This window comes from Mycoplasma sp. Ms02, from assembly GCF_019720735.1.
Taxonomy (GTDB): domain Bacteria; phylum Bacillota_I; class Bacilli_A; order Mycoplasmatales; family Metamycoplasmataceae; genus Mycoplasmopsis.
On record NZ_CP081302.1, the window covers coordinates 865073 to 922743 of the forward strand.

The 57671-nt window shown below is 31.3% G+C and carries 23 protein-coding genes (2 of these 23 running past the window's edge); 13 read left to right on the forward strand and 10 right to left on the reverse strand.

Translation table 4 applies throughout. The features are described from left to right. The 6 genes from K4L35_RS03360 to K4L35_RS03385 form a co-directional block, all read left to right on the forward strand. Positions 1 to 13900: the 3' portion of a GA module-containing protein gene (locus K4L35_RS03360; RefSeq protein WP_221617519.1), read on the forward strand. 1517 nt of this gene lie to the left of the window's left edge; 13900 of the gene's 15417 nt are visible here — the last part of the coding sequence; the start codon falls outside the window, past its left edge; the stop codon is at positions 13898 to 13900. Positions 13901 to 14292: 392 nt separating this feature from the next. Further along, positions 14293 to 22815: a hypothetical protein gene (locus K4L35_RS03365; RefSeq protein WP_221617520.1), complete on the forward strand. Its 8523-nt coding sequence runs from the start codon at positions 14293 to 14295 to the stop codon at positions 22813 to 22815. Positions 22816 to 22828: 13 nt separating this feature from the next. After that, a complete protein-coding gene (locus K4L35_RS03370; RefSeq protein WP_221617521.1) occupies positions 22829 to 31378 on the forward strand; it encodes a hypothetical protein in 8550 nt (2849 codons plus the stop codon). Positions 31379 to 31388: 10 nt separating this feature from the next. Beyond that, positions 31389 to 31667: a hypothetical protein gene (locus K4L35_RS03375; protein WP_221617522.1), complete on the forward strand. Its 279-nt coding sequence runs from the start codon at positions 31389 to 31391 to the stop codon at positions 31665 to 31667. Between the two features lie 65 nt (positions 31668 to 31732). After that, positions 31733 to 32374: a hypothetical protein gene (locus tag K4L35_RS03380; protein ID WP_221617523.1), complete on the forward strand. Its 642-nt coding sequence runs from the start codon at positions 31733 to 31735 to the stop codon at positions 32372 to 32374. 107 nt (positions 32375 to 32481) lie between these two features. Further along, on the forward strand, positions 32482 to 33366 hold the full coding sequence (locus tag K4L35_RS03385; protein WP_221617524.1) for a PTS glucose transporter subunit IIA: 885 nt from the start codon (positions 32482 to 32484) through the stop codon (positions 33364 to 33366). Between the two features lie 26 nt (positions 33367 to 33392). On the opposite strand, the gene K4L35_RS03390 is transcribed toward K4L35_RS03385, so the two are convergent. After that, positions 33393 to 35744 carry an MAG1360 family OppF-related protein gene (locus K4L35_RS03390; RefSeq protein ID WP_221617525.1) on the reverse strand — a complete coding sequence of 784 codons (2352 nt, stop codon included), beginning with the start codon at positions 35742 to 35744 and terminating at the stop codon, positions 33393 to 33395. Between the two features lie 70 nt (positions 35745 to 35814). Here K4L35_RS03390 and K4L35_RS03395 point away from each other — a divergent pair, with 70 nt between their 5' ends. Further along, a complete protein-coding gene (locus K4L35_RS03395) occupies positions 35815 to 36900 on the forward strand; it encodes a M42 family metallopeptidase (RefSeq protein ID WP_221617526.1) in 1086 nt (361 codons plus the stop codon). A 59-nt stretch (positions 36901 to 36959) separates the two neighbouring features. Here the strand turns inward: K4L35_RS03395 and K4L35_RS03400 are convergent, their stop codons facing one another. The 8 genes from K4L35_RS03400 to K4L35_RS03435 all read right to left on the reverse strand — a co-directional run bounded on the left by K4L35_RS03400 (position 36960) and on the right by K4L35_RS03435 (position 45032). Further along, a complete protein-coding gene (locus K4L35_RS03400; protein ID WP_221617527.1) occupies positions 36960 to 38204 on the reverse strand; it encodes a restriction endonuclease subunit S in 1245 nt (414 codons plus the stop codon). 108 nt (positions 38205 to 38312) lie between these two features. After that, a complete protein-coding gene (locus K4L35_RS03405; RefSeq protein WP_221617871.1) occupies positions 38313 to 39518 on the reverse strand; it encodes a restriction endonuclease subunit S in 1206 nt (401 codons plus the stop codon). A 151-nt stretch (positions 39519 to 39669) separates the two neighbouring features. Next, positions 39670 to 40143 carry a Panacea domain-containing protein gene (locus K4L35_RS03410; protein ID WP_221617528.1) on the reverse strand — a complete coding sequence of 158 codons (474 nt, stop codon included), beginning with the start codon at positions 40141 to 40143 and terminating at the stop codon, positions 39670 to 39672. A gap of 144 nt (positions 40144 to 40287) precedes the next feature. Continuing rightward, complete coding sequence (locus tag K4L35_RS03415; RefSeq protein WP_221617529.1) at positions 40288 to 41286, reverse strand: nicotinate phosphoribosyltransferase; 999 nt, start codon at positions 41284 to 41286, stop codon at positions 40288 to 40290. Positions 41287 to 41424: 138 nt separating this feature from the next. Beyond that, positions 41425 to 41901: a YhcH/YjgK/YiaL family protein gene (locus tag K4L35_RS03420; protein WP_221617530.1), complete on the reverse strand. Its 477-nt coding sequence runs from the start codon at positions 41899 to 41901 to the stop codon at positions 41425 to 41427. 1 nt (position 41902) lies between these two features. After that, a complete protein-coding gene (gene rmuC, locus K4L35_RS03425; protein WP_221617531.1) occupies positions 41903 to 43405 on the reverse strand; it encodes a DNA recombination protein RmuC in 1503 nt (500 codons plus the stop codon). A gap of 8 nt (positions 43406 to 43413) precedes the next feature. Beyond that, on the reverse strand, positions 43414 to 43734 hold the full coding sequence (locus K4L35_RS03430; protein WP_221617532.1) for a hypothetical protein: 321 nt from the start codon (positions 43732 to 43734) through the stop codon (positions 43414 to 43416). A gap of 62 nt (positions 43735 to 43796) precedes the next feature. Continuing rightward, positions 43797 to 45032 (reverse strand): IS3 family transposase, encoded by a 1236-nt coding sequence (locus tag K4L35_RS03435; RefSeq protein ID WP_221617329.1) that lies wholly within the window; start codon positions 45030 to 45032, stop codon positions 43797 to 43799. Positions 45033 to 45252: 220 nt separating this feature from the next. Here K4L35_RS03435 and K4L35_RS03440 point away from each other — a divergent pair, with 220 nt between their 5' ends. The 6 genes from K4L35_RS03440 (at position 45253) to K4L35_RS03465 (ending at position 57000) form a co-directional block, all read left to right on the forward strand. Further along, complete coding sequence (locus K4L35_RS03440) at positions 45253 to 51165, forward strand: phosphatidylinositol-specific phospholipase C domain-containing protein (protein ID WP_221617533.1); 5913 nt, start codon at positions 45253 to 45255, stop codon at positions 51163 to 51165. 327 nt (positions 51166 to 51492) lie between these two features. After that, complete coding sequence (locus K4L35_RS03445; protein WP_221617534.1) at positions 51493 to 51663, forward strand: DUF6290 family protein; 171 nt, start codon at positions 51493 to 51495, stop codon at positions 51661 to 51663. A 146-nt stretch (positions 51664 to 51809) separates the two neighbouring features. Beyond that, a complete protein-coding gene (locus tag K4L35_RS03450) occupies positions 51810 to 53789 on the forward strand; it encodes a DHH family phosphoesterase (RefSeq protein WP_221617535.1) in 1980 nt (659 codons plus the stop codon). Beyond that, a complete protein-coding gene (gene rplI / locus K4L35_RS03455) occupies positions 53770 to 54231 on the forward strand; it encodes a 50S ribosomal protein L9 (protein ID WP_221617536.1) in 462 nt (153 codons plus the stop codon). Before K4L35_RS03450 ends, rplI begins: the two co-directional genes overlap by 20 nt. Next, positions 54231 to 55706, forward strand: a complete 1476-nt coding sequence (gene dnaB / locus K4L35_RS03460; RefSeq protein WP_221617537.1) for a replicative DNA helicase — start codon at positions 54231 to 54233, stop codon at positions 55704 to 55706. Before rplI ends, dnaB begins: the two co-directional genes overlap by 1 nt. 67 nt (positions 55707 to 55773) lie before the next feature. Further along, a complete protein-coding gene (locus K4L35_RS03465; RefSeq protein WP_221617538.1) occupies positions 55774 to 57000 on the forward strand; it encodes a CNNM domain-containing protein in 1227 nt (408 codons plus the stop codon). Positions 57001 to 57033: 33 nt separating this feature from the next. On the opposite strand, the gene K4L35_RS03470 is transcribed toward K4L35_RS03465, so the two are convergent. Then, positions 57034 to 57671, reverse strand: the 3' end of a protein-coding gene (locus tag K4L35_RS03470; protein WP_221617539.1) for a TrkH family potassium uptake protein. 964 nt of this gene lie beyond the right edge of the window; only the last 638 of its 1602 coding nucleotides appear in the window; its start codon lies beyond the right edge, outside the window — the gene reads right to left on this strand; it ends in the stop codon at positions 57034 to 57036.

Sequence of the window (57671 nt, forward strand, 5' to 3'; positions counted from 1 at the left end):
ATTATATGAACTATCTTTAGAAATTTCTAAAGCCTTTAGGGAAGCAATTCCGGAAAAGCACCGTCAATATGAAAACACCAACTATCAGGCTCAGGCTAAATCTTATCTTTTATACACTTTTTTAAGTGAGCTAATTTCTTCTACTAACGAACCTTCTTTTAATAACCTAGGACGTAAAATTAAGTTATCTGATGTTGTGTCTTTTTTATCATCATATGATAAATATATTAAATACTTGCAAAGAAACATTATTAGCAACTATAATGATCTTTCTTCTAAATTTAATAACATTCTTGAACAAGACGAAATAAATGTGGACAACGCACTTATTTTCTTAAAAGAATTGATGGATTTTGATCGCATAAAGCTAAACAGATTGAAACAATTTTGAACGGTGTTAACTGATGCTGATAACTCAAATAAATTGAATGATGCCATTAATTTGTTGTCCGAAGTTCAAAAAGGTTTTAGTTATGCTAATTTAGACAATTTTCTAACTGGTAGTCCTAGATCTGGTAAAGTATCTGGCATTCTTTCAGACAGAAGAATTTCTTCTTCGGAAGAAGATAAAGAAGTGATCATTTCGAATACATTCAGATTTGACCAAATATTAGACAAAGCAATAAAAAACTCAAGTAGAACAGGATCAAAACGTTTTAGTAGTTTCACAATTTCTGATTCATCAAAAAATGATAAAAACACAAAAAGAGATCTTTTAAATAACCTTAAGACTGATGAAGAATTTAAAAGTTTTTTTGAAAAAGGTGCCAAAGCAGCATTCAAAGTATTACTTGCTTGATTAGGCTACGATGCAAAAACTCAGGATCCTGATAATTACACAAACGATTATTTGATATCTGCTAAGGTAAAGGGATTCAATTATGTAGATTTTTTTGTAAAAGAAGTCGATAAAGAAAAATATGCTCCTAAATTTTTACCTGTAACAAATAAAAAAGTTAATACATTCTCCTCTTTAGATGATTACGAGTTTCTCAAACAACTAAACTTACTAAAAATTCTTGTTGAATCTAAAGACGTTGATTCAGAAATAGAATATGATAAATTCAATCTAGATTCAGAAAGAAGTCTTATATCTTTATCTAAATTTCAAGAAGATGTCGTTTCTTCGACCGAGAAAATTAAAAACGATTTATTTAATAAATTAATAAACTCAATACCCTACATTAGCAAAACACTAAAGAAAAAGATGATAGATCGACTTTCCTTATCAAGAACTGAAGACGAAATAAGACAAATATTTAATGAAGGTGTAAAGCTTAGTGGACTCGGAAAACTAAAGAATCATGATGGAATTTATGAAAATGAATTACAAATTAATGCAAAAAAACTAATTATTCTTATAGAAAAAATGAACCAAATTAAGATGTCTGTTGCATATGAAAAAGCTGATTCCTTCTATAAAAATAATTTTGACTCAAATCTTAAAAAGTTACTCGACAAATTTGAAACAGATAACGATGAACCGTACAATCTTGCAAACGGGTATTCTGATTACAAATTAAAAGAAAAGTTTGATCCACGAATGGTAGAAACACTTTATAACGAATCTGCTCTTTCGATGGAAAAACTAAATGGAGCCAATGTTTCTCTAACTTTCAAAAACAAAGAAAAAATAACTGCCGAAGAAGCTTTAGCTAGTTGACAAAAAAGTAAAGAAGATTTTGATACCTATCCAGAAAACCTTTTAGCAGTTATAAAAAATGAAAATCAAAAACTATTGGATAATTGGGATATATATGTATCTGAAGCAGAGATTTCGGATGAAGAGCCAAACACAATTATCTTTTCATATTACGTTTTGACTCCTAAATTTATCAAATTAGGTCAAACACAAAAAGAAAATGAACTTGAAGACTTAACCCCGATTGAGTTCAGAATTACTGGATTTAAGCCGAAAGAAACTGAAAAAGAGCGTGTCACAAGAATATCTCAAGGATACACCTTTAATCTTTCTTATCCTAAAATAGAAGGGTTTGCTTCCGAATTAAACGGAAGTAAAAGCTCATTATTTGACTTTAAAAAAATAACGGGCTTTTTAGAAAAAGACGGGCAAAGATATGAAATTTCCTTATTAGACGATAAACTTTTGGTTGAAGATTTAAATATTTATTTAACAAATTTTGAACCTAAGACTACTTCTTTTGAAAATGATTTTGACGGAAGTTTTGATATTGACTTTACTATTCAATCAAAAACCGAACCAGAAGCAGTTACATCAGATGCAAATACGTCCAGACTAGTTGCGTTTACTACAGAGGCAGAAAGACTTCAAAAATTGTTAACAGATTTAGATTTAAATGGACTACTAAGTTCTGACGAAAAAAACTATAAAAAATCATCGACACAAATAGATGTTTTGAAAACTAAATTAAAGCAATATTTAGCAGATAATAATGCCACACTTAATGAGGAAAGTTTTAGTTGTTCTGCAGACGATATAAATGGTGTTATCAGTAATATAATGTTTGATATTGTTTCGGCAAAATCTAGCCTTGAAACAGGTCCAAAGAAAGTGACAGAGTCATTATCAGGTTCGAGAAGCATTTCAGGTTTCCATACTTTAGAAAAAGAAAAATTGAGATTAAATAGTTTAAAAGATAAAATTAATTCAGTTATGTATAAAGGATCAGAATCCATTATTTTGGCTTATAAAAATAAAGCTACATTAAACAAAGATAATTTAGAATTTATAGTTTCAGATTCTTCGATTTCAAAATTAGGTCTTGAAAATGAGTTTTCAAATAAATTTCATAATTTTAAAGTAGATTTGGATTCTATTTCTTTTTCAGAAATTACGAATCAAAACGATTTAGAAGGAAAAATTAATTTATCAGTAAGATTACAGTCTATAGATCCTGCATACACAGAAGCTTATTCAGAACATTCATCTCTTGAGCTGATAGGTTTCAAAACTGAAGTAACGAGACTTAACGAAATTGTTTCTACGACTATTGAAATACCAGATTCTGCTTTCAATACAATAGATAAAAAACGGTTAGCATCCAGTGTTAATAAAAATTCATTCGTTGAGCTGTTAAATGAATATCTAAATACTTTAAATATTGATGCAGTAGTTGATCGTGACACATTTGTTTTTGACACCTCAAATGATAAAGTTTCTTATAGATTTAAATTGCAATCTACAAGACTAGCCCCATTAAATGCTGTTAAATCTACAGAAATTACAGATAATGCCGAAATTACTGGGTTCTTTAGTTTTAAAAAAGAAGTAGAAAGACTGAATGAAATAAAAAATCTAGGTACATTTAGTATCACTAAAAAAGAAGAAGCTCCAGATTATCTATCAAATAATGATTCAAGAAAAATCAGCATATCAGAAGCAAATATCTCACTAAGATACAAAGATCAAGATTATGTTGTGGATAGCAACGGTGAAATCAGTGCTCTAAATCTCAAAATAAAAGATTTTAGCTCACTTTTAACAACAAATATAGATGATAAAACAGGGCAAAAAGCAGTTACATTCTTACTTGAATCAACAAATAGTCAATTCACTGATAATAAACCTAAAACTGAACTAATAAGTTCGCAGATATCTGGTTATAAAACGGAAAGCCAAAGACTCAGGGATCTTCTAGATGTATCTCCTTCGTTGTTAAATGATTTAGATATCAACGAAGAAAAACAAAATAATGCAGCAACATCTTCAGATTATGAAGAAAGCATTAAAAATAAAATTAATAAACTTCTTTCTAAACACAATGCAAAAATCAAAACTATTAGTTTTAAAGATAAAAACTCAGATGGTTCACTAAAAATAAACTTGACTCTTAGCTCGACTAGAAATGATTTAACAAATGAATCATCAACAAAAAATAAAGATTTTCCTTTTTCTGGATTTAGAACTAATAGTTCTGAAGAAAGTCGCTTGAACGCCTTAGTTGATAAAATAAAAACTGCTACTTACACTGGTGCAAGTGACATAATGCTTCACTATCCACAAAAAACTAAACTTTCACAAACTAATTTAGTTTTCAATTTAAGCAAAGATTCTTCATCACTTCAAATTAACCAAGCAAATAACTTCGAGTTATCTTCCGAGAAAATAAAAATCGAATTAATGGATATTAAATTTGGAGAACTTAGCGACCAAAACGATAACAATGGAGCAACGACAGTTCAGATAAGACTTACATCAACAGATCCTAATTTCCCAGGTGTTAAATCTAAGACAATCGAACTACAACTCGAAAACTTTAAAACTGAAAAAGCAAGATTGAACGAAGAATTAGCTAAGATAACCGAAATACCTCAAACCGTTTTTGAAGAAATTGAAAAAGATTTACTGCCAAAAGAAGTGCAAAGAGAAACTGTCTCACGATTAGTAAATGACTTTCTAGAAGCTAAAAACTTAGATTTTAAAATCAATGAAGACTCACTAGTTTTAACTTCTGAAACAGGAAGGTTAGGATACAAGTTTAAACTAGAAACAAAAAGATTAGGCATGCCTAATACAAATGTTTCTGAATCTGAAAGCAAAACATTCTTTATTGAAAATTTATTTTCTGTAGAAAAAGAAAAAGAACGTTTAAATAAACTTTTAGAAAATGAAATAAATTTAACGAGAAGAGAAAGTGCTCCTGATTACCTTGCTTTTGAAGGATCTAGACAAGTAGAACTATCGGAAGTAGAGGTTGGTATTAATGTTGAAGAAGATGAGCTTATTTTTGATGATCAAGGAGTTTCTGAAGATTTAAACGTAAAAATAGTTGAGTTTAGTTCATCAGAAACTTCAAATATTGATGATGAAACAGGTAAAAAACAAGTAACTTTCAAACTCAAATCTACTGATCCAAGGTTTGATGATACTGAAATCATAAGCAATCCAAAAATGGCTTTTGTAATTGGATACAAAACAGAAGAGCTTAGATTATCAGAACTTAATAAACTTGGAGATAAATTGTTTGAAGGTCTTGATTTAAGCCAAGAAAAAGCAATATATGCTTCAGATGCTTCAAGACTCGCTTCGATAATTGAACCTAAGCTTAATAAAGTGTTGGAAAAACACCAAGTTAAGGCTGATGAATTTACAATTGAAAACACTTCGCCAGAAAATGGTAGTTTAGATCTTAAGTTTAAATTAATTTCCACAAGAGATCAATTAACTACTGTAAAATACAATGCATTTATAACAAAAAATGAAACTGGGTTTAAAACAGAGCAAAACGAAGTTCAAAGACTAGAAAACATTTTAAGTAAAATCAATGCAGTAACATATAAAAACTCACAAGACAGCATGTTACATTACCCAGAAGCATTAAAACTTTCAAAAGATTCTTTAGTATTTGAATATGTAAGTGATGACAAAGTTATAAAACTGGATTCATCAAATAACTTCACATCAGAAGAGTTAAAAATTAAAATAAATTCTGATGATATTGCTTTTGATTCATTGACAAAACAAAACGATAACACAGGAATGACTAATCTAGACTTTGCCCTTACCTCGACCGATGATCAATTTTCAAGTTCAAAAACAAAATCCAAAGCATTGTCTGTATCAGGATTCAAAACAGAACAAGAAAGATTGGATCAAGAAGTTTCAAAAATTCAAGGGATTGATCAATCCGTATTTGCTGATTTAAATAAGAAATCAACACCTCAAGAAGTGACTAAAGATAAAATCGCCGAACTTCTTAACAATCACCTAAAAACATTAAATATAGAAGCGAAAGTAAATTCTGAAAGTTTATCCGTTACGAACGGTGAAGACAGAATTACATACAACTTCAAACTAGAATCAACAAGAAATTTAATAACACCGAACACAGTGTCTACTACTAAAACAACTGATTTTGAAATAATTGGGTTTTACACTAAAGCAAAAGAGCAATTAAGAATTCAAGAGTTAGCTCAGTCGAACTTTAGACTAAGTAAAAAAGAATCTGAAAAACAATATTTAGCATATCCGAACGTTAAAGAAATTAATCAATCTGAAGTTTCTTTTACACTTATTTATAATGATAACGAATATGACTTTGATTCAAATGGAGAGAATGCAGAACTAAAAGTTAAAATAAAAGACTTTACTTCTGGCATGACTCAAAATACAGATGATCAAAACGGTTCTAAACAAGTAACATTTATCCTTGAATCAATGGATGATAGATTTACTCCAAGACCATCATCTAACTCTATTACGGCAACATTAAATGGATATTCAACAGAACTTGAAAGATTGAATGATTTAGTTTCACAAAAAGATTCTATCCTTGCAGACCTAAATATTCAAGAATTAACTTCTCAATACCCTGCAGATTCAAGCGAATATGAACAAAAAATAATCGAAAAAATCAATGAAAAGCTATCTAAAAATAATGCAGAAATCGATGAACCTGTATTCTTAGATAAAAATCGTCAAGCAGGAAGTGTTTCAGTTGAGTTTAAATTAAAATCAACAAGACAAGAGCTTAAAAATAATCTTTCAGCTAACAAGATTAGACTAAATCTTTCTGAATTCAAAACAGACGAACAAGAAAAACAAAGGTTAGAGCAAATCACAAACAGTATTAATGCAGCATCTTATCTTGATGCTCAAACACTCTTGCTTAACTATCCATCAAAACAAAATCTTGAAAATTCAAACTTCAGTTTTGTTTATAACACAGGCTCAAAAAATGTAATTTTAAACAAAGATAATCAATTTGTTTCAGATGAACTTAAGATAAAAATCGTTCCTCAAGAATTATCAATCCATGAAATCACAAATCAAAATGATAACAATGGTGATCTAGAAATTGACTTTGCTGTCTACTCAACTGATACAAACTTTTTAACAGTAAAATCTGAAAGCAAAACATTAAAAGCTACAGGATTCAAAACTGAACAAGCAAGATTAAATGATCTTATAACAAGCACAACCACTGTGTCTGAAGACACTTTTGCAACCATTGACAAAAACAGGACTGCAAATGAGATTGATAGACAAGAAGTTATTGATGCCCTAAATAAAAAATTTGAATCTGAAAAAGCAGAAATAGACTCTGATTCATTCGTGTTTGAAAACACATCTGATGAAGTTGGTTACAAATTTAAACTAAAATCAAAAAGAGATCTAATCAACCAACCAACAGTTTCGCAAGAGTTTTCAAATAAATTTACGATAAATGGTTTCTATAGTCTAGCAAAGGAACAAGAAAGACTTACCTCAATAACAGCAAATGATTTTGAGATTAATCGCTCTGATTCAGCACAAGACTATCTTTCATACCCACAAAATAGAAAGATTCCACAATCTGAAGTTAATCTAACTTTTACACATAAAGGTCAAAAGTATCAGTTTGATCAAGATAATGAAATTAAAGATCTTAAATTAAAACTAGTGGAATTTGATTCCGACACAAACGAAAACTGAAACGACTTAACAGGAACAACAGGTATCAGATTCAAGCTAGAATCCACAGATACAAGATTTAATCCAAAACCAAAAAGCAATTTAATTGAAAAAACTGTTTCTGGTTATAAAACAGAGCAAAAACGCTTAGAAGAGATCTTAACAAGAAAACCAAATGTTTTCAGTTCTTTAGATTTATCTGAAATTAAATCTAAATATCCTGCTAGTCAAACAGATTCATTTAAATCAACTATCCAAGAGAAACTTAACGAACTCTTAAAAAATGATTCTGCTCAAATTTCTGATCTTGAGTTCACTGAAATTGATAACAATCAAGGAAGGTTGACACTAAACTTTAAATTGCAGTCAACGAGATCAAATCTAGAAAACCAAAAAACTTCAAATACAATGCAAATTGTCCAAGAAGGATTTATAACAACATCTAAAGAACAAAATAGGTTGAATACAATCTTCTTTGCAGGTATTCGTTTTACAGATTCATACAAAAAACAACTACCTTCAAAATTACAAATTGAAGTTGACGAAATAACAAGTATCTCACTTAAGAAAACAAAATCAGATGCAAATACTTTCTTAGGGGTGCTTGACGACACTAAAACTTTCTTCAATTTTGAAGCACTAAACGCAAAAGTATTTGTTTCAGATATTACAATCGACACCCCAACATCAGAAAATGATCGTCAAGGTACAGCTACTTTCCATATTAAAGTGACATCAAATAATCCTTCAATGTCATCAATCAAATCAGACGATAAAGAAAAACAAGAAGGCTTTTTAACTGAACTGGATCGTTTAAATGCCTTAGTTGCCACTCAATCACCAAGTATTGATATAGAAAACAAAGATCAATTACTACCAAACCAAATTGAGGAGAGTCAAATCTACAATCTTTTAAATTCATATATTACGTCTCAAAATGAAAACATAACTTTAAATAAAGAAAAATACCAAAATATTGATAATGACACAACTTTTGACAACATTATTCTTGAACCTAAGAATAGTGAAGGTAAATTAATAGTTAAATACGCTTTAACATCCACGAGAGAAAATTTAGATGATATAACATCAAACACATTTAATGTATTTGAAATTGTAGGTTTCAAAACAGCAGACGACGTAATTTCTAAACTAAACGACCTGCTTTCTAATTTAGAAATTAAATATAAGGGTAAAAACTTTATCCCTAATGCTGAATTTGATTTAGCTCAAAATCTAACCAATTTAGAACTAAAAATTAACAACGAAGTTGCAGAATATAAAGCTGAAACAAATGAGTTTATTTTCCCAAATAACAAAGCTAAAATTCTAGCGCAAGATTTATCAATTGAGTCATTTAACGGTATAAACGGTACATATCAATTTAGAGCTAAGAAAATCACAAGCCTTGATGAGCAATTTAACAGTTCATTAGATCACAAGGACGTCGAAAGCACAGGATTCTTAACAGAAAAACAAAGATTAAATGAAGAAGCGCTAAAAACAGAAAACTTTAATGTTGTTATAAAAAGCTCTGTAAATAAGGCAAAAAGATTACCTTCAACAATTACTGAGCAAGATTTAGAAATAACAAGTTCTGCATTGAATGCACTAGTTGTGACACCAGTTGAAATTGACAATGATGATGAAACGGGTGAAATATTTGTTAAATTGAAACTTAAAACAACAAAAACAAATCAAGCTCTTATATCGCAAGGAGATGCTTCTATACCTTCCATAACATCAGAATCTGAACAAGTTATTAATATAAGTGATTTTAGAACAAACAAAAAAGAGCAAGAAATTAATAATCAAACATCAGCTGAAGGCGATCTAGTAGTTGTAACATTCCCTAATGCCCAAAATGTCCTCCCTTATGAAGAACAAGCAAAATTAATAGAAAATTACAGTTTTGATTATCAAAGTCCAAACAGCGAAAATTACACTATTTCTAAACAAAAATTTGAAGGATTTGATGCAATTAGTGGTCAAACATTAGTTTCGTTTGAAATAACTCCTACTGATTCTAATAGCGAAACGAAACCTGTAATCAAAAAATATGCAATCGTAAAAGGTTTCAAAACTGAACAAGAAGTGTTAGAACAAAAATCTGAGTCCTTAAAAGAAGCGATTTTATATAGCGATTCAGATGTAAGTTCTAGACCTGCTAACGATTCAAAAACAAAAGTTTCAATTTCTCCCGACTATTCGGACAAAGATGATTACTTGTTAGAACTAATTGATTTAAATCCAAAAGTTTCGAATAAAACACTAGAAGTAAATTATAAAGTTACCTCTAAAAAACCTCTTTCTAAATTAATCAAAAAGTCTGATAATTTACCATCAGAAGTTGCTTTTGGTCAACCTAAAGATTTATCACCAATACAAAAAACAAAAACATTTATCAACTTTGCTGCTTCTGATCTAGTCGCACAAAATGAACTAAACAACTATGAAGCAGCAATTAATGAAAAAGACTTTTTAAGTCCATCTGAAAAAGAATACCTAATAAATCAGGCTAATAAAATTAAGGAAAAAGCTGAAAATGGTGATTTATGATTTGATGAAGCTAAAACAAAGATTACAGAAATCATAAACCAAGCCCAAAATGAAAACGAAATTAAAAAAGCTGCTTTTGAAGAAGCGAAAGCTCTTCCTAACATAAATGACAAAATCGCTAGCAAGCTAAAACCATTATTTGTAGATTCAAAACATATCCTAGACGACTCTGTTCAAGGTAAATCACTGCAAGAAATAAAACAAGTCGCCTCTGATTATAATGACTTAATGGATAAACTTAAAAAAGCCGTTGATAAAGCGAGTCAAAGAATTAGCCAAGACCCTTACGCTAAAGTTTTAAATGCAAATAACAACTTAAAAAACAATTTAACTCAACTTGTAAATGATGTCAGTGATTTATCAACAGGCGAAAATTTATCTAAAACTATTAAAGACTTGTGAAACGAAAATGAAAATCCACAAGTCCAAAAACCAGCAAATGACTCCGACTTATTACAAAGCCCACATATTGACAAGGTAATAGCAATTTTAGAAAATGAATTTTGAAAAATTGCAAAAATTAAGGAAAAACAAGATGAATTAGTTTCTTTAGTAAACTCAGATTCTATCGAAGATCAAAAGCTTAACAATTTATCTCCTAATGAAAAGGTAAAAGCAATTGAAAAAATTATCCAAAAAACAAACTTGGAAGATTTAGATAACTACAAACAAGCGATTTTAGATACGAATGACGAAAAACAAAAACTAATTGACACTTTAGATCAAACATATCCAAACCTTAACCAAGATCAAAAAAACTATGTCATATCTGAACTCAAAAATACTGATTTAGTATCAAATCTGTTAGCAATTTTAATAGATGATACAAAAGATACCAAAAAATTGCAAGATAAAGCTTCTGATCTTGACCAAAGTATGCTTGAACTAAAAAGAAATGTTGAAAATAGTGATCAATCTTTCTTAAATCCTTCACCAGAAGCTCAGAAAAAATATAAAAATGCAACAGCTGAGCAAAAAGTTAAATACCAAAAACTAATAGAAGCGGCTAAAGATTTAGTGCAAAACAGCAGTTCTATTAATTCAATTGTAGATTTATGATCTGAAGATATACCAAAACCTAAAGATAAAACAGATCAAACTACAAATCAAGCTAATTGAACAAAAGAACAAGTAGATTATTTAAATAGCTTAATTAACGATCTTGAAAATGAAATGTCTTCTATTGAAGAAAAAATTGATTCAACAATCGCTGAGATTGACAAACTGGAGCACTTAAATAACAAAGAAAAAGAACACTTCAAAAATCAAGTAAAACAAAAAGACAACGCCAAAGATATCGATACAGTTCTAGCAAGCGCAAAATCTCATGACAAAGCTAAAAAAGATTTAATCGACAAACTTAACGGTCCTGGCCTAGATAATCTAAATAAGGATCAAAAAGATTTCTTCAAGGATTCAATTAAGAAAAATACTTTAGCAACACCTGATGTACCAATCGATGATGAAAATGCCAAAACGGCTCAAGAAACATCAAAAGATCTTGAAGACTTAAATCATGACATGTCCGAACTTGCTAAAAAAATTGCTAGACTCCAAGATTTACTTCCTAGTCTTGACAATGATCAAGATCTTCAAAGCATTAAAGAAATTGCAAGCAATATCTTAAACAACAAATTAAGAGATCAAGATAAAGAAAAGCTACCATCAGATTTATTAAGAACAGACTTAAATGATTCAAATCTAAATAAAGCTGAAGTTGCTAAATTATTAGATTACATTTCAACCAAAGAAAAAGACAAAACTAATGAAAAAGTAAAAGTTCTTGCAAACATTTCAGAAAATGATAAAAATGCAATCAAGAACCATGTAAATTCTCTCTTAAACGATGAAATGCTTGAACAAAAACTAAAAGATACAATAAACACAATTCAATTAGACAATCAAACTAAAAAACAAGCAAAAGACATAATTGATTCTATTGACAGTCTTGAAGCACAAGAAAAAGATCAATTCAAAGAGCTAATTCAAAACTTAGATCTTTGAAACAAAGATAATGACCATAAAAATAAAGACATAGATCAAATCGTTCAAAGTGCCAAAGATAAAGACTTGGATAACAAGATTGCTAAATTCTTAAAAGAAAATAAAAATAATCTTAACGATGCTACTCCTATTGATAAACAAATGTTAAATTCAATTTTAGAGATAGCTAAAGAAAGTGATTCTAAATCTCCAGATTCACCAAACTTAAGATTACCAAAAGTCGATCTAATTAATGCTATAGATGACTTGAATAAAGCCTTAAACGCATTTTTATCTTCAAGTGTTAATGATGATTCTTATATGGACACAAAAAATAAATTAGAAAAAGCAATAGTCAAAGTTCAATCAATGCAAAACCCTGAATCGCAAGACCTTATTTTAGTAGAATTGAACAAAATTGCACAGAATGCTACCGACAAGGCACAAAAATACATTGATATAGCAAAAGATTTAATTGAATTACCAAGTCAAAACAATAAAAAAGATTTTGTAAATAAAGCTCAAACGACTAAAAAAGCAATTATTTCTCCTAAATTTCATGAGTTTATTGACACCTTAATTTCTGATGACTTTAAGTACGCAAAATTGCTTGAAGCTAAAACAATGAATGAATCTGATTCAGAGTTTTTAGATTCAATCTACAAAATCAAAAAAGAACCTCTTTTTGACTCAATCTTGCAAAGCCAAAGACCAAAAGTAGCAATAATACTTGATTCCGAAAAAACGAGAGTTAAAGATACCATTGATCAAAAAGAATGATTAACTCCAGCAGAAAAAGAATACTTTAAAAAACAAGTAGAGTTAGCTCAAAGTGCTGACGAAATGTATCAAAACCAAAAAGATGCATTCGATGTAAATGACCAAAGAAAATCAGTTTATGATCAAATTCTTGACTTAGAACACTTAAACCAAGAACAAAAACATGCTTTCAAAAATGAATTGCTTTCAAATAACTTTAAACAGCTTAATGGTGAAAACAACAAAAACATGAACGATACGTTAGCTGATGCTAAAAACTTAGATAAACAAATGTTAAATCTCGAAAATATTAAAACTAAAGCTAAAAATCACAAAAACGCAATCAGTGAACTCGTTTCACCAGAGGTTGACAATACAGAATTATTAAAATTGATAAATGACATTGAAAAAGTTCAAAACAACGAAACTATCACCCCTTTTGAAAAAGCTGACTTAAATATTGAAGAGATCAATACATTAATCAATAACACAGATCAATCTATTTTGGACATTGTAAATAGAGCCTTAAAAACAATTGAACACAGAAGCGATCTTGAAAAAACTCAAGCTCAAAATAATCTTATGTCAAAAACGGATCGCTCCGATATTGATTCAATTTGAAATCAATTGCTTCAAAAAGTAATCGATCCAGAATCTGAAGTTCCAAGTGATCAACCAGTCGTAAAACCAGATTTAACAAATGTTTACAAAAGCAAGTTGCAAGAAGCTTTTGAAGCCTTCTTGAAGTCTGACACAGGTAATTCAACTTACAAAGAAAGTTCAGATAACTTAGAAAAAGCAATCAAAGAAGCTTCTGAGTATATTGATACTCTTGATCAAGATTCAGAACAAAAACAAGATTTACAAGATCTTATTCATAAAGCAAATAAAACAAAAATCTCAATCAAAGTAATTTTTGATGGATTCAATCCAAAAATAATGTACGTTGATAATATCGTTGCTCAATCTCTTGGAATTGATAACGCCGAACACCGTGAGATCGCAAAAGCAAGAGAAAATGATGCACACGCAAAAGCAGAAGTTACAAAACTTTTAGCAAAAACAGAAGTGGCAAATATTGTTAAATCAATAATTAGACAAATTCAAGAGAAAGGAATTGAAGAAAATATTAGTATTTGATGATTTATCACTACAGGCTTAGCAACACTTTGTGCTTCAATTTTTGCTTGACTAGTTGCTAGAAACGCAAAAAAAGATAAATAAACCTTAAAAAACACAAAAAAATAACAGCTTTTACACGCCTTTAAAACGGGTTTTGAAAGCCGTTTTTTTTTTTTTTTTTGCTGAATTAGTTTTGAATACAGCAAAAAATTTTAACAACTTAATAAAAAGTAATATTGGTTAAAACGGTGGATAACTAAGTGAATAAAATGTATTTATTCACCTTAAAATAGACTTAAAAACAAAAACAGTATTTTTTCATTTAATCGTTTTTTACACAATTTTATGGTTATTTTTTCATGTTTTTAAACTCTTCGAATTTTTAGCCTTTTTGGTAAAATTTATGAAACATTTTAAAGATGGTTATTTATTCTTTATTTTGTTTTTAATCTCCCTCGCTAAAGGGATCACGCAAATTTTAAAAAAGGAAATTTATGAGTAATAAAAATAAAACCCTTAAGATTGCCCTAGGAACAGCAGCAACGCTAGCAGCAGCTGCTGGTCTTTCGACAACAGCAATCCTTTTTTCGCTAACAAGTAATTACAAAGATAAAGCGATTAATGATTACAAATTTAACGAACTTGAAGAAGCTAAAAATCTTCTTCAAACTTTCGCAAATTCAGACGAATTTAATGCCTTATCAGATGAAGATAAAAAAGAAGTCTTAGATGAAATTAAACACTCTAACCAACTTTTAGAAAACAAAGACTCGTCAATTCTTTCGATGCTAAAGAAGAGAAATCAAATTCGTGTCTTAAGAGCTAAATTAGGAGTTAAAGTTGCAAAAAATGATCAACAATTAGAAAAAGCTTTAGAAGACTACGCTTCTTTAGTCAAGGATTCAGACTTACTTTCAAACACAAATCAACTTTTAGCAGATACTAAATCAGCTCTTAGAGAAGCTTCAGAAAACACTAAAGAAGCGATTTTAAACAACTTCTTTAAAGCTCAAGATGCAATTATCGAAAAACAAGACGAAATGCAACTAAAACTTGAAGAAAAAGTGTGAGAAATTCACGAAAACATAGCCAAAGGATCACAAGTATTCCAAAACGCTTCTGAAAAAGCCTTAATTAACAACGCAATTGCGCAAGTTTTAGATTTATTTAAACAGCCAAGATATACAAGAGATAACGTTGAAGAATACAACGACTTTTTCAACCAAATCTACGAACAAACAAGTAAAGAGTCAATAAAATCAACTCAAGAAACTGCTAACTTCAAAAAAGTGCTAGAAAAAGTAAGAAGCGAGGTTGAATCAGCTTCTATTCCATCTGAACAAAAAGCACAAATCAATCAACGTTTAAACGAATACGAAAAGTATGCAAACAACTCATATCCAACTCTTGCTACTTCTAAAAAAGACGAAATAAACTTGCTAGAAGATCTTGTTAATTCAGAGCTGCAAAATCTTGCAAACGCGCAAAAATCCCCTGAAGAACTAAGACAAGAAATCAATCAATTAGCACAATCTATCTCTAATTCTCAACACCAAGAAAAAGTTCAAAAATTAATTGACAATAAAGTGGAACAGTTAATTCAAAATCTTGACAAAAAAGATGCAGATCAACTTTATGAAATCGAAAGAGAACTTTTAAACTTACAACTAGTAACCAGAAACCTTGACAAACTCGAAAGTAAAATCAAAGAAAATCTTGAAAGCTACGCAAACGACATGGCGATTTCGCAAGACTTTAGAACTTCTGCTTTTGATGAACTTAACTCAATTTTTGAAAACGCTGAAAGTGCAAACTTAAATGACTTATCGAAAAAACTAAGCGATTTATCAAACAAAGTGGATGACGCTGCCGTAATTAACTTAAGCCTAAAAAATGCTTTATCAGAACTTCAAAGACAAGTAAACGTTTCAATTGAAGATCGTTTTGCTACTACAAATGAAGCGCAAACAAGACTAAATGAAATGAATCAAGAACTTTCAGATTTGATTGCAAACCCTCAAGATACACAAAAATTGAACAACAAATTACGTGAGCTATCAAATGAACTTAGAGATTTCAACAAAGAAGAATTAAAAAATCTATTAAACTCTGCTAAAAGAACGCTTTCTTCAGATTTACCTTTAAGCGACAGAACAAGATCAAACCTTGAATCGCTAAACTCTCAAGCAGAACTTTTAGTTAAAGAAGATTCAACGGCCACAAGATTACAATTACAAGACTTAATTGCAAGATACAAAGTTGCTCTAAAAGAAGCTAAAGTTGATACAGACCTTGAAGAAATCAGAGCTATCGCTGATCAACAAAAAGCAATCGTTGAAAGTATTTTTGGTGATACTTCAAAATTTGGAGACAAATTTCAAGAAGATATTAACGGATTAACAAAACAAGCTGAACTTTTAGCGCTTGATTCATCGCTTTCTCAAGAAGCTAAAAAAGCCAAAATGGATGAATTAGCACAAAAAATGCGTGATATTGCTAATGCATCAGAAAAAGGTAAAAAACTTGAAGATGCTTTAAATGAAGCTGAAAAAGCTCTTGCTGAAACTACAAACCCAGCTGAAGCTTCAATCTTAAAACAACAAATTAACCAAATTAAAGACTTGATCAATAAAGGTGAAACTTACCCAACATCACCTGATTTCGATTCAGACCAATTAGCAGAAGACTTACTTGACGCCGTTGCTCAGTTCAGAGAAGATCAAGCTAACTATCAAGGTGAAGAAGCAGGACGTAAAGCAATCGACGCAATTAACAAAGCTTTTGCAGGTACTGAAAAAGACGGTCAAAAAACACCTCTACACCAACAAACATTAGATAAAGCAAACGAACTGATTGCTAAAATTAAAGACCAATCGCTTCCAGCTTCAATCCGTGAACAAGCAAAAGCAGATCTTGAAAAGTTAGCAAATGATGCTGCGATCGCTCGTGAGGCTGAAGAAGAAGCTAGAAGACTCGAAGCTTTAATCAACAGAGCTAAAGAAACTGATTTTGGTGGTCATTTAGACGACGCAGATGTCCAAGCAGCTCAAGTAAAACTTGACCAAATTAGAGCAGCTTTAAATTCAGCTAACACTTCTGATATTACATCTCCTGAGGCTTTCCAAGATTTAATTGACCAATCAAAAGCAGCTCAAGCAGATTTAAACGACAAAATGAACCGTGCAAATCTTGAAAAAGCAGCTGCTGCTCTTGATTTACTAAAATACACAGGTCCAAACACAGACAAATCTCCTTATCAAGAAGCTAATGCCTCGATTCAAGCTTTATTGGATGCAAAAGACACTCTATTAGCCAAAGATCCAAAAGCCACTGAAGAAGAACTTTTAGACCTTCAAAAAAGATTAACTGAAGCCCAAGCGCTTGCTCGTAAATTAAAAGACGCAAATGAATTGCTTGACACGATTGATCCCGAAAGTGCAAAAGATGCCTACGAAAACCTAAAACAAACAATTTTAGACAATGTTGCAGCTTTAGAAGATGACAAGAGTGCAGATGCTCAAAAGATTAAAAACCTTAATACAGAGATGAGAAAAACGCCTCTCAGAACTGAATTAGCTAAAAAAATTGAAGCTCTAAAATCACTATACACAGAAGAAGATCGTAAAAAAGCGATACATGCTGACGATATTGCAGCTTTAGACGAATTAATCGCTAAATATGAACAAGAACTTGCAAATCCGAACACAACTTCTTCAAGACTTTCAATCCTAATTAACGAAGCGACAAATAAGTCAAGAACACAAGAAGACCAAAAACAAGCTCGTGAAAAGGAATATAGTGATGCTGTGGCAAATATGGAAGCTCTTAAAGATCAATATGCAGATCTAGCTCAAAGAGCAGGTCTTACATCGTCAGATGAAGTTCAAGCTATTTTTGCTGAATTTGACAGAATTAAAGACCTAACAGAAGCAGACGGCAAAAAACCAACAACTCCACAAGACATCAAAGCTCTAAAAGATAAACTTGAACTAGCTTTCCAAAAAGACTTATTTAAAAAGAAATACGACGATATACAAGCTCAAATTGATGCTTTACCAGCATATTCTGATACAGAAAATGGTCAAGACAGAAATGTAACGGAACAGGCTAAAGAAAAATTAAAAGCTGCAGCAGATTTACTAAAAGAACAAGTTGATTCACTAAACACTCCTTCTGATTTAGCTAAAGTTAAGGAAGATATTAACAAACTTAATGCTTTAAGTTCATTGACTGAAAAGCAAAACTCAGTACTTACCTACTTAGCAAACAACACAGATTCAACAACTTCAGTTCAACAAAGAAATAATATTGCTGATTCGATTTTAGAAGAAATTCCACAAGGTAATACAGCAAATGATATTACCACTTCAGGGATCAGAAAGAACATTGAAGATTTAACACAATCATTCATTGACAATTCAACTCTTGAAGAAGCTAAAAAGTTTGAAGATGGTGAATTGGATAAATTCAAAACCCAATTTGACCAAGAACTAGCAGCAACTCTTCCAAATTCACAAGATCCACAGTTCGATCCAAAACTACAAGAACAATTTGATGCTAAAATCGCTCAATTAAAAGAACAGTTATCAAACGTTGATCAAAAATCACAAATCTTACCTATTGATAGTGAATTACAAAAAATTGTTGCTAAAAAAGATGCTCTTAAAGAAATCGCTGAAACAGTTCAAAAAGCCCAAAATGTAGCTCAAGCAGAAAGAGCTAAACCTGAAACAGCTCAAGATGCAAGTAAAGTAGCCATTCTTGACGAAATTGATGCACTTACAAAATCAGTTCAGGATGATTACTTATCACTCACTGATGAAGAAATTGCACAGAAAAAAGAACAAATCACAAAACTATTAGAAAACCTTGAATCAACATCAGAAATCAAGCAAGAGTTTTCAGAACTACTTCTAAAACTTGACACAATTCAGTATCCAAATGACCAAGTTGCTCAATTTAACGATCAAGACGAAATCACAAACGTTAACGAAGATGCAAGAAATTTATTTAAAGATTACATTAAAGATTTAATGAGACAAGTAGATGAAAAAGCTACTGAAGCAGACTTCCTTGAAGATATTAGATCAAGAATCCCAACTCTTGAAAGAGTAATGGATTCACACATCGAAAAAATTAATCTATATAAAGGAATGGCAAAAGATGCTGATTATAGAGATGTGGTTTGAAATGACGCAAATTCAGAAGACAAACATACTTATGGATTTGAAAATGACTATCAAAAATTAGCTCTTAATATCACAAAATCAGTTCCAAACAAAGACACAATGACTTTCAACCAAATTGAAAAAGAGTTGTTACAAGTTTTAGCTGACGACGTGGAATCAACGCAAAAAATATATAAATCAAGAAAATCGTTCTTAGATACAGTAATTGGAAATCGTCAACAAGATGATGCAGAAATTAAAGGCTTCAAAACAGTTGAAAAAGAAAAACTACTAGAAAATCAAACCTCAATGCCTGAAATGTATGCAAAACTTTGAACTCGTGCACAAATTTATCACGATGAAGTAGCTACAAAAATTAAGGAAGCATCAACTGAAGCACAATTCCAAGATCAAGCATTCTCGGCTGAATTATTCCATGGTGTATTTGATCAATACATGTCTCTAGCACAAAAGATACAGTTAGCTAAAGATGCAATAGCAGAAGTTAGAACTAAAGATCAAGATATTCAATCTAACCAATACCTAGCAGCTACAATCACAAGACTTGAACAAATGATGAATACTGTTGAAGGTTCACAAGAAAATCCTTACAATGGATGATACTTTAAAAACAGAAATGTGTTTGAACTTGAAAACCAAGCCAAAAACATTACAACTTTCACAGCTCGTCTAAAACTTGGTCTAGCCGTAGCAGAAGCCACAAAAGAATTAAACGCCTTTCCTGAAGCCAAAAACGGATCAGATGACTACTTAACAGCAGAAGATAAGGCACCACTTCTTGCAATTATCAACAAACCATTCACCGACCTTGAAAACGGAACAGTCGCCGAAGAAGAAGAAACATACAACAACTTAAGGGCAACATATATCGAAGGTTCAACAAACCAATCAGTTAAAATTGCTCAACAAAACTCAATCAACTTAAGAAAAGCAATCGATGAAGCCCAACAATACTGAGATAAATATAGCTCAGAAAAAGCTTCTTCAGCTACGACACCTTATGAAACAGAAAGAATGATTGAGCACTACGAACAAGGTGATGATTCATTACAATCAATTCTTGCAAGAGCAAAAACAGCAATTGCAGCTATCCCTCACCAAGAATCAATTAAAGAAGAGCTTGACAAACAAATTACAAGTCCAACGACAGGTATAATTTCAAAACTGAAAAAACAAAAAGCACAAGACGTTAGAGATCAACTCAGAAAAGCCCAAGAATTAAACCGTCTATTAGGTTTATTCTACGAAGGTGCAAACCCTACACCTGTAATGCAAGATTATGTTGATGTTGCAATCACACCATTATCAAGTCTTGAAGCTTCAAGTCCTGATAACATTGCAACTGCAAACACAAACTTAAAAGCATCAGCTCAAAAAGTAGATGCTCAGTATGCAGCACTATGAACTTGAGAGAAAAATAAATATGAATCACTTAAATCAAGATACCAAAGATACTATGATTTACTATCTCAAGATACAACTTTAGATTCTGCAGCATTAACAAAATCTGAACTATTAAAAGCTTCAGGTGTTTCACAAAGTGATCTTGATAGATTTATGTTAATTACTTCAACTGATCAAACAAACGATCAAGCAGGATACTATGCATCATTATCACAAGATGTGTTAGACCCTATTTATAAAGAAAGACCAGAAGCTGTCATTAGAAAAATGGCTGTAGCATCTGAAGAATTAACAGAATTATTCTTAAACATTAAAATTGCCTCTGTGCAACGTTTAAATCTTGACGTAACTCAATTCGATAGGTTTGCTAATGAGTTTCCTTCTGATTTAAATGACACAAATAGAAATACAACAATGTATGGAACAATAGACAAAATGGGCTATAAAGCAGCGTTACAAGCAAAAGTTGATGCTTTTAGAACAAGCAGTACATCACTAAAATCTTTAGGTTCAATTGAAACAACAAATGCTGATGATACAGATAAAAACTATGCTCAAGTATCGACAGCAAACGATACAAACCGTCAAGCGTTCTTTGATAAATATTCATCAGTTCTTAAAAACGTTGCAAGAACAAGTAAAGCTTTAAACACTTTAATTTATGACGAAAATGACTCATTGGTAGCATCATTGAACAAATTCCTTGTTGGAAACGATTCATACAAGGCTTGAAACAATTTAAATAACATGATCGATGTTATTACTAAGTCAGATGCAACAGATAAAGAAGCTAAATTCTCAAAAGCTAAATTTGAGTATGACAAATCGGCAACAACAGCAAACGCTCTAAATGGACAAGTTCAAGAATTAAAAGCTTCAATGAACGCAAACCAACAACAATCAAGATCATATGAATATGCAACAATCAAAAGAGCATACGAAAATATGAACAAGTTTGCTGGATGATTTAAAAATCAAACAAACGTTAACTTAGTATTTGATTACTTAAACCAAAAAGTGTCAAATCAAGAAAATGCTTTAGCCAACTTCGAAAACCTTGTACCACTAGATACAACATCAGGTGAGAAATTCAAGGAAATGATTGAATCAAATACATTTGCTGAAGAAGATAAAACAATTGATGGTGTTCAATACAAAGCTAAAAAACTTAATATTGAAGCAAATTCAACATTGTTAGAACTGTTCACTCAATTCAACGTTCTTAAGGGTGATTCATCTCAATTATTTGATACTAATTCAGTAAGTGTATATGTTGTAAAAAGAGAAGGAACAGCAAATTACGTTGACCTTGTTTTACAGTCAGATACAACAATCAAAAAAGCTGTTTACAATTTATATTTTGAATACAAAAAACCATCTTCTGTAACAGCAGAAAACAGCTCATTCGATATTGTTTATCAATACGGAGTTCTATATCCTTCAATTGCTTCAACATTTAAAACAAAGAATGAAATTAAATTTAACAAAGAAATGATCAGAACACGTGAAGAAATGAAGCAACCAATTTTCACTTCTTCCGAAGCAGGATGACAACCAGTTCAAACACCTTCATTACTATCATCAGGATTCATTAAAAACGGTCACAAAAACTTAGTCGATTACAAATTACCATTCTATGTTGAAGACGTAAATGCTGATATTGATGCTGAAAATACATTAACAGATGCAAACAAAACTGCTTCAACCCCTGAATTTGTTGCTCAAGACAACCCATCAGAAAACAGCTTTAAAGACTATAGATTCAAAATTAAATTTGCAACTGATTACAAAGGTTATAGACAAGCAGGAGACAAAATTTACTGAAAACCTCTAAACCCAACAGCTTTATCAGATAAAGAATTAACTTACAAAGACTCAGGAGATTATGGTTCATCTGACACAAACACAGGTGGTGGAGGTAACGAAACATGAAGAAACAGATGATACGAAGCCTATACCAAAAAAACAGAGGATGAAGGTAAAACAATTTCTCAACTTCCAATCGTTATTGCTATACCTATGACCAAAGTTGATACAGGCAGAGCAGCAGCTCTAGTTCTGAAATTCACAATCGGAAATAGATTTGATACAACACCATCAGGAAACTCAGTAAACGTTGTAATTAATGATATTGATTATGGTTTTGGACAATACTTCTATGATCTTCAAGATTCTGCTGTAAATGATGCGACAATCAATACACCAGATAAATTTGCTCAAACAGCATTACACAAGATTAATTACCCACAATACATCAGAAGTATTTTCTGAGGAACAAGAATTGGAGATATAACAGTTATTTCTGCAGATACACGTGGGGCATTAAACGAAACTATTACAAATGGTGATTACACAGGTGGAATTGGAACGGATGAGTTCAACAACGCAATTGAAAAATTTGATTTCAAATTAAAACTTCAATAATATAAGGAGAAACATGAAAAAAGAAAGTAAGAATAAATTACTAAAATCAGCTTTAGGTACTACAGCTGTTGTTTTACCTGTTTCGGTAGGACTAGGTTTCTTAGTTGGTTTTTCAAGAGATGATCAGCATATTAAGAATCAAAACACAGTTGAAAGAATCTTTGCTGAATCAGAAGTTATTTTCAAAGTTAACGAATATAACTTATTACTAGATGAACAAACCAAGAGAGAAATTCAAGATAAGTTTGATGAAGCAAAAGAATTCTGATCAAGAAATAACTTTAAAAATGAATCAGAAAACAATGATGTTGAAGTTTTAAACGATGAAGAACCAGTTGTTGAAGTTCCAACTTTAGTATCAAAACTAGCTAAAATTAATGAAGCACAAGATTTTTATCTTGCAACATTAATCGATAACCTAGATAAAGTTTCACTAAAAAACGAAGAACAAAAGAAAGCATTCTACTCAAACATTATCAATAACCAAATTGATAGAGTTAGAGAAATCGACTTAAGAAACCAACTTAGAAATGACAAAGGGATCTGAGCAGACGATTTCCTTGCTAATGTAGCCGCAAAATCGCAAGAAGAAATTAAAGAATTTCTTGTGAATTTAAGAGAAAAAGTAACTGAATATGTTGCAAAACAAAACGCAAAAATTCAAAACTACATCAATGAACAAAATGATGCTGTAGCTTTCTATCAAGCAAATAAAGATCAATATACAAAGTTGAGTGCACCAATTCTAGAAAATCTAGAAAACTTAGTAGACAAAGTAATTGACGCAAACATTCGTTGAAACGAAGTTCAAATTTCAGCCGAATTAACACAAAAAGCTTACGTAAAGTCGAGTGATACACTGAAAAAATCACAATCTAATTTAGATGAGTTATCAAAATTAAACACTTCACTAAACGAATTACTTAATTCAAGTGTTTTAGATCAAGCTAAAAAAGATGAAATTCAAAGTGTTCTTTCAGCTCAAGAAAAGCAATTGCAAGAAGCAGAATCATCTGCTGATTTCGAAAGAGTTTTAAATTCTGCACAAGCTGTTTATGAATCAGCCACAAACTCACAAAAGTCAGAATCTGAACTTCGTGAAATTCTTGTGGATCTTGAAACAAAAACTAATGATTTTTCACCTGTTTTAGACACTTTAAAAGCAGAGTTATTAAACAAAATAACTCAAGCTAAAGAAAGTTCGAATAAAGCAGAATTAGTATCTAAGAAATCACAAGTTTCAAAAGATTACTATGATCTAAAAAGTGTGAATAATCTTCTTGAAGAATATAACCAAAAAGCACAAAGTGCCTTAAGTGCAGGCGTTTATGCTCAATCTGAAATTGATGAAGTTCGTTCAGCTATTTCAGCAATATCTTCAAATCCAGATAATAACTACTCAACTAAACTAGAAAATGTTTCGGCTCTACTTGAAACTAAAATTGCAGATTTAGAAAATAAAATGGACTTAATGTCAGAAGCCCAAATTATTAACGGACAAATTGCTTTTGTTGAAAGATCACCTTTCTATAGCAGCGACGTTAAAGCTTTAGTTGCAAAACTAAAAGCTGACATTGCTTCTTTTGCAAGTGATGTTGCAAACCCAGCTCTTGCTCAAGGTTTAGACCTAATCAAAAAAGGTCTAAATGAGCAAATGCGTACAATTGCAAAAAGACACTTAGATAATCTTCTAGATGCCCTAAGAACATGATCAAGCAAATTATCTTTACAATCAAAAGCAGCTAACGAAAAAGTTATTAGCCTAAATCAAGAAATTAACAAAGATCTAAGAGTTTTAACAGAACCTGATAATCCAGTTCCAACTGTTGAACTTCTTAAAGCTCTTGAAAGAGTAGGACAAGCAATTGCCAACTCTGAAGCATCATTCGAACAAACAAAAACAGCTGCTAAATCTGTTTATACAAACGATTTTCTTGAAGCGGCTTTCTCAGATGGTTCACGTGATTATGAATTTAGTCAAAACGAACAAAATAGAATTGACGCCTACAAAGATTTAAATGCTAAATTAGCAGACTTAAGACAAAGAATCGACAGTGGTGAAGCAAACCCTGAATTAACAGAACAACTTTTAGATGTTGCTTCTAAATTAAATAATATGACACAAACAGCTCAAGACTTCAAAGAGTTATCTGAAGCTGACAAAAAAGCTCAAGATTCATTAGAAGACGCAAAAGCTGATAAAAATGCATCAGAACTTCAACCATTAATTGATGATCTTGAAGCTAAAAAAGCAAAAGTTGCAGAGTTATTTAATAATCCAAATGCAACTTCAGCAGAAGTGGCAAAAGCCAAAAGAGATCTTCAAGAAGCTCAACAAGCTCTTGATGATGAAAAAAATAGATTAAGACTTAAAGATTTACTTAAAGAATTAACAGACAAAAAGAATGCAACATTTGCAAACCTTTCATCACCAGCAGCACAAGGTCTACAAAAACAAATTGATGCTCTTGAACAACAAATCGCAGCAGGTAATTTATCAACTCAAGAAGTTGATCAGATTAAAGAAAGAATTCAAAGTCTTTCTGACCTTGTTGAACCACTAAACAACTTGGAAAATGCAAATAGTGCTGCAGAACAGGCTAAAAACCAACTTGCAAACGGACCTTTTGCAGCAGGAAACACACAAACAGCAGTTGAAGAAGAAAACGCCTTAAACGCTAAAGCTAATGAATACCTAGCAGCTTTAAATAACGGTGAATTACCAAACGTTGCAGAAGTGCAAAGCACAGCCTCAGCACTTGAAAATGCAGAAGAGAAAATTAAAGTAGGCTACCAAAAAGATAAAATTAACAGTCTTATTGATCAAATCGAAGCTACAAAAACAGATTCAAATAATACTCCAGCCACAAGAAACAACAACGATATTAATGATTTAACATCTAATGCTAGAGGCGAAGTTTTAGGTAGTGATCTTGAGAGGTTATCTCAACTTGCTGATCAGTTAGAAAAAGAAAATGAGTTAGCTCAAAAGCTAGCTGATTTACAAGCTCAATATGACGAGGTAACGCAAGAACCAGGATATGAACTAGTTGGCGATTACATTGATACTTTAATGTCAAATAATAACATTTCTAAAACTGATGCTCCAGAAGAAGTGCAAGCTAAAATCGACGCAATTAACAAAGCGCTGCCAGCAATTGAAGCAAAGAAAAAGTTTGCTCAATCAATTAAAAACTTAGATGACATCCTAGGTGAAGAAGATAACTGAAAAAATCACGCAGATACAAAGAAAGAAATTGATGCACTGAAAGAACAAATGATCAATGTTCTTTATGATGATTCTTTAACGCCAGAAGAAATTCTTGCCAAGAAAGCTGAACTTGATAACAAAATTATTGAACTAAGAGCACAAAAAGATCAAGAAAACAGAGACTTTGAAAATGCTGTTTCAAAAATTGATGGAATTACTTCTGATTTAGACGATCAAAACGCAACAATCCAAGCTAAATATGCTGCAGATGATGCAGATCGCCCAAACTTTTACGAAACATTAAAAGCACAGTATGAAAATGATAAACAAGAAGGTCAAAGACCAGAAGTTGGAACACAAGACATTCTTGATTACGAAACAAAACTGAAAGCAGCTTTAAATAAAGATAAAGTTTTAGATAAATTAAACCAAATCAAAGCCTTAATTAATTCTCCAGAGTTCGGAGATTCAGCTGATCATAACTCTATCAAATCAGCAGCTCAAAACTATATTGCTGATATTCTATCTCAACTTCAAAATCCAGAATTAACCCCTGAACAAGTTGAAGCACTATACAAAACAGCAGTTGAACAAGCATCAATGATTGCTCTTCAAAAACAAGTTGCTGATGAAATTGTTTATTTATCACAAGATGAAGCTCTAAACAAAAAATCAATTGATGAGCTTAAAGAAGCTTTAAATACCTATAAACCAGTAGCAGACAATAATTATGCAAACATTGCTGACGAAGGAGAGGTAAAAGGTCATGAGTCAAATCTAAGAGATAAATTCATTGAAGTTTCTGAAATTGCAAGAATTAAAGAAAGAATTAAGCAAAGTGTTGAAAACCCAGAAAACGGATTAAGAAAAACATTAAGCGACAAACTTGACGCAGCAGGAGACTCTGTTTTACCTGATGCAACACAAAAAGTAAACACAATTCTTGATAAACTACTTGAGAAAACAGAGGGTTCAACAGATAAAGAAGTACTAGCTCAAATTGAAAAACAAGTTGCTCTAGTACAAAACAATGCTGATGAATTCGTAAACCTAGCCAAAAAGATTAAAACTGGTACAGACGCAATTAATAATGTGCAAAATCCTGAAGCAGCTTCAGTAAAAGCAATTAAGGCTGAACTAGAACTAAAAATTCGTCAAGCCCAAGAAGCTTACTCAAACCCAAATAACATCGAAGATATCATTAGAATGCAGGAAGAAATCAGACTTCTAAGCGAAGGTCTTGCAAAAGTTGACGCCTTAAACACAAGAATTAAAGAACAACTTGCTAAAGTTAGAGCAATCGATTTCTTTAGATTAAATGATAAGCCAGGTGTTATCAAGAAAAGAGAAATGGAAGCTTACTTGCGTAGCTTTGATCTTGCTTCGGCTTTCTCAATTACTTCACAAGAAGATCTTGATCGTTTAACAAAAATCGATTCAGACTTTGCTGAAGCAGTTGCAATCGTTGAAGTTCAAGAACAAATTCACGCAACAGTTTCACAATTAAGAAGGCAAACATACATCGGAAACGACACCGATATTGACAGAATGATTGCAAACATGTGAGACACAGTTCTACCTCCTTTAGCTGCAGCTCAATCAAATTCAGGACTAAGAGCTTCAACATCACAAGGATCATCACCAGTTGCTGATCGTGCAAGACTTGAGCAAGCTGAATACGAAAGAATTAATGACTATCGTAATGCAACAAACGATCTAATTGAAGCAGCTGAAAATACCACATTTGAATCGACACAATTAGCAGCAAAAGTAGCTGTTTCAAGCAGACTGAAACAATTAGCCGAATTAAACAACAAAGCAATTGAACTTTCACAAGATGAGCAATCAGGTGAACTAAAAGATATTAGAGATAACGTTCAAAGTTATTTAGCTGTTATTGACAAAATCAAAGAGCTTGCTAAAGTAAACAAAGAATATGAATCTCTAAATGTCAGAGTTATTGCACCTCAAGGGGAAGATGGTCAAAAAATTAGAGAAGAGAAAGACGGTGTTCAAGCACTGATTGATTCTGCTAATGCTTTAATCAGTCAAGAATCTCCTTCTGAAACAGAACTAAGCTCAAAAATCGAAGAAATCAATCAAGCAAAATTCCGTCTAGATCTGCTTTATAAATACTCACAGTTTAAAGCTGTTTACGATGCAGATACACTACTTTCAGGTCCTAAAGTAGCACCAGCTCAAGCGCAAAGTGCAGAATTAATTAATTCTAACTCTAAATACACAAATGAAACAGGACAAATCGAAGGTCTTATTTATGAGTTCTGATCTGAATTTGACGCCAAGACTTTATCAGCTCAAGAACTTTATGAGAAATACTTCCGTGATGAAGAGGAAGTTGCACAAGAATCAGTCAAAAATAAACTAATTCTTTACGTTCTAAAGAATTCAAAAGAATTAAAACAACAAATTGCAATCGCCAACTCATACATCGCTCTTGAAGACGAAAATATCGATAATGCAGTTGTAAAAACTAAATTTACACAGTTAAAAGCTAAACTGGAAGAAGCCAATGCAAAACTACTTCAAAATCCAAATGACGAAGTAGCTAAAAAACAAGTTAAAGCAGAGCTAGAAGCATTGAACAATGAATTAATTACTGAAAAGAGAAATCAACTAGACCAACAACTTGCTTTTGACAAAGAACTAAAAACATTTGTTGACGAACAATCTAGAACTGCTCAATTACGTGCTCTTACAACTAACTCAATCTACTTAGATGATTATGAACAAGTAGCAATAACAGATCTAGAAGCCAAAGTTGCTCAAAAAGATACTTTGAGCTTTGGAGCTGTAAACAGAGAACTTAGAAATGTTAAAGAAAAAGCTCTAGAGCAAGTTATTAGACTTTACACTTTAGTTCTTAACAAAATTGAAGAAACTGAAGAGCAAGTAATGCAACTGCTAATAGAGTTCGCAGTCGATAACTTAGAAGCAAGATATGGAGCTAATGTTACTCTGGAAAAAAGAGCTGAGCTAGTAGGTCTTGATAACGAAATTAAGGCTGTAAAACAGGCAAATTACACAAACGTTGATGATTATCAAACAAAACTAGATAAGCTACTTGAAATTGCAAACTCAGGTGCTGAAGGTAAAATGGCAGCATTTACAAGTGGAATTAAAGATCAGTTCAAAGCCAAAATGAACCCAGCTGCACAAGCTGACGCTCCACTTGGTCTTTACCAAGTTCTTATGAACACCTTTAACCCACTTGCTGATAATAACTTAACTGGAAAAGAAGAAACAGCCTTTTCATACAACGGTTTAGACTCATTAAAAGAAGAATACATTTCACTTAAAAACCAGATTGAAACGCTTGCAACTTCATACCAAGCAGCAATCGACACAACATCAGCAAGTGTTATGGCTCAGTTTGCAACTAAACTGCAAAACTTAAACGATTTATTTGCGACATTTGTAACAAAAATGAAAAACGAAGTTACAAAAATTCAACAAAACAATCCTTTAGTTGCAGTATTTGGTGATCTATATGATGGTATTGCATACGCAGATACCAGCGAATACACAAATGAAGTTAAACGTTTATACGATGAACAAGATCAAGCTTTTGTTGCAGCCCTTAATTTAGTGCCAGCAGATCTTGAAACACAGAAAACAACAAACTTTACACAATATAAAGTTGCAGATATTGCAACTTCATCGACAATCGTTACCGATCTTGCTGCTCTATTGACAAAATCAACAGAACATAAAGATTGAATTTTCCAAGATGAAGTTATTAACCAGTTATTCAAACAACTTGATGAAGCAACAAATATAAATAACACATTGCCAGCAAATAAAACTGACGCAATTGCGCCATTTGATGCTAAATACAAAGTGGTTTTAGCTAACGAAGATATCACAAGAGAAGCATTCAAACGTAATTTCGAATCAATATTCCCAGGTGCGACAGATACAGTTGATATTACAGAATCAGACGCTTTCTTAGCAATGTTCAAACAATTCGCATTTACTAAAAAAGATATTACTGATTCATCTCAAAAAGCATCTATCTTCTCACAATCAAATTTCCGTGTAAAAATCAAGAAAAACGATACAAATAGCTGATTTAACGAAATAGCACAAACGGTTGATGACGTTGATAGAAAAACTTTAAGAATGAAGCTTGAATTTACATTTAGATCTTCAAACTCTGTGCTAACAGAGTATAAGATTGAAAAAGAAGTTGAAGTATCATTCAAAACAATTGACAGAATGGAATTAAAACCAGGGCTTTCAACAATTTTCTATACAAACGACAGTACTGTTGGACGTAGTGCTAAAGTTAAATTATTTAACATTGAAGAAGCAGGTTGAATTGCTGATGGAAAAACAGCAGATCAAATTGAAACAAAAGCTTACAACACCTATGTAAAAATGGTATTTGGTGATAACTACCCAACAACTCCAGATAGTAACGTGGATATCGTAACAGACCCAGGTAGACGTGTTTCTGTTGGTTTCAAAACAAGTGACCCTAAAAACCCTAACTATAACTTTAAGATTAAATCAGGAGATTCTTTAGGTATTACGTACAACGTTTCAGCTCTTCTTGATAATGACAACCAATTAATTCGTTTATCGAACTATACAGATCAAAGAGAGATTGCAATCTTTACCTTTACACCAGGTCTTTTAGTTGGTGCTCCAATTAACGGAAATGAACGTGTAGAATTTACTCCTGCAATCTATGACTCTCGTTTCTTAAGAGAATTTGGTTCATATAACGCAGAACAACCAGGGTTAACAAAATATGAAGATCGTTCAGCTTTCGTTTCTTTAAATGCCTACAAATTCTCATTTGACTATGATCCGAATACAAAAGATCTTTACATTTTCTCAACATGAGTCGAAAACTCAACAGTAGTAAGAAATAAACCAGGTCTAGAAAACGGAACAAAAATAGAAGAAGCTAAAAGAAACTTAAATAACGCAGGTATTACTAAATACAACGAAGCTTTTGATTCTATTTTAGCTCTAGGAAACAAATGAACATTATCTTCAAAACAACTTAACGATTACATTTGAGCCCTTTCTGCCTTACAAGGTAAAGTAATTGGATATAATAGTCAATACAAAACTGAGTTAGCTATTGGATCATCAAGCTTTGACAATACTGCTAAACCAGTTTGACCTGTATCAGGTGGTCAATCTACAATCGTCACACCAAACAGAACTAACGCCCAAACAGTTAAGGATGTAATTCTTAACCCAGTCAGAACTAGAGAATACATGAATGGCGAGTTTGATAGATTAACTAAAAAATCAGCACGTAATGTTTTATACTCAACATCAATTGAATCATTCTACATTAAATTAAGAAGAGATTAGAAAGGAAAACATGAGCAAAAACCTTAATTTACAAGATCTTGAAATTAAAAAAGAAGATCAAAATCAAGTAAAAGAACAAGAAAATAAAAAAGAAGAAGAAAAAACTAAAAAAGGAAGCGTTGTCTTCTATGTCATTGTTTCTATTCTTTTAGTACTATTCCTAGCTTTATTTATTTTTGGAATTATTGCAATTGTCGACTTCTATAATTATCAGAATACCGAAACTGATGGATTGATTTATACATACGCACAAAGACAAGTTGGTCTTTTTGCGAGCTGATTTAACTAAAAACTTTTAAAACATCAAGGCAACTTGATGTTTTTTAATAAAATTAAATAAGAAAAAGAGGAATAATGACAAGAAATCTAAATCAACCAATGAATGATCTTAGCAACATCCAACTTTTACTGATTTTAATCGGATTACTCTTATTTATAGTGCTTTTTGTATTTATCTACTATAAATTTAAGATCTTAAACAAACGTAAGAAAGACCTAAAAACAGTAAATGCTCACTACGTTTCTGAAGATTTGATCAAGTTTATGAATATTCTTGAAAAGGATTCGGAAAATATTGTTTTAAGAAACATAATGCTTGAAAATAAGTATGCTAAAAACAATCTCACGTTTTTACCATTACTCTTAATTCGTAAGAACACCGTTTTTATGATCTCTAATGTTGTAAAAACAGAGTCAAAAGAAATGGAAATGATTAACAATCTTTTAAGAGTAAGCAACAGTGAAATTTTAGACATGGATGCTTGCGATCAAATTGAAAAGCTTGTCAAGAAAAGTATTACTGTTCCACAGATGCAAAAGATTGTTTTGACACAAACAAGAGCAGAGATTAACCGTGTCGATGATTTTGATATCGTTGCCCAAATTGATTTTTATGATTTTATTCAAAATCAAACATTTACACATTGAAGTGATCAAGAAATCAAAACACTTCAAGAATTTCTTGAACGCGAAAATATTTATTCCAAAACTCAATAAAATCATCAAAAAAGCAAAAACTTTGTCGAATAAAAATAAAAGCAATTTTGCTTTTTTTAATATAATTTAAAGAAATTAAACACGAATTTTAATAGAGGATAATTACTATGTGATTTTTTAAGAAAAAAGCAAACTCAGCTTGTGGTTGTGCTTCAAAAAACGAAGCTCAGCAAGAAAAACAAGTAGAGGTTAAAAAAGAAGTTGCACAACCAACAGAAATGTGCATAAAACTAGCACAAGCCTTTGGTGGAGTAAATAATATTTTAGGATTTAACTGTTCAGTAACAAAGTTAAGATATGATGTTAAAGATTCTTCATTAGTAAATGTTGAAGAATTAAAGGCTTTAGGAGCTAAAGAAGTTAACGTACTATCAGCTAGATTTGTTGAAGTAGTTTTCGGAGCACAAGCAGAAGAAATTAACACAACATTTAGAAAATCAGCAACAGCATTAAAAGCTGAAGCTGGTGATCAATCACAATCAGCAGCAAAAACTGAAGCAAAAGTAGAAGCTAAAGAAGAAGTTGCTCACGCAAAATCGCTAGATCTAGTTTCTCCTGTATCAGGTAAATTAGTAGATTCAAAAGAATTAGGTGATGAAGTTTTTGCTAACGAAATGTTAGGAAAACAACTTGTTATTGATGTCAAAGGACAAAAAGAAGTAACAGTGCACTCTCCAATCTCAGGAAGAGTTATTGTCGCTTTCCCTTCGAAGCATGCTTACGGAATCAAAGCTGCTAACGGTGCTGAAGTTCTTGTAAACCTAGGTATCAACACAGTTAAACTAGGTGGACTACCATTCGAATCTTTCGTAAACTTAAACGATGTAGTTGAAGCTGGACAAGCACTAGTGAAAGTAAACGTTAAAGAAGTTGAAGCAGCAAAATTAAACCCAAACGTAGCTTTAGTTGTTACAAGTGATTCAGCACTTCAAAACTTATCTGAAGTTGCAAACGAAGCAAAAGCTGGCGAAAAACTAGCCCACTTGTCATAGAAAAAAACAGACTATTGTCTGTTTTTTTAATCAATCATGTCTGATTTAGAAATGGTATTTAGATCTTTGTTATCAAACATTTCGGTTTGTGCATGTACGATTACAGGATCTAAAAACGTATTAACGTTTTCAGAATTTATAATATGCTCTTCAGTGTGAATAAATTTTGAAAGAATCTCATTTTTGTTTTTAGAACTACTTTTTAGTAAATCCTCACTTACTGAATAAACAAAATGATTCAAATCTTTTTTTAGCCGATAAAATCCACCATAAATCCACATATATGAAATTTTTGCACTGTATTTATACTTTTCTTCATTACTTATAAAAGCTGTGTTTGCATATTTAGTTTTTGCATAACGCGACAAAATTGCTGTTTCAGCTGCTTCAATTAAATTATCACCACTAAATACATATGTAAAAGTTGAATAATTTAAAACCGTGTTAAGTGAATCAGTGACTATTGCATATTGAATTTCGTTATCTTTGGTTATGATTGAAAGTACACGCATGAACTCATGTTTTTGTTCTTTTGTGATATTTGCATCCGTATCTTGCAGCAAAATCAAACTAGGTCTTTTCATCATAAGAGCAACCAATTTCAATTTAATTCTATTGATTGATGCAATTTCATCATATGAAGATAAATAGTTTTTGAAATTAACTGAAGCGTAGTTCATTAAGTTTAAAATTCTTCTTGTAATTACGAGATTATTCCAAAATGATTCAGACATCATTTTTCTACTTGTAATGAAATCACAAAGAGAAACTAAAAAATGATCTGTCAGTGCGAACTTCTTAAGGTCATCAATCAAATTCATTTCGGCTCTTAACTTTTTAACAATATCCTGTAAACCAGCATTTTTTGATGCTTTTTGATTTAGATTACGATTTAACCTTTTAAATAAAGCCGGAATTTCTTTTTCAGACTTTTGTTTGTTTGTGATAAATCTCTTTACTTTTGGTCCGATATTTTTCAGTGTTGTTTTAAATAAACGATCTGAAGATTTTAAATTTCACTTTTCTTCTGCTTGAATTTGCTTCATGAATGAATAACTTGTTTTTTGGTTCAACTCAAGCATTGTGTTTTCGATCTTTTTATACGAAACACGATTTAGAACTTTAATTTTCTTTTTTCTTTCTTTAATCTCTTTTTTGATTTCGTTTTTGGTAGTTTGTGATTGTAAGAAATAATTGTCAAAATCAAAAAAGAAATCTTTTTTTGCTTTTCAAAAAAGTGAAAATCAGTTGGAACCTTTGTAAGGATTGTTGATAAAAGCTAGGTTGTTCTCAATGAAAAGTTTTTCTTCGTTTTTCATGTTTTCGTGAATATTGTCCAGATCGTTGGATTTTAAATACTTAACTTTTCTGGAATAAGTTTTTCATAAACTTAAAGAACGTTTTTTAACCACCAACCTTTTATTTAAATATAAATACTCTTTAGAGTTAGAGTCAACGATTGCCATTTTTTGCTTTAACACTTTGATTTCGTTCTTCATTTTGTAGGCAACAAAATTAACAATGTTGTTCGATTTAGTTTTTCTTTGCTTTAAGAAATCTTTATAAAAATTGATTTCTACATTTAAGTCTTTGATTTTAAATTCTGCCTCGACCTTTTTAAGTGATGTGTTATTAATTCTTTTAAGATTCTTTAGTTTTAGCTCAGCTTCTTTGATTTTGTAGATTGGATCTTCTTCAGAACCACGACGATAAAACTCTTTATATTTGTCATAGATTTCAAAAACTTCGTTATAAAAACGAAAGTGGTGTTCAGCAAAAGCATTCTTGTAATACTCTAAGTTTTCGAGAATAGTTTCAAGGCTTTCGAGATACTCGGAATCATTCATCGTAAATCATTTTTCTTCGATACTTTTAAGAATGTTCGTCATTTCCCTGATGATGTCATTGTTTTCATCAATGATGGCATCACTGTATTGTGTAAATTTGCTTAAAATTGAACTTTTAAGTGGAATTTCATAACGTTTAAAAACTTCTTGCATATTTCTAACACGTTCATTCATGTTTCTTGAAGTACTTCAAGCTTTTTGTCATATATCAAAAAGTGGTATGTCGCTATCTTCCCCATGAATTTCATTCATATCAAAATAAGCAACATTTCTGGCTAATGAATCTGCTCCATAGTCTAAAAAGTAATCCATACTATCGTTTCTTTCAAAACGATAAACAGCATAAGGATTGCTGTTAAGGCTAGATCAGAAATGGTATCTTAAGTAATTGGAAGTATTTTTGTCAATGAAAATAGCTGTCTTATGATCACTATAAATTGTCAATCAAGGAATGTTGATAACGCGATTTTTACCGTTTTCATCCTTGTTAAAGAAAAAGTTTTCAATTGTGAAGTTTTTTGAGCTATTCATATTTTAAATTTTATAAAATTTAAAGCAATTTATATAAAATTAAGTATATCTGTAATACGGAGGTAGTAATATGTCAGATTTTAAAAAATTAGCTTCAAGACTTGATCAGTACATGCAGATTGAAGCTATTTCAAGATACGAAGAACCTGTAGTTCAGGCTCTTAAATCAAACATCGATACTTCGAAATTTGAAGTATCAAGAGATAAATTAGGTTCGCTAATTTTACACAAACCATCAAAAGTTGAAAATGCTCCAAAAGTAATGATTGCTGCACACATGGACGAAGTTGGTTATTTAGTAAGAATGGTTAAAGATAACGGAAACTTATTAGTTTCAGTTGTTGGTGGAATATGACCTTCTGTTGTCATCGGAACAAAAGCCAAAGTCGTTACAAACCGTGAAAACAAAGTATTTTATGGAGTCTTTGGTCATACAAGCATTCACATTTTAGAACGTGAAAAAATGACAAAAGCAATGACAAACAATGAGTTATTTGTTGATTTAGGTTTCAAAAGTGCAAAAGAAGTTGCTGATGCAGGTATTGAAATCGGTGACAGAATTTATTTATCAGGAGAAACAATTCACCTTGCAAACGATTTAATTGGTGGTAAATCAATGGATAACCGTGCAGGAGTTACAGCAATTGACTTTATTGCAAACAACGTTCAAGATTTAGATTTACCTGTTGATTTATACATCGTTGGTACAGTACAAGAAGAGGTCGGAACACGTGGTGCTAAAACATCAGTTTCACTAATCAACCCTGATGTTGCTTTTGCAGTTGATACAGGGGCAGCACATGATTCAACAGGAGCTATCCCAGGAACACCTGTTCTTGGAAAAGGTGCAGCTGTTTTAGTTAAAGACAACGGGACACTAATGGATCCAAAACTTGTCGAAAGAATGATGCAAATTGCTAGAGATAAAGAAATCCCAGCTTACAAATATATCGCCGAAGGTGGTGGTACAGATGCTGCTGAGCTTCAATTTGCTCCAGGTGGTGCAGCAACAATAACTGTTTCAATCCCTCAGCGTTACCTACACTCACCAATTGGTGTTGCATCACTTGTAGATATCCAAGCCACAATTGATCTAATGACTGAATTTGTAAAATCATTTACAAAAGAAGACCTACAAGAAATGAAATACAAATAATTAAAAAACACTGTATTACAGTGTTTTTTGTTTATTCTTAGAATATATCTCTACTACTCTTAAAGCAACATCATCTTCATCGCTGTTTTCTTTAGATCTTTCATTATTTCTTGTTTTCTTTTTTGCAATTTAATTAGCTTGTCTAGGACAAGAAGAAAACCAGCTACCATTTTTTGTTCTTCATCTGATGGTAATTTTATTTGCATTTTTTGAAAAATATCAGATTTTATTATTGCAGCTCTCGCTTGTCTAACTCCTGATTCAGAATAGACTTTTACATAGTTTTCTCATTTGTCTGTTTCAAAATAAAACGACAATCAATCAGGATTCACATCAGTGGGTCTGAATGCATGATAAATATTTGATATTAAACCTCGATCACAAACGCCATTTTTAGAAACATGTCCAACTGGCTTGTTTACTGATATATTTGGATTATGAACAAAATCATTTCTTTCTAAAATATAATAACTTGAGTGAGTTTCTTTTGTTATTTTTGAAGAGTTACTTTTGATATCTTTTAGAACGATACCTTGATTAGCATAACTGGATAACTGTGGTAAATTAAGATTTTCTTTATTTTTTTCAATTTTAGTGTGTGTAATTTCATTGAGTGTTTTAGTTAAGTATTGATCTTTAAAACCTTTAAATCTAAATAACGCTTTTTCTTTTTTATTATCTATGAAGAGGTGACTCAAGAAAGTTTTTTTCAAACTAAATAAAGTTTCGTCAAATGTATTTATTATTCTTATATCTTCACCTATTAAGGAGATTTTAAACCCTATAATTTTTTGCTCTTCTATAGAAGGCATTTTTAATGGTAAAAGTTTTAAAACTTCATCGCTTAATGAATATCTGTTAAGCCTTGCTCCTAAATTCCCGTTTTTAAAAATGTAATAGTGTCATTTGCTACTATGAAAAAGTACTTCCGTAAAAGTAACGTCTTCATTTTTTATTTTGAAAACATAGTAAAGGGGAGACATAATTCCAGTTATACCAGTTTTATTTCTTCTTATTGATCCTGCAGGAGCGTTATTAGACATAAGCATATTTAATGCAAATGTATCAGGTTCTACAATGTAGTAATTCCCAATATTTTCAATATTAGAAATGTCCTTATCAAAAAAGTCCGTCTGTTTTACTATTCCAAACTGTGCACTGTTGGTTAGGGTTGTTTCAACTTTCAATAATTTATTTTTTTCTTTAACTTTTTTTGTAATATCCCCAAAAGTTTTATCTAACCACTCACCTTCGAATCCTTTGAACCTTAATTGTGGCTGATTAGCTCTCTCTCTCTCTCTCATTCTAAACACCTTCCCTCTTTTTACAGGCTTAACCCATAAGTTATTTAAATTATACTAAAATAAAACGCCACATATTGTGACGTTTTATACTGTAATTAAGTCATGTATCTAAAGCAACATCATTTTTATTGCTGTTTTCTTAAGTTCTTTAAGGATATTGATTTCTTTGCTTTGGAGGTTTATAAGTTTATCAATGTTTTTAAATAATCTTCCGATTTTGACCTGTTCGGAAAGTGATGGAATGGCATGAATTTGAGAAGAAACAAGTTGCCAACTTGCTCTTGGCATTTTAGTTCCTGCCTGTATTTTGTATGACTTTTTGAAAACGGGATAATGAATCATAGCTCAAATAAAGTTTGCGTTACTTTTAGATCCTCTAAATACTCAGAAATCTCCTACAGCAATACCTTTAAAAGTTGGCTGGAACCAATTTTGAGTTGAAGGGGAAAGATATCCAAACAAAACATCACCAGGTTCAAAAAGTGTTCCCTTTCTGTTGTCAAACTTATTTGAAATATCTTTATTTAAAACTCCGTTCCCTTTGTCAATATCTTCATATTCAAGCTTAGGTAAAGTATTATCGTTTGAATTATTTGAAACCTTTTCTACAATTTCAGATCATGATTTTCAAGTTCATTTGTCTGTAAAACCTTTAAATCTGAAATCTGGGAATGTTTTGCCATTGTTTATGAATAGTTTTGATAAAAAAGTTTGTTTAAAATTATTTGTAATTTGTTGCGATAAATAGAAACGATTTATTAGTGTATTTATATTTTTTAAAATACCTCCAATAAAAAAAGTTTCTTTTGAATCTGGTAAATATATGGTCATATTTTCCACATTGGATTTTGATAAATTAAGTTGATTCATTCCACATGATATACTCTTCAAAATATAACGTCTTACGTTTATATAAAAACTTACAAAAGTTGAATCCAGCTTATTAACTAATCTAATGAGAGCCACTCTTTGATTTAAAACTCATTTGTGGTTTTCATCTACAACAGCAGTCATCCCTATTAAATTACCTTTAGCGATATCGCTTAGAATGATCACGATATCACCTTCTTTAAGAGTTTCAAAATCACCATTTAAAAACTTTCCAGAATCTTTAAGTTCACCTTCGGTGCTTACTGAGTTTAAGTTTAATACTCTTAATTTTCCTTTTTCTTGCTGAAACCTTTCGTAACTTTTGCCATTTTTATATACGGAAATATCACTTAATTTCTTCAGTTTTCACTCACCTTCGAACCCTTTAAACCTTAATTGTGGCTGATTAGTTCTCTCTCTCTCTCTCTCTCTCTCTCATTCTAAATACCTTCCCTGTTTTTATAGGTTTAACCCATAAGTTATTTAAATTATACTAAAATAAAACGTCACTATATGTGACGTTTGAACCTTTAACACAGTACTTTAATACTTTAAAACCTAAATTAACTATTTTGAAAAATATAATTTTATAATTTTATACACCAGAATATATTTCTCTGTAGTATTTTTTAATATCCTCTTCGTCTATTAATATATCGGAAGATCCGTCTTTTTTGTTGCATGAACACTTGTTGTTTTTCATGTTTCCTAACACTCAAGGAGTTTCTTCAGTTGAAAGTGCGTAAAGTTCATTTCCTGATTTATCACCATAAGTTAATCAAACTGATTCTATTAATTCTTGGGCTTTTTCGTCAAATTTAATGTGTATGTTTTCGTTTTTTGGAATATCTCTTCACCCGTAAAACTTATAATCTTCATAAAGTTCAGGCGAAACTGGTCCATGCTCTCAGGCTTGAAATTTTGTATCTTTGATTATTGAATAGTCCAACAAAGTTAAAGATCATGCGTAAACATAAAAACAAAGTTTTTGTAACTTTCTTTGAGTCATTGGTTCTTTATTTAAAAACCACATAGCCACATCTTTATACGAATACTGATTACTTTTCATAAATACCTTCTTTATTAGAATCACATTTTATAGAATAAACAAACAGATATTATAATTTTCAGAAAATATCCAGTTAAAGAGTTTACTTTTTGTTTAAGCACATTAAAAATGATGACTTTGACAAAAAAACATCACAAAGTGATGTTAAGGACGATATGTAATCAGGTTAGAGTTTGCTCTGTACCCACGACCTTCTTTAGCTTCAGGCTCTCCATTTAGCATTGTTGCATCTGCTGAAAATGAGTTGTTAAGTTTGAAAATTCCTTGACCTACACCATAGTAATCTACAGGTGCTTGTGCTTGTTCAAACTCACTTATTTTTTTAGCGTTAAATCCACTAGAAACCACTATTTTATAGTCTTTGGCTCCTGCTTGGTCTAGTGCTTGTCTTAGTCTTTTTACTTGTTCGATATTTACACCATATTGTGGTTCTTGGTTATCAAACATATGATCCACCATGTTTTTAGATGTATCCAATCTGACACCTCATACCTTATTACCAAGTGCGTTTCATACTTTTAATGAATCTGTAATGACGTCGTTATTGTAATCCACAAGAGCGATTATTTTGTCATTTGGATAATTCTTGTGAAAGGCTTTCATCGCTGCTACAACATCACCTTTAAAAGCTTGTAAAAGAATGTGTGGCACAGAACCAAAAACGGGTTTAGCACTTTTATCTTGTTTTTGAGCGTTAGTTGAAACCAATTCAATTCCACCTAAAGCAACTGCTTTTCCATCAATTTCTTGGTTAATGTAGTGATCTGCACGATCACCCATAAAAATTACAGGTTTTCCGTTTGCTGCTTGTACGCATTCGTGGGCGTTAGAAGCTATCGAAGTACTTCTTGCAAGAATTCCGTCGATCATACCCTCTCACATCCCAAAGTCTTGGTAGTGACCTTCAAGTTCTAGAACGATATCCAAGTTATTAATTTTAGTGCCATCTTCTAGGTATCTAATTGTATACTTGTTTGTGTCTGTTTGTTCTTCAAGTAATTCTAAAACTTCTTGCATTCCTGCAAGGATGGCATTGTCTTTTCTTTGGAAAAATTGTAAAACGATAACATTATCAGGTTTTTCGTTTTTGAGAATTGTGTTTGTTTTTTCAAAGTAGCTTGCGATGTAGTCTTTTTTATTCATATTTACCTTTAAAATTGTGTTCTTTTAATTATATTAAATTATTGAAACTGTTTCAATATACAATCGCATAAAAAAACCATCTTGCGATGGGTTATTTGACATAGATTTCTCGATGTCGGCTCATTAAAATAATTATAACTAATCCATTTTAACTTTCATTATAAATTTTGAAACTTTTTGGTTGGGTTTAAATTCTTTTTCAAATGGCACAATTCCTGGACAGTGAATTTCTCCTGGTAAGAAAAGCATAAAATGATTTGGTGCTATAGCTGTTTTACCTAAAGCAGATTTTGCACGGTAAAAAGTTACGTCCATTGTTTGATCATAATCTGTTAATTTTTCCATTAAATCTGTGTAACTAACAGGAACATATCCATAAACCTCTTCTTCTTTAAAAAGATGGATGTCGGCGTATTTTTCATGCACTTCACACGTAAAATCGTTTTGATCGAAAACGTCAAGTGTTCTATGAACAAAAAACAAATCTTCATCAATGACGTGCTTACCTAATTCAAGGTTTTGATAATCATTGTTTTCAAGCCATTCAAAAGCTCTAGCAAGCCTTTTGTCAATTGCTCCATATTTTTTACTATTTTTTAAGCTATCAATAATCATTTTATTCTTCTCCTTCTTGCTCGATATCTACTTTTTTCTCTAGAGCTTTAAAGTCTTCTGGTCTTTCTTCATAGTTTTGCTCTATGAAATGTCCAAGTTTTTTTGTTTTTCAAATACTGTTGCTTGTTTGTATGAATACTCTTGATAAGTATTTTTTTAGATCTTCGAATGCTTCGTTAGCTTTATTGAATTTATCTTCAGTAGAAATGAGTTTTTTTAGAACTTGATCTTCTCTTTTTAAGTATGAATTAATAATATTAACAATATCATTGCTTTGTCTATGTATTTCAAGATGCTTAATCATTGCCTTTACGTGCAAAATCACAAATCTAGCTGTTGTTGGCGATAGAACACCAACATTCGATTCCCTACGAACGTTTTCAATAAACTGACCTTGATCAATTGCGATTATTTCGTTAAAGACTGCTTCGCTAGGAATAAACATAAAAGCAAAGTCGGTTGTTATACCTTTTCTAATGTATTTTTTACTGATATCTTTTGCCATTGATCTAATGTTTGTTTTTAATTCAGTAAGAGCTGAGTCTAATTCTCTTGAGTCGATTACTTCTGCATTTTTAGCATCGTTATACTTTAAAAAACTATTAATTGGAAACTTTGAATCGATCGGTAAATAGTGAGTATTACCTGTTCTGTCTGAGACAGGAATAGCAAAATCAACCTTATAATTTTCACTCTTGTCAATTTGATATTGTTCTTTAAATGAGTCAGGTGGAAAAATGTCAGATATCACTGATTTAAAGATTGATTCGCCGATATTACCTCTTTTTTTGTTATTTTCAATAAGAGCATTTCTTAAATCTTGAATGTTGTTAGAAATCTTATCAACCTTAGAAATGTTTTCAGTAATACTTTGCACACTATTTTGAAAATCATTAAACCTTGAATCAATAGGGTTTTTAATTGATTCATTAATCAAGTTTTTTAAATTTTCAACTGTTGTTTTGTTATTTTCTCTTGTTTCGTTTTGAATTTTTGAACTTAAACTGTTTTGCAACATATTAATATTGTTTGAAAGACTTAAATTAGTCTTTTGCACATCTTCAGAAATCTTGTTTTTTAAATTCTCGATAATAACGTTCATGTTTTTATTTGTGTTTTCAACGTTATTTATTTTGCTTTCAATAGCTTCCTTTAAAAAGAAAATACTATCTTTTGTGGATTTATCTAAAACTTCTTGCTGCGATTTAATCTTTTGTTCAAGTGATTCTTTTAAATTATTAATCGTGTTTTCGTTTGATTCTTTAAGCATTTTTTGCTGCTCATCAATTTTATTTGTCAAGCTTTCTTTGATTTTTTCTAATTCGATTATTGATTGAGTCAGTTTAAGATCGAATTCATTAGCTTCTTTTTCTAGCTTTTCTTCCTGTAAAACGGGCTCAGAAATGTTTTTTTTATTTTTAAAATCTCTGAAAACAAAAAATAAAACTAAACCAATTAATATCGCAATAAGTACTGATAATAAGATGATTATTATGTATTCCATTTTTTCTCCTATGATAATGTTCTAACTAAGAACATTATCGAAACTCCTAAAAGTATAAAAAGGGTTAAACAAATGATAAAACCAGTCATTGGATCAATTTTTTGGAACTCTTTTTTAAAAAGGTTTAAGTTAACATGTAAATCTTTGTCTTTTATTTTAAACTCTTCAAGTTCTTGTTTTAACTTTTTAAGCCTTTTAATTTTTGTTTTGACCTTATTTGTAGTCTTAAAAAACTTTTTTGATTCTAGTTTATCAAGCTCTTTATTAACCCTTCTTGTGAAATGTAAACGTAGTTGAGCATAACTTATTTCTACATCTTTTTTTGCCATCTGCAATCTCCTTTTTTCAATTATAAGGTATTTAAACTAGGACAGTTATTTCGGAATTTAAATTATCTATATAAAGCACTTCAGGATTCCTGAGGTGTTTTAAAATTGAGTTTTTTCTGAAATCTTTCGGTGTTATATCATTCAATAAAATTGTTAATTTGACTTTTTAGTTCCACAAACGACATATCTTTTGTGGAAATGTTGTAAATAAGTTCAGTTTTTAGAATTGAGAAAAAGTATTCAATTTCTCTGTTATCCAACGAGTTTCCAACTCTACTCATTGAAATTTTGCCATTCAAGTTTTTTATTGTTTCTAAATATTCCTGACTAGAATATTGTGATCCATGATCTGAGTGAATTACGAAGTCATGTATTTTGGAAAAGTTAATAGAAGTTAAAGAATCAAGAACCAGTTCAACATTATTAGTCCTACTTAGAGATCATCCGACAATCTTTTTGGTTTTATTGTGTAAAACTGCTGACAAAAAGACATGATTTTCCTTAACGTCCTTAGGTGCAGAAATATATGTAACATCGGTTGAAAATGTTTCTTGTTTAAGTCCATCAAAATCTCTTTTCATTAGGTCTGGAAATTTAACATTTGTATTTTTAGATTCTTTTCTTTTTGATTTTTGTCTGATAACACATTTCAAACCAAGTTTCTTCATTCTTCTTCCTATAGTCCTGTAATTAAGTGCTATTCCATGTTTTTTTAATATGTAAAAAGACAGTCTTTCCCTACCGAATCTGAACTTAGTATCTTCCATAGCTTTTTTAATTATTTCCATCTCTTTCTGAATTTGAGATTTTTTAAGTGTCATTTTGTATGACCTTTTTACGAAGTCATAAAAAGTAGATTTTTTAAATAAGAAACATAAAATTAGTTGTGATCTTTTCCTGGATTTGCCTTTCTTTTGGTTTAAAAGTTTTATGGCATCTTGAATTGTAAAATCAACTCCGTTACGATCAAAAATCTCTCTAAACATTTCTATAACAAAAACCATGTCTTCTTTATCAAAAACATCGTAATCTACTTTTCACTCTGGGCTGCTTAGGTCAACCTTTCTTTTTCTTCCTCTTCTTTCGATTGATGGTTTTTTCTTTTCTGGCAAAGTACCTTTTTCTTTGTAATTCATATAATAAATTTTAAATTTTTTATACAAACTTGGTTTACCAAAATCAACAAAGAACTTTTCTTTTATATATAAGAAAAACATCTTGTCTCCATACTTCTCAAAATTAAACTTTTCATAAACTTTAAAGAGTTTTATAAGCATTTCATTGTTTAAGTTTTTCATTCTTGCTCCTTTAGAAAAATAAAAATCGGAATTTCCGATTTTTTTGTCCTAGTTTAATTACGGAACAAAAATATGAAAAGGCTAAAACACTTTCCTTTTTAGTGGTAAAATTTATTACTAATATAGATAAATATTTAAATTAGATGCAACTTAAGGGCAAGTGAGTCTTAAATTGTAATTTTCTATAGTAACACAGACAAAATTAACAATTGGAGTTCTTATGAATAAAAAAATTAAAAATGCAGTTATTGGATCGACTGTCATTTTAGCTACAACTTTACCATTTATTGGTATCTCAGCAGCTCTACCTCAACAACCTGTAGATTGAAAAGATAATTCAAAAGCTTTTAGTGATTCATCTTCAACAAGAATTAACATGAATGATTGAATGTCATTTGTTGATGGTCGTAAAAGATTAAATGAACTTTCGATTCCTGGAACACACGATACTGCAATGTTTGATGGAGCTTGAGCAGCTTATACTTTCGGACAAGCTTGAGCTAAATCACAATCACTAAACTACACTAACCAATTGCAACAAGGTATCAGATTCTTCGATATGCGTTTAGGTTTCACTGATGATCTTTGACTTAGACACGGGGCTGCTTGATCTACAACTACATTTGAGCAAGCGATGAACGACGTTAAAAACTTCATAAATGCCCACCCAAGAGAAGTGGTTTTTGTCAGAATTAAGGATGAAAATGAAAGTGTTTCATCAATGAGCAGAAGCAATCAACAAAGATGAGGAAACACAGTTAGAAGCGTTCTTTCAAAATTTGAATCTTATTTATACAAAAGTCCTTCAGGTGAAAATGGTTACTATGGTGGAAATCCAACTCTTGACGAAATGCGTGGAAAGATTTTTATTTTTAATAACTTCCACCACTTAGTTTACCCAGATACAAGATACGGAATGTCTTATGGAGCTTTATTTAAACAAGATGAATATAACTCAAGTCAGAGTAGAAAATTACAAGTTCTAAAAGAATATAACGACGCTGCAAAAGAACATGGTTCAGATGGACCTGCACTTTTAAACTTCATAAGTAGAGCTAATGGTGAAAGAATTTGATATACAGCCAACCCATTAAACCCTGCTTACCATAAAATGCTTATGGATAACGAAGATAGATGAGATTACCTTGGGTTTCAACCTATGGACTACCCAGGTGATTCATTAGTTCTTTCAATTCTACGTAAAAACTATACATATACACAACGTGAAATTGACCGTGGATTACATGGTAGACCAGTTTCAGCAGTACCTGTGACAAAAATTGAAGACTTTACAAACAAAATTGAGTTAACTCAATCTATGCAAGGATTCAAGCTTGAAATTATTGATCTTTCAAACAACAGAACATTGTTAAAAACCGATATTAATTCAAATAGTCAAACAATCCAGCTTGGAAGATTTTTCAGATTAGGTGAAAGAATTAAATTGATTTTTTACCGTGAAACACCAACAAATATTTACTACCCAACCCCTAAAAGATTCCATGTGGTTCAAAAAGAATTTACAGTTGCACAAAATTCACAGTACGTAACAGCACTAACAAGAGCTAAATCTGATTATGAAACATACAGAAATAAAATGACAAGATCTAATCTTGATGTTTATATTTCGCACAAATTGAACGAACTTATCATTAATAAAGCAAATCAATATTTAAATGAACCAGCAGAACAAGATCGTTTAAATTGATCTACTTTAATTGCAAGACAAAGAAATTCTTATCCAACATACATGGATCTTCTAAGAACTTCATATCAAAACTTAAATACTAAAAAGCAAGAACTGAACTCAATAAACTTAGAAGAAGCAAAATATTCTTACTTAACCGAAGAGGAAAAGAAAGCATTAAAGAGCACTCTTTTTGCTAAAGCTAAGCAACAAGTTGATCTTTCTCCAGTCGTAACAAACATTCCTCCACAAGTTGCCGAGTTTAATAAACATATCGAACTTGTAGATTTTTTCAAAGAAAAGGTAGTTAGCGCAACAGATTACAAAGCTTTATTTGACCAAAAAGTTGCTGAACTTAGATTAAGAGAAGATAACATTGACTTCTCAAACGAACAGACTTCATTTGATCTTGAAATTGTAAATTGACAAAATAAAGTAAAAGATGCAATTAACGGTATTGCTAATAATGATCTAGGTGATATTAAAACTTCAATGGATCAAATTAATCAAAGAAAACAAGAAATTATTGATTCTTTATCATTGCTAAAATTACAAAATGATAATCGTGAATTAAGACAAAGATTATCAGCTGTGAAAAGAGAGTTAGATAACCTAATTAGTGATAAAAACTACATTTTTTCTGATGATTCAATAAAGCAAGGTTATGATGCACTAAGAAACTCAATTTCTCAAAGACTCCAAAATCAAGAAATATTACAAGAACAAGAAGTAAGAAACTTTGAAACTCAAAAATCACAAAAAATCGCTTCATTAAACGGTACAAGAAATCTAGAAACACTAAAACAACAAATTAATCAAACAAACAATGTTGTTCAAAGAATTAAAGACTCTTCTTTCGAGTTAGCTCAAACAAAAGACAGTATTTCAAAAGCTCGTGAACAATTAACTTTCATGTCTCAACTTTCTGCTCTAGCTTCTGACATTCAAGCACAAATTTCATCTGCTCAAGGTTATGAATCTGAAAGAATTTTTGAACATTACCCAGCCAAAGAAATGTTGAACAGTGCCAAAAGATCTGCACAAGACAAATTTGAAAATACAGCTCTTAATGACGATAACGTATCTGTTCTTACACAACTAAAGACTGAACTTACGTCAACAAATCAAGCTTATTTAGAATACAAGAGAGAACTTCAAGAAGCAAAAGATCAACTAAAAGCAAGAGTTAGAACTTCGCTAACTTCTCTAAATTCAGGACAAAAAACAAACATCGATTCTGAAATTGATAATGCTTTGACAAAAGATGTTTTAAGTGTATTGGATCGAAAATATACAGACCTGAATGAAAAAATGAGTCAATCGAAAGCTTACATGTCCAATGATTTATTGCAAAGAGCAATTAGCAAAAGTACAAAAGAAGCATTCTATGCTACAAACTACGCCCAATTGAAATCAAACTTTGATTCTACAAGATCTTATTTATCTTCTACTTCAACGCTTGATGCTTCAGAAGTGCAACAAAGAATAGATCAGCTTGAAAGATCGAAAAATGAACTTAACGGACTAGAAAAAGTTGCTCAGTCAATTCAATTTATTAATGCAAAACAAATAACACAAATCCAAAAAGGTTTATTTGTAGCACTATTTGATCAAACACCATTTAAAACAATTTCTGAAATTCAACAAAAAGCAACTGAGTTTGAAACTAAGTTCATTAGTTTTAAAAACTATGCTCAATCACTTTCTAAAGAAACACATGTTTATAAACTGGCACAACCAGGACTAAAATCTATTTACGACGCTTCTGAACAAAAGGCAAAAAATGTTGTAGATGGAAATGAATCAATTAGCTATGAACAACTTGTTAGCCTTCATGCAGAACTTAAAGAAGCGTATGACAATCTTGATGGACAAGCAGTCGTTTATGAGTTCAATCAAACTTTAGAAGCACTAGTTGCTCTAAACGAAGAAACCAAAACATCTACAAAGCAGTGAGTTCTAACGCAAGCAGGAGCAAAAACGGCTGTAACAAACTTACTAAACGACTTAAGAAACAAGAACCAAAAAATTCTTGATCTTAAATCACTAATCAGTGAAGCGCAATCACTTGTAGGTACAGAAACATACAGCTCAGCAAAACCTGAGGCAAGAACTGCCTTTGATCAAGCTCTAACAAAAGCTAAGAATTCTGAATCTTACAAAATCACAAATTATACTGGACAAGATCTAAAAACTAGCGTTGTTGTTGATCTGTTCAACAATTTACAAGATGCAATTGATAATCTTAAAAATGAAAACAACAAAAAAGAACAAGCTCTAGCAAAAATTAGTGGGTTAATACTTGTTAAAGACACAAATGCAAGAGCTGAAGATCGTCTTTCATTTTTCCAAAATAAAATAAATGCATTAAGTGCAACAGCTCCAAGATCTGATTACCAAGCAGTTGTGGATAGTGCTTTTGAAAAAGAAAAAGCACTTGCTAATCAGCAAATTGATTCTTTATCATTAGTTTCAAGATTAAAGAAAAATGAGTTCATTGAACTTATTGATGGGATTTCTACAACTTCATTCGATGTTAACGGAATCCAAGAAGTTCTAAAATCTAGCCAAGAAATTCAAACTCAAAAAGCAGCTTTATTAAAACAAATTACAGATTTATCACTTCTAAACCCTGAACACAAAAAAGTTTACAAAGAAGCTTTAATTCAAACAAATGTTGAAAGATTATCAGAGCTAGTCGATCGTGCGATTAATTTAGATCAAACAATTGGACAGTTAAATGTCGCACTAGAAGAAGCGAAAGAACTTCAAGGTTCACCAAAATTTAATAGTGCACCAAAGGATCTTAGATCTCAATACATTTCAACAATTCAAGAAGCAACAGAACTTGCAAAAAATAATAAAGAAATAGCAACTGCTTACCCTGAAAATAGAGACATGATCCAAAGATTAAGACAAATGATGGGTAATGTTGTAGACCAAGATGAAGGTCTAAAAGAAGCTAAAGCAATAGCTACAGAGGTTGTAATTCGTTTTGAAAACATTTCAGAAGATCAAAAACAAGCTGCACTTGATATTATCAAAAAACAGTCAATTAAAACAAACGTTGAAAATGTTAAAGAAGCTGCAATGCAGTATGATAAAGCAGTTGGTGAAGCTAAAGCTACACTGGAAGAAGTTAAAAACGCAATGCATGACACAAACTTTAAGTTTGCTGATAATAAGAAAAAAGAAAGAATCGACTCTGTTATTCAAGAACTAAATAGAGATTCTACTACTTTACTACCGACAGAAGATTTCGCAATTAAGCAAGAAATTGTAGAGAAAATCAATACACTTAAAGTTGACCAAGAAAATCTAAACGGGATTACTAACAAAAAGATTCTTGACAATATTATTAACGACATAGTGGACCTAGAATTTCTGGAATCAAGTGAAAAAGAAGCTCAAAAAAATCTTTTTGATTCATTTGAGTCTTTCGAAATTGAAACTGCAACTAACGCAAAAGATCAATATGTCGAAATCAATCAGTCAAGATCGACTATTTACAAATTAGTTGATCAATTAAGAGAAAACTTCTCTGATTCTAAATACAGTGAAATTCAGGAAGCTCAAAAAACTTTAGAAAGCACAATGCTTGAAAATAGTTTCTACTTTGAAGCACCAAGATTAATTAAAGCAGTTAAAGAACTAAATGCATTTGAAGCTTCATATTTAGATTTAGACATTAACACAAGTGACTTTGAACAAGCTCAAAACGAAATCAACCAAATGATTGATGAAGCCTTATCGGCAAATAGTCAATTAAGTTCTTCATCAACAATTACAAAGATTGATCAAAAAGTATCTGAACTAAAATCTGCTTTTGTTTCTAATTTAATGAGACAAAAAGCAGTTTCAAGATTAGCAGGAAAACTTTTCCACGCCAAAGATGCACAAATTCAAAGAAATAATCTAAATGACAGAACTCTAGAGTCTCTTGATTCTGATGAATTATTAATTCCAATTCTTAAAAACATTTCACAAGAAATTTCTATTTCTAAATCTAACCTTTCGAGATTAAAAGCTCACAGAAATTCGTTAAGAAATAAACTGTTTATCTCAATTTTAGATAAATATATTAACAATTCAATTATTTCAGAAGAAGCTCCAGAAGTACAACCAGAACCTACTCCAGAAACTCCAAAGGAACCTGAAAATACTAATCCAACTACTCCAGAAACTCCAAAGGAACCTGAAAATACTAATCCAACTACTCCAGAAACTCCAAAAGAACCTGAAGTAAGACCAGAAGAGCCAAAACAACAAGAAAATAATGATAAACCTGTTACACCTGAACAACCAGAAGTAAAACCAGAATCAGACGAAAAAGAAGAACAACCAACTCCTTCGAAATCATGAATCGCTTGGCTTGTTTCAGGAATCTCAGCATCATTAATCGCTGCAGGTGCAGCAGCTTGATTCTTCTTCTTTAAAAAGAAATAATTAATATGGAACAAAATATGGGAAAAAATTCCATATTTTTTGTTTTTTTAACTTTTATTGTAATACCATTTCAAATATAAAAACATTTTCTTAACATCTTCAGTTTTGGAAAATTTCCATTAAAATAGCTTTTTTATTACTGTTTTTGTAGCTTTTTAACTATTTTTATGCATTTTTTAACCTAAAAAAATTTTTATCTTGGTAAACGATTTTACAAATGTGAAAAACTGGAAAATTTTGTCTGAGAAAAATTTTGTTTTTAAACTGTGCAAAATCTCTCTGTTCTTTAAAAAACTATAATAAGACAGAAAGGAGATTTCGGTCAACATGAAACTTATTTCTGTAAAAGTAAGCGACGCTGATAAAAAGGTTCTGGAAGATTACGCTAAATCTCAAGGCAAAACTATTTCGCAAGTCGTTAGAGAAGCGATCTTTTTGAAAATAAAAGAATTTGGTGAACCTAATGAATTGTCGGAATTCTCTGATAATTTAGACTAAGATCGAGATCCTTTTAGCTAGCCCGAAAGGGCTAGTTTTATTTTCGCTATTTATCAAAGTTTCGTAACTTTTGGAGCGAAAAAAAGACCATATTACCCAAAAAAAGTCCCTTTTTTAATATAATTTAAATAAAAATAGAGGTAAGAATGACGCACAAGCAGAAATTTATTTTAAGTTTAATGGCAATACTGATTTCAATTTTTGTATTGCTATTTTTGGTTGCATGAGTTGTTCAACTTGAAAAACAAGTGATTTTTCAAATTGCTGCAGCTGTTGCGTTTTTCATCTTTCTTGCAATTAGTTCTATTTGAATTTACTTTTCAATTAAAAACTATTCAAAAACTCATGATATGTTAAGAACATCATTCAACTCTTATGTTGAAGAGGTGATCTCTAATAACGACATTGGAATCTTAACTTATGATGATAATAACCAAATTATTTGGGTAAACTCTTTTGTTAAAAATCGTTTTGGCGAAAATGTCATTAACCAAAAGGTAAACGAATTTTTCAAAAACACTTTTGGTGTTCAAAAATATAATTCAGCAAAAACAAACTTTAAAGTAGATTTAGAGACTTTTTCTTACGAAATTCAAATTAGTCCTTTAAAAAATACAATTTCAATTAAAGATATAACTTTTGAAAGCGATATTATCCGTGAATCAAACGAACAAAAAGTGGTTATCGGTGAAATTGAAATTGATAACTTCCAACTTTATCAGTCAATTCTAAGTGAAGAACAAATTTTTAACATTAAAAATGCAATTGTTAGAAATCTCGAAGAATACGTTAAAGACTCACGTTGCAACATTATTTATCACCAGTACAGCAACGGTAAGTTTATTATCATTACCAATGAAAAGACGCTTCGAATTTTAGAAGAAGATGATTTTAGTAAATTCATGACTTTTGGTTACACACCCAAATTAGGGGACACAAATCGATTGTCAATATCTGTCGGTTTTGGACGTGGCTGACCGAGCTTAGACATTAAAATGGAACAAGCTAAAAAAGCTTTATTACAGGCGCAAAACAGAGGTGGAGATCAAGTTGCGATTTATTCAAACGTTGATGTTCCTAAGTTTTATGGTTCGGCTAGTGAAATTATTGCTGATAATAATAGAACAAACATTAAGCTGGTCGCTAATAACTTTGAGAAAAAACTTAAATCAAGCAGTATCTCGAAAGTAATTATTTATGGTCACAAATTTGCTGACCTCGATTCAATTGGAGCTTCATATGCTCTGTATCGAATTGTTAAGAATTACAATAAAAACGTTTTTATCTGTAATTCAACATTCGATTTAACGGCTGAAAAAGTTTTACAAAGATATGACTTAAAAAACAGTTTTATCAAACCTCTACAGGCAAAAAAACTTACAACGCCAGATACATTAGTTGTTTTTGTGGATCACTCTTCGCCAAACAGAACTGATAATCCAAGTGCCCTAGAAAACGTAAACCCTGAAAACATATTTATTTTCGATCATCACCGTGTGGGTACGACATTAGATCATGTTATGAGAAAAAATTCTTATATTGATCCTAATGCTTCATCTGCCTGTGAAATTGTCACCGAAATGATTACGTTCTTCAAAGAAAATAATGATATTGATACAAAAACAGCACAAATGTTGTTGAATGGAATTTACTTAGATACAGGTCAATTCACGAAATCTGTTACTCCGAGAGCCTTTAGTGCTGCTGCATGACTACAGACGCAAGGTGCAAAAGGAACGATCAGTACAGAGATTTTAAAAATAGACGAACAAACAGCTAAAAAAGTCAAAGAACTTTTAAGTAATATCCAAGAAATTAAAAAAGGTTATTACTTAGCTTATTCAGATATTGAGTTAGACAACGATGTTATTTCAATAGCAGCTGATGAAGTCCTAAAAATAAGTGGTAGAAAAGCAAGTTTTGTTGTTGCTAAAAAACAAGGGACAAATTTATATAAACTTAGTGCTCGTGGAATTAACACGAACGTACAAATTATTTGTGAATTAGTAGGTGGTGGTGGACACTTTGGTACTGCTGCTGCTGAAACGGATGAAAAACTCGAAATTTTCATCGATAATATTAAACAAGCAATTGTTGGAGGTAAACATGAAAGTAATATTAATTAAAGATTGTAAAGATGGAAAAGCAAACACAGTGGTCGAAGTATCGCCAGGTTATGCAAAAAACTTCTTAATCTCAAAAGGTTTTGCTCTTCCTTACAATGAATCAACTAAAAAAACACTTGATCGTGTATTAGATAAACTAACAGCTGATGAACATGAAAAACGTGCTGAAGCTTTACATTTAAAAGAGGAACTTGAAAAAGTGGTTTTAAAATATGTACTAGAAGCAAATACAGACGCAAACCACAATTTAAATGTTCATGGATCTGTTGCAACAAAACAAGTTGACAAAGATCTAACAAAACTAGGATTTAAGCTTGATAAACACTCAATCCAAAAAGTTCATTTAGTTTCGGAAGGTTTACACGAAATTGCTGTTAAAGTTTACAAAGACATTACAGCTAAAGTTCATGTAAGAATTGAAATAAAAGAAATTAAGAAATAATGATTAGTTTTAGAGATAACATTACAAACACGGACTATAAATACAATCCAGACACGATTTTTTTCAATTACAACATTGAACAAAACTTGCTTAGTATTTTTCTCCGTGATCCCTCACTCATTAGTGAACTAGTTTTGCACTTAAGTGAAGAAGATTTTTGAGCCGAGAATAATCGCTCGCTTTTCACAATTATGAAAACACTTTATAATGGAGCTTCTGAAGCACCTGAGGAAGTTGTTTTAACTAAATTCAAAGAATCTCTGCCTTTAGTTACACTGGACGATATTTTGAGCTCTATTGCAAAAAAAGACACGCAAGCAGCTAAAAATATATCACGTGAGTTTTTGCACCGTTTATCAGGAATTGAAGTACCCGAAGAAAATAGGTTTAATTACTACGACGAACTTTTAAGATTATCTACACTACGTAAAATCGAATCTTTAGTTCAAGACAAACAAAACCTTTTAAGAACAAAAACCGACATTGATCTTGACATCTTTTTAAGCCAATTCGAAGCTCAACTTATGGACACAAAAAAAACCAATGCTAACCAGGAGTTTCAAAAAGTTGATGAAGTAGCTTTAGGCTTTATTAATGACTTGCGTGAAAAAGCACAAAACGGTTCTAAGATTGATGGTGTAGGATCAGGATTCGAAGCACTTGATCGTTTAACTAATGGTTTTAAAGCTGGCGAATTAATCATAATTGCTGCACGTCCTGCTATGGGTAAAACTGCATTTGCTTTAAACGTAGCTTCAAACGCAGCAATTCAATTTGGCAAAAAAGTTTTGTTCTTTAGTCTAGAGATGTCCTCAGAACAATTGATCGGACGTGTTCTTGCTGCTGAATCAGATGTATTTGGTGAAAAATTTAAACACACTGATGAACTAAGTCAAGAAGATTGATTAAACATTCAGGCTACAATTTCAACAAAACTTGCAAATGCTCCTCTTTTCATCGATGATGCAACAACATCTTCGATTGAAGAAGTGCTTTGAAAAGCAAGAAGAATCAAAAAAGCTCAAGGTTTAGACATGATAGTAGTTGACTACCTTCAACTTCTAAACTCAAAAGCAAAAGGTGCAGAGTCAAGACAAAACGAAGTTTCTCGAATATCTCGTGCCTTAAAACAAATTTCACGTGAATTAGGGATTCCTGTCATCGCTCTTTCACAACTTTCGCGTGCCGTAGAGCAGCGTGAGGATAAGAGACCTCTTTTATCAGACTTAAGAGAGTCTGGAGCTATCGAGCAAGATGCTGACATGATTATGTTCTTATACCGTGATAGCTACTACAACAAAAAGAAATTAAATCAAAAAGATGAGGATCCACAAAACTTTGGTGTTTTCTCTGAGCTTTTGGTTAGCAAAAATAGACATGGATCGACAGGTAAAATTAACTTAAGATTCAAATTAAAAACATCTAAATTTGTCGACGCAGAAGACTTTTACACATTCGACAACAAGGAGTTCTAATGGATTATTGATCCCATAAAATATTTTGTGATATATATTTATTAAAAACATTAAATAGAGGTAAGTTATGCTAAAAATAGTTTTACTTATCCTTGTCTTAGTGTTATTTATATTAAGCAGCATCTTTAGTGGATCTGAAACGGCTTATACTGCTATTTCTCCTGCAAAAGTGCAACACATGGTTGAAAATGAACATCGGTTTGCACGCTTAATTCAAAAACAAACTAAAAGATACAACAATACTTTAGCGTCTATTTTGATTGGAAACAACATCGTAAACGTCTTGTCTTCAATCATAATGTCATACTTAATCACTAAGTATGTCACAGATGATGACGTCCTAGCTCTTGTAATTTCGACAGCAATAGTAACACCAATAATTGTGCTGTTCGGAGAAATTGCCCCTAAAATTCTGGCAAAATCTTATCCAGAAATTTATCTAAAAACTTTTTGTATTTTCATTGAGTTTGTATACTGAGTAACGTTTATATTTGCCTATCCTTTAGGTAAATTAGGAAAAAAAGCCTTAATTACAAACTCAGAGGACGAAATAAAAACGATGGTTGATATTGCCAAAACAGAGGGTGTTTTGCAGAGTGGAGAAAGCTTTTTGGTACAAAAAGCACTTGACCTTGATTCAACAAAAGTATCTCAGCACTATATTAAGCTCAAAGATGTCGTTTCAATGGATTATAGAACGAATATTAAACAGGCGATCGAGGTGTTTAAAGACACAAATTATTCCAGAATACCAGTAACTAAAAACGGCGAATTTATTGGTATCGTTTTACTAAAAGACCTATACTACAGGGAACGGGGTAAAATAGTAAACTACATTACGACAATTCCTTTTATCTCTGCAAACTCAACACTAGCATCAGGTTTAGAAAAAATCAGAAAAGCTAGAGCACAAATGGCTTTCGTTGTTGAAAATAACAACTCAACTGAAGTAATGGGAATTATTACTATCGAAGATATTATTGAAGAACTTGTCGGTGAAATATACGATGAAACAGACGAAAAAGAAAATATCTTCAAAATCTCGCTTGAAAAATCTCACGTGCAAGTGGACACAAAAATGAAAGATGTGTTCAAGCAGCTTGAATTTGATGATGAATCAATTTCAGACGAAGAGTGAGAAATGGAACTAGGTGATTGAATACTTTTAAAAGCACAGCGTCCAAGATTAACCAAAAACACACGTTTTGTTCTTGAAAATATTGCTGTCTTCAAGGTGTTTGAATTAAATAAAACTAAAAAAGAACAATCAATCATCGAAATTATTAGGTTATAAGATTAAGAAAAAACTGGTTATCCCAGTTTTTTATTATCCTATAGTAACATCGGTTTCAATATACTCATACCTGTTTGAATAATTACGTTTCTTACCTCAAACAAGGATAGTAGACGAAATACCGAATTGCCCTATAAACATAGTAACAATAATTGCTATCAGAGATGCGTTATTTAATGATTTAGTTATTCCTGTAGATAGACCAGTAGTTCCAAAGGCACTGGTCACTTCAAATAGAACGTGAATAATACCGTAATCGTGATTTTCGTTAGCTTTACCACTGGCAATTAAACCATAGTGAGTGTCAAAACTTGAAGCCACAATTGCTGAAATAACTACTAGCAAGATTATACTAATTGCAAATACGGTTAATGCTCTTGATTCTGTTTCTTTGTTAATAGATTTTCAAAAAAGTCTGATCTTAGGTCTACCTGTCATTTTTGCAAACAGCGATAAAATCACGATTGCAAATGTTGTTGTTCTGATTCCACCACCTGTTGAAGCAGGGGCCGCACCAATAAACATCAGTGTCACCATCATTAAGATTGTACCTTGTTGAAAGTTGCTCATATCAACAGTTGTGAAACCAGCGCTTCTAGTTGAAAAAACACTGAAAACAATAGCCATTATTTTGTCAGATAACGAACCATAGTAACTACCATCAGCAAAAC